The sequence below is a fragment of the Streptomyces sp. NBC_00386 genome (assembly GCF_036063235.1).
Lineage (GTDB): Bacteria > Actinomycetota > Actinomycetes > Streptomycetales > Streptomycetaceae > Streptomyces.
In genome coordinates this window covers 1,083,262-1,140,932 of record NZ_CP107950.1, presented here as the reverse complement: position 1 = coordinate 1,140,932, position 57,671 = coordinate 1,083,262, and the positions used below count along the sequence as shown (strand labels likewise).

The following is a 57,671-nucleotide window of genomic DNA, read 5'->3' as shown; positions in this document are numbered from 1 at the left end:
GCCGCCGCTGGACCAGCCGCCGTCGTCCAGCGCCAGGTTGCCGCGCAGATGCATGCGCCGGTAGGGCGCCGCCTGCGACACCGCCCAGCGGTCCGTGCCGGACGGGGGAGTCACCGACAGGTTCTCCGCCGAACGCCAGAAGTTCTGGGTCGCGTTGCCCTGGAACCAGTCCGCCTCGGCGTGCACCGAGCCCCGGATGTCGACGTCGTCGGGGGAGAGGCCCAGACCCGCGACCTGGGTGTAGAAGCCGACGTTCGCGTTGGCGCTGTAGGTGCCGGGTTTGAAGAGGAAGGCCTTCCGGGCGGTGCCGAACTGGTTGGTCTCCTGCTGGGAGAAGGCCGCGTCGAGGCTGCTCTGGATGGTCGCGGCCGGTGTCGACGGGTCGAAGACGGTGACGTTCGGGCCCAGGTCCGGTGTCCCCGGAGGCTGTTGCGTGTCCACCGCGTTGACATGGAAGGACTGGGCCGCCGTGCCGTTGCAGGTGTACTGCTGGAGCTGCACGCTGTCGGCGGTGGAGGCGCTCGGTACGTCGAGGCACTTGCCGCTGCCCCGGTTCACGAAGTGGTAGGCGCCGCCGGCCTCCGCCACGGCCTGCCACTGCTGGTTGGTGCCGCCGCCGTACGCCCACAGCTGCACCAGCGCGCTGTCCGCGGTCGAGACGTCGGTGACGTCCCAGGCCTTGGTGCTGTCGGCCCGGTTGTCGACCTGGGAGTACCCGCCCGACGTGGCGGCGAACTGCCACTGCTGGGCCTGGCTGCTGTTGCAGGCGTACTGCTGGACCGCCGTGCCGTTCGCCGTTGCGGCGGCGCGGGCGTCGACGCACTTGCCGCTGCCCGCGTTGACGACGGTGGCCCAGCCCGCCGGCACCGCGGCCGCCTGCGCGAGTGCGTCGGTCCGGGCGGCGGCGCTCTGCGCGGTGGCCGTCAGGCCCGACACCGTCGTCGCCACGAGCGCGGTCACCGTGAGCAGCCCGGCCGTTCGACGGCGCCCGGATTCTCTTCGGGACCCGGACAGGGGGAATCTGGACATGCTGGACACTCCTGAACTGGTGGGGGGTTCATGTCCGTGAACATCGAATGCATTCATGGAGTTGTGGTGATCGGTGAACCTAAAGGTCTGCACCAAAGACGTCAAGATGTGAAACAAAGAACCCTCTCAAATGGCCAGTCCTCAACCGGAGTTGAAGAGACCGTGACCGGAGGGTCCCTGGACTCGGCTCTGTGACAGTCCTGTTCACCAGCGAGATGTGGAGGCGTTGCCGCTTCGTGAGGCGATTCACTTCTTGAAGGCTCGTCACATGGCGATGCGGGCAGAGCCGTTGACTGATGTCACCCGGCTGTCCGCACGGCCGTCCGGTGCGGTCGGCCGCCGTTCCGGCGCTCTCGGGCGGCGGCTCCGGGCCGGCGTTCTCCGTGTGGGGTTCCTTACAAGGTGATGACATGGCGGCGAACCACACCCATCTCACCCGCATCTCAGGGCACTCTGGTTCCGGGTCGGTGACTCCTGTCCTGGAGAGACACGGAAATCCGCCGACCACCGCGCCGACCGGCACCGCCGGTTCGTGTCCTGCGGCAAGGGAAGCGGCTGCCGCGGAACAGCGCCCCGGAGTACCTCCGGGGCGCCGTGCGTGTTCCGCGATGGGCGCAGGGCTCCGGCGGGAACCGCCCTCCGGCGGTGCACCGGAGCCGGACGGTTGCTCCGCCCGAGGGACCCGGCTACTTCCAACGGCCGAGCGCGGCGAGTCCGCCGTCGCCGACCCCCGGCGGGAGTGATTGCCTCGGTGGGGGACCGCCGACCTCGGAGCCGGCCCGGCTGTGGACGGGCCCGTCCGCGGCCCACGGATACCGGCGCCGTCCCGGGCGGCCACACCCAGGACGGGACGACACCCTCCGGTCCCCGACGACCGGCAGGGAGACAGCCGTGACGGAGAATCAGATCCTCCAGGGCCTCGGCCTGATCGCCGTCCTGGCCGTCGGTTCCCAGATCGTGGCGAGCCGGCTGAGGATCCCCGCCCTGATCGTCCTGCTGCCGGTCGGCTTCACCGCGGGCGCGCTGACCGACATCGTCAACCCCGACAAACTGCTCGGGGACGCCTTCTCCCCGATGGTCTCGCTCGCCGTCGCGGTGATCCTCTACGAAGCCGGGCTCGGCCTGGACATCAGCAGGCTGCACGGACACATGCACCGGGTCGTGGCACGACTGATCTGGATCGGCGTCCTGATCACCTGGGGGGTCGCCGCCGTTCTCGCGGTGCCGCTGCTGGGCATGTCGAAGAGTTCGGCGGTCATGCTCGGCGTGATCCTCGTCGTCTCGGGGCCCACCGTCGTCGGCCCGCTGCTCCACTTCGTGCGGCCGACCGAGCGGATCCAGCGCATCCTGATCTGGGAGGGGTCGCTGATCGACCCGGTCGGCGGCATCCTCGGCGCGCTCGTGTTCCACGCGGTCGTCGCCGACGACAGCAACGGTCTGGCCGGCAAGATCGGTCAGTTCGCGGCGAGTTCGGCCGTCGGACTGATCGGAGGCGCGGTGGGCGCCGCCGTCCTGTGGTTCCTGCTCGGCCGGCTGCACCTGGGCGAGGTGCTGGGGACGACGGCGCAGCTCGCCGCCGCGGTGGGTATGGCGGCCCTCTGCGACGCGATCCGGGACGACACCGGGCTCATCGCCGCGGTCGTGATGGGGATGGCCCTCGCCAATCTGCCGGGTGTCTCCCTCCCGGCGCGCCGCCCCTTTCTGGAGACCTTGGTCTCGCTGATCATCGGGCTGCTGTTCATCTCGATCTCGGCCACGGTCACCCCGGCGTCCCTGCGGCACATCGTCCTGCCCACGCTCGCTCTCGTCGCCGCTCTGGTCCTGGTGGTCAGACCGCTGGTCGCGCTGCTGTCGACCGTGCGCACGGACCTGACCCGCGGCGAGCGAGCGTTCCTCGGCTGGATGGCACCGCGCGGAATCGTCGCCGCGTCCACCGCCTCGACCTTCTCCGCCACGCTCGTGGCCGATCATGTCGGGGGCGCCCAGAAGATCCTGCCCGCCACCTTCCTGGTGATCGTCGCCACGGTGACGCTGTACGGGCTGAGCGCGCACCCCGTGGCCCGGCGCCTGGGCGTGCTGCGCCCGGCCCGGGCCCGCCCACTGCTCGTGGGCGGCGACCCCTGGGCGATCGACCTGGGCCGCGCGCTGCGCTCCGCCGGCCTGGACGTGCTGATGTGGGCCGGACGGGAGGAGCAGCGCGACCTGATCCGGGACGCCGGACTGCACCTGGCGCCGGGTGAGCTGCTGGCGGCGGCCACCGGCGAGGGAGCCGAGCTCGAAGGCATCACCGGCGTCCTGCTGCTCACCGAGGAGGACGACTTCAACGCGCTGGCCTCGGAGACCCTGCGCGGCGCGGTGGACGGGTTCGTGCACCGGCTGGGGCCGCCCGGCCTGAGCCATGGCGTGGTGGCCCCCTACACGACCGGGGACACCCTGTTCGGGGCCGGACTGAGCAGACCGGAACTGGCCCGTCGCTACGAGGACGGCGCCCGGATCGTCTCCCGCCCGGCCGGGAACGGCATCCCGGACGGACACGCGCTGCTGTTCCTCGTGCGTCCCGACGGCCGCCTGGATCCGGTCACCGGCACCCGTACCCCGCTGCCGGAGGCCCGGGACACCGCGATCCTGCTCGGTCCGGCCCGGACACGGGACCCGGTGCGGGCGGACTGACGGCGCCCGGCCCGGGACGGCGTCCCGGCGCGAGGACTCGCCCCGTCCCTCCGACACCAACGGTCCAGTGCGGATTGCGGTCCGCCCGCCGGATGGATCTCATGGTTCCCATGCAGCGACAAGCTTCTGAGCCAGACGACCTCGTACCGCCGATGGAGCGTTCGCACTGGGTGGCCTTCGCCGGAATCCTGCTGATGGTCAGCGCCCTGTTCAACCTCCTCACCGGGTTCGTGGCGATCTTCAACCACGGCTACTACTCGAAGGTGTACTCCCAGGGCAACCGGTTGCTGATCCTCAACTACACGGCCTGGGGCTGGATCTTCGTCGCCATCGGCATCGTCATGGCCGTGCTGAGTCTCGGTGTGCTCGTGGGTTCCAGAGGGGCGCGGCTGGGGGCCATCGGCCTCGCCGCGTTCAGCCTGATCGCGCAGATGATCTTCCTGCCGGTCTACCCGTGGTGGTCGGTGTTCACGATGCTCGTGTCCCTGCTGGTCATCTACGGCCTGCTGGCCGAGCCGAAGCATGTGCACGGGGCGCGGGTGTAGCCGGTCCGGCGTCTTCGTTCAGCCGCGTTGCCGGTCGAGTGCCTCGTCGAGCGTGGTGGCGGCCATGATCAGCGACAGATGGGTGAACGCCTGGGGAAAGTTGCCCAGTTGCTCGCCGCTGGGGCCCACCTCCTCCGCGAAGAGCCCGACGTGGTTGGCGTACGTATGCATCTTCTCGAACGTGTAGCGCGCCTCGGCCAGCCTGCCGGAGCGGGCCAGCGCGTCGACGTACAGGAAGGTGCACAGACTGAAGGTGCCCTCCGAGCCGCGCAGGCCGTCCGGGGAGGCGGCGGGGTCGTAGCGGTGGACGAGGCTGTCGGAGACCAGCGTCCGGCCCATCGCGTCGAGCGTCGACAGCCAGGTCGGGTCCTTCGGGCCCAGGAAGCCGACCCGGGGGATGAGCAGGAGCGAGGCGTCCAGGACGCCGCCGTCGTAGTGCTGGACGTACGCCTTCTCCCGCTCGTTCCAGCCGCGGTCCATCACCTGCTCGAGGATCGTGTCCCGAGCCCGGGTCCACAGCGCGGTGTCCGCCGGCCGGCTCCAGTCGCGGGCCAGCCGCAGACCGCGGTTGAACGCGGCCCAGCACATCACGCGGCTGTACGTGAAGTCCTTGCGTCCGCCGCGGGTCTCCCAGATGCCCTCGTCGGGGCGGTCCCAGTTGTCGGCGAGCCAGTCCAGGGCGCGGGAGACGGCCTTCCATCCCGCGTAGTCGGCCTGGACGACGAGCTCACGCCCCTCCGAGATGCCGTAGAGGGCCTCGCCGTAGATGTCGAGCTGGAGCTGGTCGGAGGCGGCGTTGCCGACCCGTACGGGGGAGGAGCCGCGGTAGCCCTCGAAGTGTTCCAGGATCTCCTCGCCCAGCAGGGGCGTGCCGTCCACCCGGTACATGATCTGGAGCGCTTCGCCTTCCTGGTCCAGGCGTTCCACCAGCCGTTCGCGCAACCAGTGGGTGAACGCCGTCGCCTCCTCGGTGAACCCGAGGTCGATCAGGGCGCGCAGCGACAGGGATCCGTCCCGTACCCAGGTGTAGCGGTAGTCCCAGTTGCGTTCGCCGCCGATCTGTTCCGGCAGGCCCATGGTGGCCGCCGCGACCGGGGCGCCGGTGGGCGCGTAGGTGAGGAGCTTGAGGGTGATCGCGGAGCGGTGCACCATGTCGGGCCAGCGGCCCCGGTACCTGGAGTTCCGGACCCAGCCCTGCCAGAAGTCGAGGGTCCGCGCCAGGTTCTCCTCGGTCTCCGGCACGGTGGGCGGCGGCGGTGCCGTGGCGTCCGGACCGTCCACGGTGAACACGGCCGCCGCAGTCTCACCGGCCTTCAGGGTGACCGTGCTGCGGACGTCCCGGCCGTCCCGCTCCAGGGGGAAGGTGCTCCGGAGGAACGCGCTGATTCCCGGGCCGCGGAAGGCGGCGCCGTCGGGACCGACGGTGAGTTCGTGACCGGCCCGCCCGTAGTCGAAGCGCGGACGGCACTCCAGGGCGAACTCCATCGTTCCCCGTACCGTCCGCACGGTACGGACGAGGCGGTGCCGTGCGGAAGCGGTCCCGGAGCGGTCGGGCGGCATCCAGTCGAGGACCTCGCCCACCCCGTCGGGTGACATGAACCGGGTCACGAGCACCGCCGTGTCCGGGTAGTAGAGCTGCTTCCAGGTGCCCTTCGGGCCGGAGGGCGCCAACCGGAAGAAGCCGCCGCGGTCGTGGTCGAGCAGCGCGGCGAAGATGCTGGGGGAGTCGAAGCGAGGGGCGGCGAACCAGTCCACGACGCCCTTGGCGGAGACCAGAGCGGAGCACTGGAGATCCCCCACCAGGCCGTGGTCGGCGATGGGCGGATAGCGGTCCATGGTGATCCAATCTCGAGGATCCAGGCATCTTCACTATCCGACATGCCGGTCATGTGTGCTTGTCCGCCCTGGACGAGGTCCGCGACACGGGCGGTGACACGACCCGTCGGACCTGCCGGCATGGCGTTCACCGGACGCGTCGCGCGGACGGGTGCCGGCCGGCTCGGCGCGCGATCCGCCGGCCTTGGACGGCCCCGCCGTCGCGCGAGGACGCGCGGAGCGGGGACGTCCGGTCCGGTCCGGGGGAGGTGACAGACTGGCGCCATGGACGAGCGCGCATTCGACAGGTCCGGCCAGCATGCTTCCGTCATCGGTCTGGGCACCTGGCAACTGGGGGCTGACTGGGGCGAGGTGAGCGAGAAGGACGCTCTGGCCGTGCTGGAGACGGCGGCGGAGACGGGGGTCACCTTCTTCGACACCGCCGATGTGTACGGCGACGGGCGGAGCGAGGAGACCATCGCCGGCTTCCTGCGCGGCCGGCCGGACATGCACGTCATGGTCGCCACCAAGATGGGCCGCCGTGTCGACCAGATCCCGGAGAACTACGTCCTCGACAACTTCCGTGCCTGGAACGACCGTTCTCGCCGCAACCTCGGCGTCGACCGCCTCGACCTGGTGCAGCTCCACTGCCCGCCGACACCCGTGTACTCCTCGGACGCGGTGTACGACGCCCTCGACACCATGGTCGAGGAGGAGCGGATCGCGGCGTACGGCGTGAGCGTCGAGACGTGCGACGAGGCGCTGGCCGCCATCGCCCGCCCGAACGTGGCGAGCGTCCAGATCATCCTCAACGCCTTCCGTATGAAGCCCCTGCGCCAGGTTCTGCCGGCGGCCCGGGAGGCGGGTGTCGGCATCATCGCGCGGGTCCCGCTGGCCTCCGGGCTGCTCTCCGGCAAGTACACGAAGGACACGGTCTTCGCCGCCGACGACCACCGGACGTACAACCGCCACGGCGAGGCCTTCGACCAGGGCGAGACCTTCTCCGGGGTCGACTTCGCGACGGGCGTGGAGGCGGCGGCCGAGTTCTCCGCCCTCGCCCCCGAGGGGTACACGCCGGCCCAGCTGGCCCTGCGCTGGATCGTCGCCCAGCCCGGCGTGACCACCGTCATTCCGGGAGCCCGGTCGCCCGAACAGGCCCGCGCCAACGCGGAGGCCGCGAAGCTGCCGGAGCTGTCCCGGGCGACGCTGGACGCCATCGACGAGCTCTACGAGCGGCGGATCAAGGAGCAGGTGGAGAGCCGCTGGTGACACCGGCGCGGGACCCGCGGTCGCACCGCACCAGGTTCCCTGGAGCACCGCGCCACCGGGTCCCGCACCGTCCTGCGCCACCGGGTCCCGCGATCCGTTCCCGCGTCTCAGGCCCCGGAAGTCCGCGCCGGCGCGAGCGCGTCGAGCTGGCGGTCGTGCACCCGGCTGAGCACCAGCACCGAGACGGTCGCGCCGATCAGGGCGCAGAACATGTCCCACTGGGTGTCCCACACATCGCCCTGGGTCGCCAGAAAGGCGTCCGCGCCGTGCCCGCCGATCACCGCGGCCGCCCACTCGAACATCTCGAAGAGGGCGCTGAAGGCGAGACACGCGCACACGGTCAGGGGCGCCAGCCACCTGCTGCCGCGCAGCGGTGACGTCCTGCTGAGCAGCTCCCGCACCAGGACGGCCGGCACGAAGCCCTGCATGAGGTGTCCGAACCGGTCGTACGGATTGCGGTCGAGCCCGAACGTGTCGCGCACCCAGTCGCCCAACGGCACCTGCGCGTAGGTGTAATGGCCGCCCACCGCGAGCACCAGCGCGTGCGCCGCGAGAAGGCAGTACAGCAGGCTCGTCAGCGGGAACCGCCGCCGGCCGAGCACCACCAGCGGCAGCCCCACGAGCACCCACACGGTCTCCAGCAGCCAGGTCATCCGGTCGTGCGCGTGCCACGCGGAGAGCGCCATACCCGTCACGATCACCGCCAGGAGCACGGCCGGGAGGGCCTTGCGCCGGGCGTGCTCGGGGAAGGCGGGGTGTGGGCCGGGCGGCGCGAGGGCTGATCCGGGCATGACGGGCTCCTTCGTCCAGGTGGCCCCATGGTGGTGGAGCGCCGGGGAGGGTGGCATGAGTACGGGTACTCACCCGGGCCTGTGACCCGGGTACTCACCCGTGACGACCCGGGCCTGTGACCCGGGCACTCACCCGTGACGTGACGAACATGTTCGTCACGTACTTGTTCGCAACGAACATGTTCGTTATCGTGAAGGAGTGACAGGACAACCCGCCCCCCGCCCCAGCCGCCGCGAGCGCCCGGCCAAGCCGGCCCTGACCAGGGACGGCATCGTCGGCACCGCCGTGGCGCTGATGCGCGCCGAAGGACTTCAGCGCGTCACCATGCGCCGCCTGGCGCAGGAACTCGACACCGGACCGGCCTCGCTCTACGTCTATGTGCGCAACACCGCCGAACTGCACGCGGCCGTGCTCGACGACCTGCTCGGTGGAGTCGACCTGGGTCCGGCGCGGGCGGACGGCGACTGGCGCGGCCGGCTCGTGCGGATCCTCACCTCGTACACGGCCGTGCTGTTCGAGCACCCGGGACTCGCCCGCTCGGCCCTGGTGGCCCGCCCGTCCGGCGAGCGCTACCTGGACCTGGTCGAGGCGCTGCTGTCCCTGCTCGACGAGGGCGGTGTCCCCGGCGACCGGGCGGCGTGGGCGATCGACCTGCTGCTCCAGTTCGCCACCGCCACCGCGGCGGAACACGCCGCGGGGGACAAGGGAGCGACCGAGCCCGAGGGCGAGTGGGCGGCGCTGGACTCGGCGGTCCGCGGTGCCTCCCGCGAGCGGCACCCGCACATCGCCGATCAGGCCGCCGACCTGCTCTCCGGTCCGGGCGAGGCCCGTCTGGACTGGGGCTTCCACGTCCTGATCAACGGCGTCCTGTGCACAGCCCTCCCTGACCCGCCCGGTGCGCCGACCACGACCGCATCACCCGACACGCCGTGAGCGTCCCCCGCCGACGGCCGCCACCACCCGGCGGCGCCGTCACCGGGAGCCGACGGTCACCCCTGTACCGAGGAGACTCCGCCATGACGAACACCCACCACCCCATCACCGTGATCGGCGCCGGCCTGGGCGGCCTCACGCTCGCCCGCGTCCTGCATCTGAACGGCGTCGAGGCCGTGGTCCACGACCTGGACGCCTCACCGGCGGCCCGGCCCCAGGGCGGCATGCTCGACATGCACGAGGACGGGGGCCAGGCCGCGCTCCGCGCCGCGGGTCTCCACGACGGGTTCCGCGCGCTCATCCACGCCGGCGGCGAGGCCATGCGCATCCTCGACCGGCACGCCACCGTCCGGATGGAGGACACCGGCGAGAACGAGTCGCGCCCGGAGGTCTCCCGGGGCGCCCTGCGCGATCTCCTGCTGGGCTCGCTGCCCGAGGGCAGCGTCCGCTGGGACTCCAAGGTCACCGCGGCCCGGCCGGTCGGGGACGGCCGGCACGAGGTGACCCTCGCCGACGGAAGCACGTTCACCACCGACGTGCTGATCGGCGCCGACGGCGCCTGGTCGCGGGTGCGGCCACTGGTCACGGACACCACCCCGGTCTACTCCGGCCTCTCCTTCGTCGAGATGCACCTGCTCGACGCCGACACCCGTCATCCGCGGGGTGCGGAGGTCGTGGGAGGAGGCGTTCTGTTCGCGCTGGGCGAGGAGAAGGGCCTGCTGGGCCACCGTGACCCGGACGGCTCCCTGCACGTGTACGCGGCCCTGCGCGCGCCCGCCGACTGGGCGGTGTCCGGCGCCGTCGACTTCACCGACGCCGAAACGGCCAGGCGGAGCCTCCTGGAGCACTTCGACGGCTGGGACGAGAGCCTGCGCTCCCTCATCGCCGAGGCCGACGGCGAACTCGTCGCCCGGCCGATCCACGCACTGCCGCCCGGTCTGCGCTGGGAGCGCGTCCCCGGCGTCACCCTGCTCGGTGACGCCGCCCATCTGATGTCCCCCTTCGCCGGTGAGGGCGCCAACCTCGCGATGCTCGACGGCGCCGAACTGGCCGCCGCGCTCATCGCCCATCCCGGCGACACCGAGAAGGCCCTCACCGTCTACGAGGAGGCACTCTTCCCGCGCTCCGAGAACGCGGCGACCGAGTCGGCCGCGAACCTCGCCGTCTGCTTCGGCCCGGACGCGCCGCAGAGCCTGGTCGACCTGATGAACCAGTACCGCGGCGAGGCCGACTGAAGTTCGTTGAAGGCACCCGTCATGCGGTTTCGGCGTTGAGGACCGGCCCTGCGGGCTTGCGGGTGTGGGCCCATGCCGGGAGCACGGTCAGCGTCGCGATGGCCAGCAGGATGGCGAGCGCGGCGGTGAGCAGCCACGGTCCCGGGGGCGTGACCTGTGTGCCGAAGAGCCAGTACAGGCCGAGCCCGACCGGCATACCCACCGCCACTCCGGGCACGGCAGGCAGGAGTTGTGCGACACAGAGTGCCGCCACGACCTGGCCGGGGGTGGCACCGAGGGTACGGGCGATGGACAGGGCGCGCCGGGCCTGCACCGCGGTGCTCCAGCCGAGGAGCACGGTGTTGAGCGTGGACAGTGCCATCAGCGCGACGGTGACGGCGAGCAGCACCTGGCCGGTCTGGTCGGTCCGCACTTCGCCGGGGCCGAACCGATCGGAGGCGTGGACCGTGTCGAGATCGGCGTGGAAGGTGAGCATCGCGGTGACCATGACGGTGGTGGCGGCCGTTCCGGCGGAGGCCAGGACGGCGCGGCCGGGCCGGCGAGCGAGCAGCCGGATGCCGAGGAGCAGCGACGTGGGCAGATACGCCGTCATCGCGTTCAGACGCGGATGGTGCGTGAGCATGTGCGCCGGGTCGGCCAGGGTGTGGACGGTGCTGGTGCGGACGGTGCGCGCGGCGGGGCCGAGCGCACCGGTCAGGGCGACCAGGACGGCGAGGAAGACCGCTGCGAAGACGGTGCCGGAGTCCGGAGGGCTGACGGTGTCGAGCAGCCCAGCGCTGGGATCGACCAGGTGGGGGGCGGCCAGAGTCCCGGCAGTCAGTCCCAGCGCGGTGGCCAGGGCGGTCAGCATCAGGTACTGCGCCAGCAGTACGGCGGTGACGGTGCCGGGGCCGGCGCCGACGGCTTTGAGCAGTCCGGCACGGTGGTTGTCGCGTGTGGCGCGTGCGGTGGCGAGCGCGGCGAGGGTGACGATCGCGGCGACGGCGAGCAGCCAGCCGCCGATGACCAGGGCAGGCTGAGTTTGCTTGATCATGTTCGCGTCCATCTCGACGACGTCCTGCCAGGTGCGGGTGTTGACCCAGGGGTCGTCCTGGTGGTCGGGGGAGAATGCGCCGTCGAGCCATCGGAGGGGTGCGGTGGGGTCGGTCAGTTTCAGATGGATCAGGTAGACGCTGGGGGCATCGCCGACTGCCGCGCGGGCGTCGGCGGTGGTGAGCCAGATCCTGCCGCCCTTGTGCGTCCGCACCCCCCATACCCCCGGAGCGCCGTCGGAGCCTAGCCCGGCCCGACAGCAGAAGTGATCATGAGTTGGCAAAAGAGGCAAGCGGACCCTGCTGGTGCCGCATCAGGCAATGGGTGGTCGCCTGCGCGAGATCGCCAACAGGGCGAACATCGCCTGATGCGGGGATCCAGATGCGGGAAACCGTGAGGTTCGCGCGGGACGAACACCCCCACGGCCCGGCTGGGCAAGTCATCGACGGGCGCGGGCACGAGCCTGGTACTCCAGTGGACTTCCTGATCTAACTAGGCGTCGAGGTAGTGGTAATCCCCATCCGGTAGGCCGATCACCAGGCCGCCGTTGTGGACCCTCCACTCGCTCATGCCGTCGACGTCGTGGCTGATCAGAAACAGTCCCCGGGGCCTCTCGTCGTACTCGTCATCCTGGTAGGAGGCCGGGATCCGGGCGATCTGACGCAACCTCTCCTCGAACCAGTCGAGGGACACCGCGCGGATGTCGCCCCCGTAGAAGGCCCACCTGATGTTGTTGTACTGCCGAGCGGGGAAGGCCCAGCCCCCGCTGTAGGTGTGCTCCGGATCGTCTGCTTCCACGATCTCCTTGATCTGGGCCAGCTGTCCGTCATCGCACTCCAGCCAGCCCCTGACCGAGACCATGGTTCCCACGGCGGTTGCTCCTCATTCGTGTGGCGCGCTGCCCTGGCGCACGGTTCCTGCGCGCTTGCACGCTAGGGGCGACCTGCTCGGTCGCGCAAAGGGATTGACGGATGGATCAGCCGCCTCGAGCGAGAGCGGGCCATCCCCTGGACCGACACGCCGGCGAACGGAACTCCGCCCCGGGGCGGGCACCCGGCCTCGGCCGTTCCCCGTAACCCGGCAGATCCTTTCCCCGGTCCGACCGGCGTCCTCGGACACCAGGCCGGTGTAGGACTCAAGGCTGCTCGGAACCGGGGCTCAGAACCACGCACCGACATACGGAGGTGTTGATATGACAGCTCGTCAGGGGTGCCGCCGCTCCGGGTGGTCTTCCGGGTGACCGCGCGGCCGTGCAGGAACGCCCGTTCCCGCACGGCCACTTGGTCCGCTCACTCCCGGCCGGCCGCCCCGCGCAGTGCCGCGATGGCCGTACCGATCGCCTGCTGGAGCTCCTCCAGGCGCTGCATCATGTCGTCCTCGTAGATGTCGTCGGCGTCGTCGAAGGTCAGCTCCTCGAACACCTTCGTCGCCTTCTGAAGGCTGCTGTAGAACTTCGTCCGGCGTTCCTGGACACGCAGTTCGGGGTCTGCCTCCACCGTCTCGACGACGAGGTTCTTCATCGTGTCGTACGCCTCGTTGGCCCACTCGCCGGCGTCCTCGCCCTCGTCGAGCTCGTCGAGGAGGGACAGATGCCGTTCGGCCTCGGAGCGCAGCTCCGCCGGAGCGTCCAGCGTCTGTCCGGCCGGCGTTCTGATCTGACCCTTCTCCGCGATCTGGCGCACGTAGCCGATGCGGTCGGCCGCCCTGTTCTCGGTGGCCACCGCCTTCTTCAGCTCGTCCGTGCGGGCGATGTCGCGGGCCAACTCGGTCTGGAGCGCCGGGTCTTCCTTCACCCGGTCAAGGAGCGCGGCCCGCGCCGCCTTCGCCGTGGAGGGGTCGGCGAGGATCGCGGCCCGCAGCGCGGTCGGGTTCTCGGCCACCTCCAGGGCCTTGGTGGGACGGATGCCCTCGGCCTCGGCGGCCTCGGTGATGGCGGTGCCGCGCTCCGAGAAGGCACTGGAGCGGGCGGCGTAGTAGGCCGACCAGGCGTCCCCGTCCGGCAGTTCGACGTCCGCGCCGGGCAGCAGGGCCTCGAAATGGGGGACCAGGCCGTCGTCGGCGGCCCTGTCCCAGGCCTTGTAGTAGCGCATGACCCGCTCGGGCGAGCAGCCGGCCAGCTCCGCGAACTCCTTCGCGGACACCTTCTGCGTGTCCTCGGCGGACTGCCCGCCCGGACGGACACTGCGCGCCACCTTCAGCGCGAAGGCCCAGCCGCCGTTCCGCGCGTAGGCGCCGAAGTCATGCGCGTCGCGCTCGATGAGGCCGGGAACCCGGGTCTGCGTGGCGTCGTCTTTTGACGAGGTGATGGCTGCGGTCACCGGGAACTCTCCTGGGGTGGTGGGGCGTTGATGTCACGGAGGATGAAGCTATGGCCTAAGGTCTGCGTGGAATCAAGGAGACACGCGGAGACCGCGACCACAGCGGACACCCCAGTAAATCCGAAATGTGCAAGCCAGAAACGACGCGATGTGATGACCTTCACCCCGATGTGGCAGAAAGTGATGAATTCCTTACGGCTGTGTCACGTACGGGTGTGTATTGGCCATCGCGCGACCGCGGGAGGATCTTTCGTGCGACCGTTCACTCTCAACTACGCCCGGCCCTCAGGGCAGTCGGCCGCTGTACCCCCGTACCACTTCGACGTGTCCCTGCAACTGAACGTGCTGCCCGACGGCCGTCCGGCCGTCAGTGACCGCGCGCTGCTGATGGCGACCGGCACCACGACCTCGACGGCCGGTTCTCAGACGCACTTCGACGACTGACGGATGCCGCGCGCATGACGGTTCTCATACTCACGGCCGAACAGGACGTCACCGCCGACATGGTGGTGGCCAGACTGCATGAGCGCGGTGTGCCGATGGTGCGCCTCGATCCCGCCGACGTGCCCGGCAAGGCGGTGCTGTCAGCCGACTACGCCCACGGTGACTTCGACGGCTATCTGTCGGTCAACGGCCATGTGCTCAGCATGGGAGGCCTGCGCTCCGTGTGGGTGCGCAGGCCGGGTGAGCCCGCGGCCCATGCCGCGGAACCCTCCGCCTGGCTCACCGCGGAGACCAGGCAGGCCCTGTTCGGCATGCTCTACTCCGCCTCGACCCGCTGGATGAACCACCCGCGCCGTGCCGAACAGGCCCGGCACAAGCCCTGGCAGCTCAGGGTGGCGCACAGCAGCGGGTTCGCCGTGCCGCCCACCGTCATCACGACCGCCCCCCGGGTGGCACAGCAGTTCGTGGAGGAGCACGGGGACGTGGTGGTGAAGTCGGCCTCGGGGCCGCCGCCGGGTGAGCCTCCGGCGGCCCTGCCCACCACGCTGGTCGGACCCGGCACGGACTTCTCCGGCGTGGCGGCCGGTCCCGCCCTGCTCCAGCGCTACATTCCCCGACGCGCCGACATCCGGCTCACCGGCATCGGCACCCGGCTGTTCGCCGCCCGCAAGGCCGCCGAGCCCGGTCAGGTCGACGGCCGGTTCGGCGAGACGGACAACGGCTGGGAACCCACACCGGTGCCCCACCGCATCGCCCGTTCGGTCCACGACTACCTCGCCTTCACCGGACTCGCCTACGCGGCCTTCGACTTCGCCGAGGACACGGACGGCATCTGGTGGTTCCTGGAGTGCAACCAGGGAGGCCAGTTCGGCTTCATCGAGCTGGAGACCGGACAGCCCATCGCCGACGAGGTCGCCGTGTGGCTGGCGCAGCGAAGGCCCGGCCTCCGTATTCCGGAAGGACACTGACATGAACGCTCGGTGACGGATCGTCACTCCTTCTGGTCCGTCACTGCGTCCCGGTCCGGAAGGAGTCGAGGAAGGTCTTCAGCGCCTGCCGGTTGGCGGCGGTGTCCCAGTCGTCCGCCGGGGTCGTCCAGCGCAGCGAGAATCCCCGGTGCCCGCCGATGAGGAAACCGCGGCCGAGGGTGCGCACCCGTACGCCCTGGGACACGGAGTACCACTCCATGTCGGCGCCCTTCATGCCGCGGTAGGTCACCGGCCGGATGGCGCCCACCCGTTCGTAGCCGGTGGACACGGCGCGCAGGGACGGCTCCAGGTCGCTCCAGACGGCGACCGGGTCCGGCCCGAGCTGGGTGCTGTAGGTGACGGCCAGGGTGCGCGGATCGCCGCTCGCCCCGAACGTCACCCGGTAGGCGAGATCGTCGGAGGACTGTGTCTCCACGGGTTTCCAGCCCGACGGCAGGGCGATGGCGAAGCCCTGGGGCGCCCGGTAGAGGGAGAAGCCGGACGGCAGTGTCGCACCGGCGGTGGCCGAGGGGGAGGGGGACGGTTTCGCGGACGCCGTGGGCGTCCCCCGGCCGGAAGGCGCGCCGGCGCCGGTGGGGGTCGCGGACGGTGCGCGCGTGGCAGCCCGTGACGCCGCCGGGCCGGACGCGGAGGCGCCGTTCCCGCCCGGCAGTCCGTCCATCGAGAACACCAGGGCACCGGCGACCGTGACGGCGAGGGCCGCGCCCAGCAGAACCGGCCGGCCCACGGGCAGGCCGCCGCGGCTGCGCCCTGACTGCCCCTTGCCCTCGCCCTCCGCACGCCCGTCGCGGTGGTCCCCGGCGGGATCGAGGAGATCGGGCAGCGGCTCCGGCGGCGTGATCTCCTCGAAGTTCTGCCGGAGGATGCGCGTCAGCGACTCCCGCACGACAGCCTCGGGCACCCGCTCCACGGGGTCCCAGCGCAGCAGGCCCAGGATGGCGGGAGCGAGCGGGCCCGCGCTGCGCGGGGCCCTGACCGGCAGCCGGTCCACCGCCCGGAGCGTGGCCTCCGCCTCGCCCCGGTCCCGTACGGCCGGCCGGCCCTCGACCAGTGCGTACATCATCGCGCCCAGCGCCCAGAGATCGGCCGCGGGTGCGCCGCCCTCGCCGCGGGCCTGTTCGGGGGAGGCGTACGAGGGAGCGGTGACGCGGGGCGCGTCGGCGGACGCCGTCAGGCCGAACCCGGTCACGGTGACCGTGCCGTGCTCGTCGGACCACACCTGGCTCGGGCCGAGTTCGCGGTGCACGACTCCCTCGCGGTGCGCGGCGGTCAGGACATCGAGGACGCCGAGCCCGATTCCGGCAGCCCGCACATGATCGACGGGACCGTGCAGGAGGAGTTCGGACAGCGGGGCACCCGGAGGCCGCTCCGTGACGGTCCACAGGAAGCCCGGCTCCTCGACCACGTCGAGGACCGCGGCCACCCCTCCGTGGCAGGCCGGCCCGAGGATCTCGGCCGTACGCAGGATCCGGTCGGCGGCGGGCTCCGGTGTCTCCTCGCCTCCGTGTCCGCCGGCACGCGACCGGGTCAGGACTACGGGCCGCCCGAAGGCGGTGTCCTCGCCGTGCCACAGGACCCGGCCCTCCTCGCGCAGGAGGGCGTCGAGCAGCCGGTATCTCCCGGCGATCAACTCGCCCGCGGAGTCATGCGCCTTGGCCATCGTCATCCCTCGTCGTGTACCGGACATTCGCCTTTCCCAGAAGTACGCGGGATGTGACGAAGAGTGTTCAACGGGAGACGGTTGGAGATGAGTGTTTTTACCCGGACGCCCGGCCGTCGCGCGCCCGTACGAACAGTTCAGGCCCCCGTTTCCCGTCGGTTCACCGACCGGACGTTTGGCCGGTACAGCGCTCCGGAGTGCACGGCGAACACCAACTTGCCTTTGAGTGGAGGGAGTTGCAGCGTGGCTTGGAACAGGGGGTGCCGGTGCCGCCGGGACATGGACACCGGCGGGCCGCCCGGGAAAGATGCCAGATGCACACAATGCTCCCGCCCGCCGTGTCCAGTCGTCGCCCGCCACCCGAGCCACCCGGAGGCCGTCCGTATGAGTGTCCGACCGCTGCCCCAGAGCCCGCCCGCCGAGCAGGGAGTCGACGCCTCGGGCATCACCGCGTTCCTCGACGCCGTCGAGGCCGACCCGGACATCGAACCGCACAGCCTGATGATCCTGCGCCACGGGCACCTCGTCGCCTCCGGCTGGTGGGCGCCGTACACGCCGGAGCGTCTCCAGCTCCTCTACTCGCTGAGCAAGAGTTTCACCTCCACGGCCGCCGGATTCGCCGTGGCCGAGGGTCTGTTGGACCTCGACCGGCCCGTGATCTCGTACTTCCCCGAGTTCGCGGCCGACATCACCGATCCGCGCAGCCGCGCGATGCTCGTCCGGCACGTCGCGGCCATGGCCAGCGGCCATCTCACCGAGACCTGGGCCGACGCGCTCCGGCTCGACCGGACCGAGACGGTACGCGGCTTCCTGCTGATCCCGCCGGACCGTGACCCCGGCACCGTCTTCGCGTACAACCAGTCCGCCACCTACACGCTCGCCACGATCCTCCAGCGCGTGACCGGTCTGTCGCTGACCGACTACCTGCGGCCCCGCCTGTTCGACCCGCTGGGCATCGGTGAGACCGACTGGACCCGCGACCGGGCCGGCCGGGAGATCGGCTTCAGCGGGCTGCACGCCGCGACCGACGCCGTCGCCCGGCTCGGCCAGCTCTATCTGGACGAGGGCGTCTGGGAGGGGCGGCGGCTCCTGCCGGCCTCCTGGATCGCGGAGGCGACCCGCGCGCACGTCGCGACCGCGGACGGTACCCCCGAGGGTGCCCGGTCGGACTGGCAGCAGGGCTACGGACTCCAGTTCTGGCGGGGACGGCACGGATACCGCGGCGACGGGGCGTTCGGACAGTTCTGCGTCGTGCTGCCCGGACACGACGCCGTGATCGCGACGACCGCGGCGACCGACCGGATGCAGGAACTGCTGGACCTGATGTGGCGGCATCTGCTGCCCGCGTTCGGGCCGGCACCGCTGCCGGCCGCGGGCGAGCGCGACGAGGCGCTGCGCCGACGGCTCGCCCGGCTCGCCCTGCCGCCCGTCGAGGCCGCGGCCGGGCCCACGGAGCCCCGGGGCGTCTGGTCGCGGGCGGGGTTCGTTCCCGCCGGAGGCGTCTGCACGGCCCAGCGGACACTGACGGGCGTGACCGTCGCCGAGGACGACCAGGGCACCCGCGTCACCCTGGCCGAGGGAGACCGGCGACTCGAGCTGCGGCTCGGAGGAACCGGCTGGAGCGTCGATCCCGGCCCGACGCCGATGGCGGTGAGCGGCGGCTGGACCGCCCCGGGCACCCTGCGCGTCGACGTGCTCTTCCTGGAGACCCCGCACCGGCTGACCGTGGAGTGCGTCCTTGCCGGCCGTACCTTCACCGCCCGCTGGCACACGACCCCGCTCCACATCCGCTCCCTGGAGTCCCTCCGGGCGCCGTCGCGGCAGGCGTCAACCGGTCCCCGGAAAACGCCACGGCTCGCCACCCCTTCCGCCACGTAGAGATATCCACCACCATGCATATGCCGAGGTCCTGACGGGCGGACGCGGGCCTTTCCGCCCGCGCCTCCCGCGTGCCCTGCCGAGCCGAGGGAACCGGAACCGACTCCGGGGTGATGCATGACGAACCTGATGTGGACACGGAGCGTGGAGTGGCTGGCGGCGGCCGCCACGAATCCGAGGGCGTGCAAACGCCAGTGGGACCAGGGGAGCGGTGGTGTGCTTCTGGAGGCCGGGCGCTACTGGGACGTGCTGAGCGTGCCCGAACAGCTCGGCCTGCTCGCCCTCGACATCCTGTGGTCCGACCCGGTCCAGGTACCGGGGCCCACGCTGGTCGACTGCGCGGCGCAGCGCGTGGGCTTCTTCCTGCCGCCCGACCCCGAGAGCCGGTGGGAGGGGTCGGGGCTCCGCCACCTCGGCAGGGGATCGTGGGTCGCCGTACCGCCGCCGTACCGTTCGGCGGGACCGCTGGAGTGGATCGTGCCGCCGGACGGGACGGGCGCGCTGCACCCCGTGGTCTCCCTGGAACTGGCGTTGCGCCAGGCCAACGGAACACTCGTCGTCCTGGCACCGCCGGCCGGCGAGTAGACCCGCCCACCCGCGGAACCGGGAGACCTATCCGGTCCCGTAGAAGTGCGCCTGGCCTCCGCGCCACTTCACCCACGCGGGATCGTCCAGCAGATCCTCCGCGTCCGGTAGTCCCGCCCGGCCGAGGAACTCCAGAAGATCCTCGTCCGAGAACGCCACGCCGAGGTTCTCGCCCCGCGCGGTCACCTCACGGCCACTGGTGTCCAGGGCCGGATGCACAACCAAAGGAGCGCGTCCGGACATGTATCCAGGATCGTCCTTCCGGCCGCGCCGCGCATCCCGGCGGACGGACACGGGCGAACACCGGTCGCCGTACGGTGGGGAAGTGGTTGTATTCGGTACTGAATGCGGTACGGGTTCTCGGTGAGGAGCTTGCGATGGGCGCGACGGACCTGGCGGCGATCGAAGCGGAGCGTCAGCGGATCAGGGACGCCCATCTGAAGCCGGAGAGGGCGCGGAGCACGGCCCGCGGCGTGCACCATGTCGCGCTGCTCTCCGCGGACGTGGAGCGGACCGTACGGTTCTACCAGGGCGTCCTGGGTTTCCCCCTCACCGAGATGATCGAGAACCGGGACTACAAGGGCTCGACCCACTTCTTCTTCGATCTCGGCAACGGCAACCTGCTCGCCTTCTTCGACTTCCCCGGCCTCGACCTCGGCCCCTACGCGGAGGTGCTCGGCGGACTGCACCACCTCGCCATCTCGGTCGACCCCGCCACCTGGCGCGACCTGCGCGACCGGCTCGACGCCGCCGGGGTGGAGTACATCGAGGAGAGCGGTGCCTCGATCTACTTCCGCGACCCCGACGGCGCCCGGGTCGAACTCCTCGCCGATCCGCTCGGCGAGATGTACGGCAACAAGGTCCTCTGAGCCCCGGGCCAGGGGAGAGGCCAGAGCCAGGGGCTGCGGCCCCGGGCTCAGAGGCTCAGCGGCGGCTCAGCGGCGGCTCAGCGGCGGCTCAGCGCAGAGTCTCGGCCCAGTTGTCCGGAACACGCCCGGCGGGGCCGGGTGCGGGCTGGTCGAGCGGGTGGCTCACCGGGGGAGCGAGGTCGGGACCGGACTCGTAGAGCTCCGAGGTGTCGTAGTCCCAGAACCAGTTCTCGCCCGGTTCGAAGCTCTGGATGACCGGATGCCCGGTGCCGCGCGCGTGCGCGGTGGCGTGCTTGGCCGGGGAGTCGTCGCAGCAGCCGATGTGACCGCACCGGGCGCAGCGCCGCAGATGGAACCACCATCCGCCGACGGCGTCGCACTCGGTGCAGCCGGTTCCGCTCGGCGGTACGGAGGGGTCGATTCCGTTCTGCGTGGTCATGACGGCTCCTCGGAGGTTTCCGCGGCGGTCAGGGGCAGGCGCACCTGGAAGCGGGTGTCCCCGGGCACGGACTGCACCAGCAGACTGCCGTGATGCTTGTTGACGACGATCCGCCAGGAGATGTCCAGGCCGAGCCCGGTCCCCTCGCCCACCGGCTTGGTGGTGAAGAACGGGTCGAAGATCCGGTCGCGGATCTCCTCGGGCACTCCGGGACCCGTGTCGCGGAACTCGACGAGCACATGGTCGCCGTCGGGGGCGGTCCGCACCGTCAGCGTCCCCTCCCCGGCCATCGCGGAGGCGGCGTTGTCGATGAGGTTCGTCCACACCTGGTTCAGCTCGCCCGGATAGGCGGGGATCCGGGGCAGCGCACGGTCGTACTCCTTGACGACCTTGATGCCGGCGCCCATCTTGCCGGCGAGCATCATGAGGGTGCTGTCGAGGAGCTCGTGCACGTCGGCGACCTGGTAGGGCGCGCGGTCCATCTGCGAGTACTGCTTGGCCGCGTCCACGAGATGCGAGATACGGGTGGTGGAGTCCTCGATCTCGTTCATCAGCAGCTCGGTCTCGACCGTGTAGTTCAGCCACCGGACCGCGCCTTCGAGGGTCGGCCCGTCCACGGCCGCCGCGACCTGGTCCAGCCAGTCCGTGTCGAGACCCGCCTGCACGAACGTCGGGGCGAGCTGCCAGCCGCCCGCGATGTCGTGGTCGTCGAACCAGTCGGCCAGCGCGTCCTCCCGGTCGGAGGCCTCCAGCGGGCTCAGCGGGGTGGCCTTGGCGACCTGCTCGGCGGTCCGCTCCTGGATCTCGACCAGCGTCTCCAGGGCGTCGCGCGCGTACGGTCCCGCGGCGATCATCCCCAGCTTCTGCCGCATGTGCGCCACCCGGTCACGCAGCGAGGAGGTGGCCCGCACGGCCGCCGCGGCGGGGTTGTTGAGCTCGTGCGTGAGCCCGGCCGACAGCGAGCCGAGCGCCAGCAGCCGCTCGCGCTGCCCGACGGTGCGCTGGGCGTTCTGGCTGCCGAAGAACATGCCCTCCAGCAGATGGACGGCCATCGGGAACCAGTCCCGCAGGATGGCTGCGAACGTCGCCGCGGGCAGGACGAAGAACCGTGACGGCTCGGTGACCCGCACGGACCCCTTGTACTGCGCGTCGCCCGGATCGCTGAGATACGCCTGCATCGCGCCCGCGTACACCCCGCGCTGCGAGGTCCGGTTGATCTCCACGTCGTCCGCGCCGACCCGGCGCGACATCACGAGCGTGCCTTCGAGGAGCACGTAGAAGCAGGTGGCCGGATCACCCTCGGTGTAGACCGGCCCCGGGTCGAACTGCTCGGTCCGGCCCTCCCGGCACAACCGGTCGAGCTGGTCGCCGTCGAGCTTCTCGAACAGGAACAGGGTGCTCAGTTCGGCCGCGTCGCACGGCACCGGCCGCCCGCTCACGACTGCTCCAGATAACGGTGGACGAGCATGACGGCCATGGCTCCCTCTCCGACCGCGGACGCGACCCGCTTCGCCGACTCGGCGCGGGCGTCCCCGGCCACGAACACGCCGGGCACATTGGTTTCCAGGTGGTACGGAGGCCGGTCGAGCTCCCAGCCGCGGGGCGGCTGCCCGTCGGGTGTCATGTCCGGGCCCGCCACGATGAATCCGCGGGCGTCCCGCAGGACCGTGCCCTCCAGCCAGTCGGTGAGCGGGGCCGCGCCGATGAACACGAACATCCACTGCGCGTCGACGAGTTCGGTGTGGCCGCTCGCCACATCACGCAGGGTGAGCTGCTCCAGATGGCCGTCGCCGTGCGCGGACTCCACGACCGTGCCGGTGCGCACCGAGATGTTCGGCGCGTCGGAGATCTGCTCGATCAGGTAGTGCGACATCGAGGCGGACAGCGAGGAACCGCGCACCAGGATGGTGACGGACTTGGCGCCCCGGGCCAGGTACATCGCCGCCTGGCCGGCCGAGTTCGCGCCGCCCACGATGTACACGTCGTGGCCCTGGCAGGCGGCGGCCTCGGTCAGCGCCGAGCCGTAGAAGACGCCGCAGCCCGTCAGCTCGGCCAGACCGGGCGCCTGGAGCTGGCGGTACGACACTCCGGTCGCGAGGATCACCGCGTGCGCGGAGATCGCGGAGCCGTCGGAGAAGCGGATGGTGCGCGAGGCCCCGGTGACCTCCAGTCCGGTCACCTCCCGCGCGGTGAGGATCTCGGCGCCGAACTTGGCCGCCTGCCGCCGTGCCCGGTCGGTGAGCTGTCCGCCGGAGACACCGTCGGGGAAGCCGAGATAGTTCTCGATCCGTGAGCTCTGGCCCGCCTGTCCGCCGGTCGCGGAGCGTTCCACGAGCACGGTGCGCAGCCCCTCGGACGCCCCGTACACGGCGGCCCCGAGTCCGGCGGGGCCCCCGCCGATCACGACGAGGTCGTAGAACTCCGAGGTGGGCGTCGTGGCGAGCCCCACGTGCGCCGCGATCTCCGGATCCTGGGGCTCCACGAGCGGGGTGCCGTCCGGGGTGACCACCAGCGGCAGCCGCTCACCGTCCTGCCCGGCCGCGCTCAGCAGCCGCTGCCCCTCGGGGGTGTCGGACGAGTACCACCGGTACGGCACCTGGTTGCGGGCCAGGAACTCCCGGACGCCCGACGAGCGGGCCGACCACCGGTGCCCGACCACCTTGCAGGCACCCACGGGCCGGTAGTCGCTGGCCCGCCACGCGTCCAGGAGGTCGTCGACGACCGGATAGAGCTTCTCCTCCGGCGGATCCCAGGGCTTGAGCAGGTAGTGGTCGAGGTCGATCACGTTGATCGCGTCGATGGCCGCGTTGGTGTCCGCGTACGCGGTCAGCAGCACCCGGCGCGCGCCGGGGTACACGTCGAGGGCCTGCTCCAGGAACTCGATGCCGTTCATCTGCGGCATGCGGTAGTCGGCGAGGATCACCGCCACCTGGTCACCGCGCAGCTTCAGCTCGCGCAGGGCCTCCAGCGCGGCGTCCCCGGACTCCGCGCGCACGATCCGGTGCCCCTCGCCGTAGCGGCGCCGGAGGTCGCGGGCGACGGCTCGCGAGACTCCGGGGTCGTCGTCGACGGTCAGAATGACGGTCCGCGCCGGACTGGCGGCCTGGGTCATACCTCTCCCACCCCGAGCAGGTCAGTTGCGTTCCGGCCGGGCGGACACCGGGGGCGCCGCGGGGCCGGTACAGAGCCAATCGTATGTACGATCGGTCACCTTTGCTCGGGAACCGGATACCCGTCGGGCGCCTCCGGGGTGTCCGCGGGGGCGGGCAGGGGGTCGCGGGCCTTCGGGAGGATGTTCGTGACGTAGTCCTTCACGGCCGCGTCCAGGCCGATGTCGTGCTGGGCGCGCTCGGACAGGAACCAGCGGTGTTCGAGGAGCTCGTGGTACAGCTCGGCCGGCTCCATGGAGCCGCGGAGGTCCTGGGGCACCGCCCGGACCGCGGGCCGGAACACGTCCCGCACCCAGCGGTGGGCGAGCACCTCGGGGCGGGCGGGGTGCGGATGCCCTCCGGGCCGGGTGCCGGGGGCGGCGGAGCCCGGCGCGTAGTCGTCCTGGGTGGCCATCCAGCTCTCCAGGTCGTTCAGGAGTCTGCGGGCCTGGTTTTCCTCGGTGTCGAGTCCGGTCAGCCGCAGGAGCTGGCGCTGGTGGTGGCCCGCGTCGACGACCTTGGGGACGAAGGTGACGGTGTCGCCGTTGGAGGAGCTCGCGATCTGCATCTCGGCGACGTCGAAACCGAGGTCGTTCAGGCGCCGTATGCGGCGGTCGATGTAGTGGTACTTGCCCGCCGGGTAGACGGAGGTGCGGGTCAGCTCCTCCCACAGTCCCCGGTAGCGGGCGCAGATCTCCCGGCCGAACTCGATCGGGTCCACCGAGGGGTGCAGGGCGCCGGCCGCCTCCAGGTCGAGCAGTTCGCCGCTGATGTTCACCCGGGCCAGGTCGAGGTCGTAGTCCCGCTGGCCGGTGCTGAGCCGCGGATGGAGATCGCCGGTCTCGGCGTCCACCAGATACGCGGCGTAGGCTCCCGCGTCGCGCCGGAACAGCGTGTTGGACAGCGAGCAGTCGCCCCAGGCGAAGCCGGCCAGGTGCAGCCGCACCAGCAGGACGGCCAGCGCGTCCATCAGCCGGTGCATGGTGGCCGGCCGCATGGTCGTCTCGAACATCGACCGGTACGGCAGCGATCCGCCCAGGTGCCGGGTGATCAGCACCGACTCCAGGGGTTCTCCGGCCGCGTCCGTGCGACCGGTGACCACGGCGAGCGGGTCGACCGCGGGTATCCCGAGCCGGTCCAGGCCGAGCAGCAGTTCGTACTCGCGCACCGCGGGCCGTTCGGCGAGTTCCTTGACGGCCACCACCTCGTCACCGGCGCGCGCGTAGCGCACCACGTGCCGGGAGATGCCGCGCGGCAGCGGCACCAGATGGTGCTCGGGCCACTCCTCCAGGGGCAGTTGCCACGGCAGTTCGAGCAGGAGTGCGGGATGCTCCGGGTTGGTCGCGCTGATCTGCAGAGCCATGGCCGGGACGCCCTCGTCTCAAGGTCGAACGCTGGTCGGGGCCCCAGCATCTACGAATGATCGCCCAGGCGGAAGACGCGCCGGGCGTTGCCCGACAGGAACAGCTCGGTGGTCTCCTCGTCCAGGCCCAGTTCGCCGAGGTGTTCCAGGGCCCGACTCGGCTCGATCATGGGGTAGTTGGAGCCGAAGAGAACCTTGTGCCGTCCCCGGCCGCGCAGATAAGCGACCAGCTCCGGGGGATAGCGGCGGGTGGTGTAGGCGCTGGTGTCGATGTACACGTTCGCGTGCTTGTCGGCGACCGCGATCATCTCCGTGGTCCACGGGTAGCCGATGTGCCCGCAGACGATGGTCAGTTCGGGGAAGTCGAGCGCGACCTGGTCGATGTACGGGATGGGCCGGCCGGTCTCGGACGGGCGCAGCGGTCCGGTGTGACCGACCTGGGTGCAGAAGGGGACGCCGAGCTCGGCGCAGGCGGTGTACAGCGGGTAGTAGAGCCGGTCGGTGGGCGGCAGTTGCCACAGCCACGGGATGATCCGCAGGGCCACGAAGTCCAGCTCCTCGACGGCCCGCCGGAGTTCGCGCACCGCGGCGACGGGGCGGGTGAGGTCGGCGCCCGCCACCCCGCGCAGCCGCCCGTCCGACCGTGCCACGAATCCGGCGACCTCGTCGTTGGTGATCAGGGCGCCCTGAGGTCCGTACCAGGCCGAGGCCAGACCGGTGTCCACGCCGGCCGCCGCCAGCGCGGTCAGCGTGACCTCGACCGGCAGCTCCTCCTCCAGCACCTTCATGCCGGTCCAGCGGCGCAGGGACTCGAACATCTCGTGGTTGGAATGGCGGAGAGTGGGGTGCTGCATCCACGCGTCGACGACCGGCATGGTCCTGTGCCCTCCCTGAGTCGGTGGCTGAGCGCTTGCTTACCGCGACCCTAGGGTGCCCGGCGCTCCGTGGCTACCTGCCCAGGGTGGCGACGCTCCGGGTCCACTCGTCCACCGCGTCCACGAGCGTGGTCAGGGCCGCGGCGAGGCGCGCGAATCCCGGACCCACCGGGCCTCCCGGCTCCTTCATGTACGTGTCCCGCCGGATCTCCACCATCAGCGCCGTGACCCCGGGCTCGCGTTCGTAGTACCGCAGGGGGACGTACGCGCCGGAGAACGGACTGTCGATCCCCACACCGCCGAGCCCGGCGAACGCCTTCTCCGCGAGCGCGACCAGTTCCGGCGGTGTGTGGAAGGAGTCCGTCCCGAGGCACACCGGCGGCCGGGGCCCGTCACCGTGCAGTTCGTAGGGCAGCCGGGCCGTCGGATACGAGTGGACGTCGATGATCACGGCCCGCCCGGTGGCGGCCAGCCGGTCGGTCACCGCGGCCGTCATCGCCTGCGCGTAGGAGTGGAAGTAGCGGTCGATCAGCGGCCGCGGATCGACGTCCGCGGGCCTCAGCGGCGCCCGGTGCGTCGTCCGCGTGTAGACCGCGCCCATGCCGACCGTGAGCATCTCCTCCCGTTCGTCCGGGAAGCGCTCGGGATCCACGACCAGCCGGGACAGCCGGTTGACGAACCGCCACGGCGTCAGCCCGGCCGCCTCGGCCGCGACCGAGGCCAGTTCGGCGGTGTGCGCGTCGGTGATGTGGTCCAACTCGCCGTCCAGCGCCGTGTCGTCCAGGAGGATGCCGGCGCGGACCGGCGCGGGGATCTCCCGGGAGGAGTGCGGCACGTGCAGGATCACGGGCGAGTGGACCGCTCCGGGCAGGAGAGCGAAGGAGTCCGGGGTGTCCGGGGAACCGTGGATGTCGTTCATAAGAGATCACTGTCGCAGCCGGGTCTGACAATGGGCGGGACCCGACGACCTCACCGTGTGGGCTCAGCCACCGCCCCCGCGGCGCGCGTAGTGCTCGATGAGCGCCGTCCGGGTCGTTTCGAGACGGTGGGCCAGGATCGCGCCGATCGTCCGCGTCAGCGACAGCTCCAGCGTCGGATCCTGGTCGCACAGCGTGCGTACCTCGGAGGCGTCGAACTCGTAGGCGCGCACCGGGCTGAAGGCCTCGGCACCGAAGTCCCAGGTGTGCGGGCGGAACAGCCACGACCAGCCGAGCAGGTCGCCGGGCCCGAGCTGGGCGACGGTGATCCGCCGGTCGGCGATGACCCGCTGGTACAGCGAGACCGTTCCGGAGCGGACCACCCAGAAGCGGTCGGCGGTGCCCCCTTCCTCGAAGATCGGCCCGTCCGCGGGAAAGGACACCTCGCGGGCCACGCTCATCAGCCGATCGCGGTGTTCGGGGGAGAGCGCGTGCAGGAGCCGGAGAGCAGTGGGCATCGCGGACCTCCATCGGGTCGCCGCACGACCGAGGGGGTCGGCGGCGCCTGTCGTACCGGTGGTATCCCGTCATCCTCTATTGGAGCCCGAACGGCGTAATCCGTCGCGTCGTGGGACGGCCGGGTTCGCCGTGGGACGGTCGCGTCCGCCGCGGGGCGGTCGTGCGCGCGTCGTCCGTGGCGTCATCCGGCGGCCCGGGAGGTCACCGAGAAGCGGGCCCCGTCGGGGTCGATGATGAGCGCCTCCACCGAGCCGATGCCCTGCTGGTGCGCGGCGCCTCCGTGGGCACGCGCCGCGCGGACGCAGGCCTCCACGTCGTCGACCGCGAAGTGGATCTGCCAGTGCGGCCGCAGGCTCGGGTCGGGGGCGGCACCCAGCGCGCCGGAGTGGATCCGGGCCACCACGTCGCCGAAGCTGCGCAGGACGACCTCGTTCTCCTCGTAGTCGACCTCGCAGCAGCCCGGGACGGAGGAGGCCCAGCCCAGCACCTCGCCGTAGAAGATGGCGGCGTCGAAGGCGTCGCGGGTGTGCAGGCGGATGAAGGAGGGGGCCGCGTTGCGCCAGCGTTCCCAGCCGGACACCAGGTCGCCCTCCCAGATCCCGAAGACCGCGCCGTCCCGGTCGGCCAGCAGCGCGGCCCGGCCCGGGGGCAGCGAGATCGGGCCCACCGCGGTCGTGCCGCCGCGCTCCTGGCTGCGCGAGACGGTCTCGTCGGCGGAGACCACGGCGAAGAACGCGGTCCAGGCGACCGCCGTGTTCGCCACCAAGTCGACCTGGGCGACCCCCGCGACCGGAACCCCGGCGACACTGGCGACGCGGTACTGCTCGCCCAGCCTGGTGCCCGGGGCCCACCTCCAGCCCAGAACCGCGCTGTAGAAGCTCTGGGCGACCTGCATGTTGCGGGTGGTGAGACTGACCCAGCACGGCGCGCCGAAGACCGCCTTGCTGGTGACGACACCGGTGTCGAGAATTCCGTCGCTCTTCATCGCCGCCCGTCCTGACGCGATCGGCCGACAACGGTCTCGCGGGGTGCGGGGCCCTCGTGGGGTTCCCGGACGTCGGTTCAGACGTGAGAGGCCCTCCGTGCCGGAAGGCCTCCGACGGCGTCAGTGGCACCTGCGGATCCGCTGTCCCATCACCCACAGCATCTCCCGCTTCGGCGCCGCGCGCACCACGCGAGGGTCAGCCGCGCGGCCGTTCCAGGGTGAGCAGCAGGCCTTCCACGGCGCCGGGGCCTATGCGGCCCTTGACGTCCGCGGCCGTGATCGCCTTGAGCGCCCACCCGTCCTCGGCATGCTTGTTCAGGACCTTTTCCAGCTTGTCGCTGTCCAGCGCGTCGCCGATCAGCGACTCACGGAACGTGACGACCTTGTATTCGAAGGCGTACGGGGTGCTCATGGTTGCGGAGCTCTCCTGCGTGTTGGACGGTATGGCCGGGCCCACCCAATCACTCTTCGCGGCCGCGGCACAGGGGCGAACCGGACGGTAGGCATACCTTTGTTGAAACTTCATGAAGTGCCGTGCCGAGAAGGCGTCCTGACGGCAGGCCGGAAGAGGAGCCGGGCCGGGGCGTCGTAGCGTGGACGCGGGTCGACGGGAACGGTGACGGCGGACGCAGGGGGCTCGATGTGCTGGAGTGCGACGGCCGATCTGGCGGCCGGTACCGGGGTGGCCGCGGTCGGCGTCGCCTGTGTGGTCCGGGCACGGCGCAGGACGGATCTCCCGCTGGCCGCACTGCCGTTGCTGCTCGGCGCCCACCAGATCGTCGAGGCCCGGGTCTGGGACACCGGTGGCGGTACGGGGCCCGCCACCGTGGCCTGGGCCGTGATCGCCCTCCCGTTGCTGGCGGTGTGGGTGCCGGCGGGCGTCCTGTGCGCCGCGCCGCGCCGCGCCCGGCGCCGGCTGCTGCTCCCGCTCGCCGCCGGTGTCGCGACCGCGGCCGCGCTCGCGCACTCCATGGCCGTCCGTCCTGTCAGGGCCGAGATCCGCGGCCACACCATGGGCTATGTCGTCGACCTGCCCCGGCCCGAACTCGTCATCGCGGGCTACCTTGTCGCCACCGTCGGCGCGCTGCTGGTCTCCGGCGACCGCGGGCTGGTGCTGCTCGGCGTCCTGACCGGGGCGGGCGCGGTGATCTGCTGGTCGCTGTGGGAGCTGGAGTTCGTCTCCACGTGGTGCGCGTGCGCCGCGGTCGTCTCGGTGGCCCTGCTGGGCTGGGTGAACGCGCGGGAGGCCGTCGGCCCGCCGGAGCGGGTGGACCACGCGTGATCCCGTAGCCCCGCCGGAGCGGGTGGACCACGCGTGACGGCGCGGAGCCCGCCCGGGGTCGAGCCCGGTGCGGGCCGGCGTCGCGTGGACCGCGGATGATCCGGCGGAGGACCGGTGATCCGCCGCATCCTGGGTACGCGGCGAACCGTGGATGACCTGACGAGTTCCTCATATGTGTCGGCCAGGGTCGATACATGATCAACTCCGCACACCGTGTCCGGGCGACGGTCGTCGCCGCCTCCCTCCTGCTCGCCGGCTGCGGCGGGGGCCCGGCCGAGAGGCTCGGCCCCGGGGCCGGCGGCTCACCGTCGCGTCACGGCGAGGCGACACCGGCGCCCGGGCCGGCCGCCTCGCGCGCAGCGGCGCCGGGGCGACTGCCGGGACTCGGCCCCAGGACTCTGGCCGCGATCCCGTCGCGGACCCGTCAGGCCGTCGTGGTGACCGGCCGGGGCAGGAACTCCTCTCGGTCCGCCGTGGTGCTGTACGAGCGCACGGAGGCGGGCTGGCGGGCCGGCCCGAGCCGGCCGGCGCACAACGCCCTCAAGGGCTGGACCGGCCACCATCGCGCCGGTGACCTGCGTTCCCCCATAGGCGTCTTCACCCTGACGGACGCCGGCGGGCTGCTGGACGATCCCGGCACCCGGCTCCCGTACGACCGCTCGCGCGCCTTCACCTCACCCGGCACCGGCTTCGAGGGCGAGCCGCTGGCCGGCTCCTTCGACTACGTCGTCGCCGTCAACTACAACCGCAAGTCCGGCACCACACCCCTGGACTGGACCCGGCCGCTGGGCGCGGGCCGCGGCGGGGGCATCTGGCTGCACGTGGACCACGGAGGCCCCACACACGGATGCGTCGGTCTGCGCGAGGACGACCTGGTGGAGCTGATGCGTGCCCTGGACCCCGCCCGGCACCCCGTGGTCGTCATGGGGGACGCCGCCTCCCTGGCACGCTGACGCCTGGCGGGAGTTCCAGGGCTGTCCCACGATCCCCGGCCCGCGCCGGACCCCGGCCCCCGCAGTGTCCTTCGCGGTTGTCAGGAAGGTGTCAGGGTGTGGGAAGCCCCTCTCACCGGCCTTCGCGCGGCCGGCAGGCCCAAGTGCCCCGGCAGGCAACGTTCGCCCCGTCGCGACGCCCGGCACGCACTCTCGCCGCACCGGGTACAAGCCCAAGTACGTCCAGTACGAGGGCTTGCACCCGGCACGCCGAGAGCACGCACCGGACGCCGCTCCTTCACGGGCAAACGTTGCCTGCCGAGGCACTAGCATCGGCCGCGTGTGCGCATATGTGCTGGTCGCGGAGGACGACGAGAAGCAGGCGGAGCTGATACGCCGTTCGCTGCTGAGCGAGGGGCATACCGCGGCCGTGGTCCACGACGGCGCGGCCGCCCTAGCCGAGGTCCGGCGGCACCGGCCCGACCTCGTCGTCCTGGACCTGATGCTCCCGGTGGTCGACGGCTTCGGCGTGTGCCGGGCGCTGCGGGAGAACGACGACATCCCCGTCCTGATGCTGACCGCCCGCTCCACCGAGGACGACGTCCTGCTCGGCCTGGAGCTCGGCGCGGACGACTACATGACCAAGCCGTACAGCCCGCGCGAGCTCATGGCCCGTATCCGTACGGTGCTCAGACGCGGCGGACGGCCCGCGGGCGGACGGGAGGCCGATCCGGTCGTCAGGGCAGGGGGGATCGCGGTGGACCCGCGGCGGCACACGGTCCTGTGCGACGGCTCGCCGGTGGACTGCACCCCGGGCGAGTACGAGATCCTGCTCGCGATGGCCGCCGAACCCGAACGGGTCTTCTCCCGGCGGCAGTTGCTGCATCACACCCGGGGCATCGACCGGGCCTCGACCGAGCGGGCCATCGACGTGCACATCATGAACCTGCGCAAGAAGATCGAGGCGGACCCGCGCAGACCGGCACGTCTGGTCACCGTCTTCGGCGTCGGGTACAAGCTCAGGGGCGAGAGGGCGTGAGCCGTGCCGTGCCCCTGCGCAAGAGCCTGCTGGTCAGACTGCTGATCACGTCCGTGCTCATCGCCGTGTGCTCCGTGGCCGCGACCGCCTGGCTCGCGGTGCAGACCACCACCCGGGCCATCCAGGAGGAGCAGGGCCAGGTGCTCGCCGAGGACATGGACATCCTCCGGCAGCTCAGCGGATACGCGGCCACCCATCACGACTGGTCCCATGTCGCCGGAACGCTGCGCACGATCTCGCAGCGGACGGGCCGGCGCATCGCGCTGACCGCGGGAGACCGCGTCCCCTTCGCCGACTCCGCGGCCCACGGGACCTCCCTCCCGCCCCGGGCCGCCGCCACCGTCGACCCGCTGCGCACCGACACCCACACGGAACCCGGCGCACAGCTCACCGGTGTCGACCCACGTGTCGTCGGGCCGTACCGGCTGACCACGACCGAGCGTCTGTCGGTGGACAAGCTGGCCGTGGTGCGTCAACTCTGCTTCTCCCGCAACGGCATACGGACCCGCACGGAGCGGATGCCCAGCGGCCGGACCGTGCTGAAGGGCGTGGACGGGACGGTCGACCCCGGCTATGTGCCGGCCGAATGCGCCGACGGCAGGCTCAACACCCCCACCCCGACCGAGCGGAAGGCCCTGGACGCCCTGTCGGCACTCACCCGGAGCTGTCTGGACCGGCACAAGGTGCACCTCGACCACTTCGTGGCACTCCCGCTGGAGGCCGCGAGCGGAGCCACCCCGGTCCCCTACCTGACGGGCAAGCGACTCGGCGACCAGGACGGGCCACTGGCCCGGACGGCGAACGCCTGCGTCGCCGAGGCCCGGCTCCGCCAACTCGACCCCTACGTCGCCCCGGCCGCCGAACTCTTCCTCGGCACGGGGGACAGGCCCGTTCCCCGCTTCGACATGTCGGCCGCCAACAAGGCCAAGGTGTTCGGTGTCGCCGGACTCGTCCTCGCCCTCACCGTGGCCGTGACCGCGCTGGTCGCCACCCGGCTCGTACGTCCCCTGCGCGCGCTGACCCAGGCCGCGCGGCAACCCCTGGAGCGCCACGTACGCGTGCCCGTCACCACCCGGGACGAGACCGGCATCCTCGCCCTCGCCTTCAACGAACTGACCGAGCGCCGCGAGCGGATGGAGGCCCAGCGCAAGGCGATGGTCAGCGACATCGCGCACGAACTGCGCACACCTCTCACCAACATCCGCGGCTGGCTGGAGGTGGCCCGCGACGGCCTCGTGGACCCCGACCCGGAACTGCTGTCCTCCCTGCACGAGGAGGCCGTGGTGCTCCAGCGTGTCATCGACGACCTCCAGGACCTCGCGGCCGCCGACGCGGGCACGCTGCGGCTGCACCGCGAGGAGGTGCGCGCCGACGAACTCCTCGAACAGGTCGCCGCGGCACACCGCGTCGGCGCGGAGGCCGGCGGCGTGCGGCTGGTGACCGAGGTGGCCGGCACGCCCTGGCTGGACGCGGACCCCGTACGGATGCGTCAGGCGCTCGGCAATCTGGTGTCCAACGCGACCCGGCACACCCCGCCCGGCGGCACGGTCACCCTCTCCGCGCACCGCGAGGAGGACGAGGTCGTGTTCGCGGTGACCGACACCGGCGGCGGCATCGCTCCCGGGGATCTGGACAGCGTCTTCGACCGGTTCTGGCGGGCGGAGAAGTCCCGCAGCAGGCGCACCGGCGGCAGCGGCCTGGGCCTCGCCATCGTGCGTCAACTGGTCGCCGCCCACGCCGGAACCGTCTCCGTCACCAGCGAGGTGGGCGCCGGTTCGGTCTTCACCCTGCGGCTGCCCTGCCCCCGGCCACCGGACTCGGCCACCGGCTCCGACTGAGGAACCGGACGCGCTTCAGCCGGCATCCGGACTGCTTCAGCCGGTCACCCGGCTCCGGGTGCCCGGTTTCCGCGCGCCTGGATTCCGCTCACCTGTAATCCGGGCGCGGGGAATCCGGTCACCGGAACACGTTGTCGGAGTCGTCCAGGATCGACGGGTCGCCGATCATCGCCTCCCGCGGAACCCGTGACGAGGTCTGGTACATCGCCTCGATCTCGGCCGCGTACCGCTGGGCGATCGCGTCCCGGCGCAGTTTCAGCGAAGGCGTCAGCAGCCCGTTGGACAGGTCGAAGGGTTCCGGGAGGACACGGAAGACCCGGATGGACTCGGAGCGGGAGACGGTGCTGTTGGCCGCCGCGACCGCGCGCCTGACCTCCTCGCGCAGCTCGTTCTCCTCCCGCGCGTCCCGGGCGGGTGTCTCCCCCTTGGCCCGGGCGGCGCGCCAGTGCGTCACGAACTCCGGGTCCAGGGTGATCAGAGCGCCCACACAGGGCCTGTTGTCGCCCACGACGGCCGCCTGATGGATGAGCGGATGGACCCGCAGGCGTTCCTCCAGAGCCGCGGGGGCCACGCTCTTGCCCCCGCTGGTGATGATGATGTCCTTCTTGCGCCCGGTGATGGTCAGATAGCCCTCGGAGTCCACCCGGCCGAGGTCCCCGGTCGCCAGCCAGCCGTTGCGGAACGAGGCCGCCGTCGCCGCGGAGTCGTTGATGTAGCCCTGGAACACGGAGGGCCCCCACACGAGGATCTCCCCGTCGTCGGACACCTGGATCTCCGTGCCCGGCAGGGGGCGTCCGACGGTGCCGAACTTCTCCCGGCCGACCGGCTGGGCGGTGATCCCTCCGCTGGTCTCGGTGAGTCCGTATCCGTCGTGGATGAAGATGCCGATTCCCGCGAAGAACAGGGCGAGTTCACGGTTCAGCGGGGAGCCGCCCGAGACCGCGCCGCACACCCGTCCGCCCAGCGCGGCGCGCAGCCTCTTGTACACCGTCTTCTCGTAGAGCGAGTGCTGGAGCCGCAGATCGAAACCCGGGCCCGGACCCGTGCCCAGCCGCTGCTTCTCCTCGGCGAGGGCGAAGTCCCGCGCCGTGCGCACGGCGCGCTCGAACAGCACACCACGACCGGCTCGCTGGGACGCCCGCACGAAGTTCTTGTAGATCCGCTCGAACACGGACGGGACGGCGTACAGATAGGTCGGCCGGAACGAGAGCATGGCCTCGGAGAGGCTCTCCTCCCGCAGATCCGGTTCGTGGCCCATCAGGAGGCCGCCGCGCAGACAGATCCCCTGGATCATCAGCCCGTAGGCGTGGGAGAAGGGCAGGAAGGCGAGCACGGCCGGCTGTGTGTCCGGCGGAGCCGCCGTCTGCCTCCAGCCTTCGAGCAGCGTGTCGCAGGGGCTCGCCAGGCTGCGGTGGGTCAGGGCGCAGCCTTTGGGCTGTCCCGTCGTGCCGGAGGTGTACGCGATGACCGCGGTGGAGTCGGCCAGCACGATCCGGCGCAACGAGTCGACCGCGGTCGCGGGTATCGCCCGGCCGCGCTCCACCAGCTGGGCCACCGCCCCGGCGTCCAACTGCCAGACGTGGCGCAGGAACGGGAGCGCGGCGCATGCCGAGCCGACCGTCATGATGCCCTGCTCGTCCTCGACCACCACGCCCACGCAATGCGCGTCCTGAAGGATCCACGCGACCTGTTCGTGTGACGACGTCGGGTAGACCGGCACGATCTCGGCGCCCACCGACCACAGGGCGTAGCTGAGCACCGTCCACTCGTACCGGGTACGCGCCATGATGGCCACACGGTCGCCCGGCCGGATGCCGGACCGGACGAACCCCCTTGCCACGTCGACCACTTCGTTCCACAGCTCGGCCGCCGTCACCTGGATCCAGCCACCCGAGCGGCCGTCGGCGCGGCGCGCGACCTGCGGCAGATCAGGGGTGTTGAGCGCGGTTTCGCGGAGGCTGTCGGCGAGTCCCCTCTGGGTGGGCGCGGTCGGCGGTGCGGAAAGGTGGGACTGATGCATTCGCCGCTCCGGGATTCTCCTCGACGCGACCTCACCCCCGGAGGCGCCGATGCCAAGGATTACCGAATGTAGCCCACTGGGGAGCGTTCCGTGTCCTGTTCCGGCATGCGTTCGCCCGCCGCCGACTTCCCGTTCCCCGGCGTGCCCGTTCGTCCGGCCGAAACCCGTCGGCCGCCGCCGGACACGGGCCCGGCGAAGGTGGCACCGTGAGCCGGCGCTTCATCCGTCACTCGGGCGACGGATCCCCCGTTCGCCCTATCGGGAAGCGGTCCCGGGCTGACAGACTCCGCTGGTGCGCGACTTCGACATGCTTGTCATCGGATCCGGCCCGGGTGGACAGAAAGCCGCCATCGCAGCGGCGAAGCTCGGCCGTCGGGTAGCCGTCATCGACCGCCCCGACATGGTCGGCGGGGTCTCCATCCATACCGGAACCATCCCCTCCAAGACGCTGCGCGAGGCGGTCCTGTATCTCAGCGGCCTCAGCCAGCGGGATCTGTACGGCCAGAGCTACCGCCTGAAGGAGGACATCACCGTCGCCGACCTGACCGCTCGCACCGAGCACGTGGTCAGCCGCGAGGTGGACGTCATCCGCAGCCAGCTCTCGCGCAACCATGTGTCCCTGTTCGCCGGCGTCGGCCGCTTCGTGGACGACCACACGGTCGCCCTGACCGAAGCGAACGGCAACGAGAAGCGGTTGAGCGCCGACCACATCGTCATCGCCACCGGCACGCGTCCCGCGCGGCCGGGCACCGTCGAGTTCGACGGTCGGACGATCATGGACTCGGACAATGTCCTGAACCTGGAGCAGGTGCCGCGCTCCATGGTCATCGTCGGCGCCGGTGTGATCGGCATGGAGTACGCCTCCATGTTCGCCGCCCTCGGCTCCAAGATCACGGTGGTCGAGAAGCGGTCCGCGATGCTCGACTTCTGTGACGTCGAGGTGATCGAGTCGCTGAAGTACCACCTGCGGGACCTCGCCGTGACGTTCCGGTTCGGTGAGACCGTCGCCGCCGTGGAGCGCCATGCCCGGGGCACGCTCACGGTCCTGGAGAGCGGCAAGAAGATACCCGCCGACGCGGTCATGTACTCGGCGGGGCGACAGGGTCTCACCGACGAACTCGACCTCGGCAAAGCGGGGTTGTCCGCCGATCCGCGCGGCCGGATCACCGTCGACGAGCACTACCGCACCGAGGTGCCGCACATCTACGCCGTGGGTGACGTCATCGGTTTCCCGGCGCTCGCGGCCACCTCGATGGAACAGGGCCGTACGGCGGCGTACCACGCCTGCGGTGAACCGGTGAACCGGATGCACGACCTGCAGCCCATCGGCATCTACACCATTCCGGAGATCAGTTTCATCGGCCGCACCGAGGACCAGCTCACCGAGGACTGCGTGCCGTTCGAGGTGGGCATCTCCCGCTACCGGGAACTGGCCCGGGGACAGATCATCGGCGACTCGCACGGCATGCTGAAGCTGCTGGTCTCGCCCGACGACCGCAAGCTCCTCGGCGTCCACTGCTTCGGCACCGGCGCGACGGAGCTCATCCACATCGGCCAGTCCGTGATGGGCTGCGGCGGAACGGTCGACTATCTGGTCGACGCCGTCTTCAACTACCCGACGCTCGCCGAGTCCTACAAGGTCGCCGCACTGGACGCGACCAACAAGATCCGCCAGATCGACCGGCTCAGGGACTGACCGCCGTACGGGACTTCGCGAAGGTACTGCGCGACACGGTCCGGGCATGGCACCGTGGACCCAGGGTCTGGCCCGTCACTCCCCCCGTGGTGACGGGTCAGACCTCTTTGCCTTCCGCCGGCCGTCAGCCCCCTTTGCCTTCCGCCGGCCGCCCGCGGTCGGCCGTCGGCCTAAGACCGCCCGCGGCGGCGCGGGGCGCGAGCCCGGCAGGAAAGCCGCCGGTCCCGGAACTATCGTGAGGAACGGCCGGTCCGCGCCGGAGCACGAGGACCCGACGGGGACCGACTCGACGGAGGGCTGTGCCGTCCCGACGAGGAGGAACCCGATGTACGCCACGATGCACGCGGTACGCGGACATCGGCGCGGTGGGCCGGAGGAGCTGGTCTACGAGGTCGCGCCGAAGCCGGTCCCCGGTCACGGTGACGTGCTGGTCGAGGTGCGGGCGGCGTCGGTCACCCCGGGCGAGCTCGGCTGGGACGCGACCTGGACCGACGGCTTCGACGGCGGCAGTCCGCGCCTGCCGGTCGTGCCGTCCAAGGAGGTGTCCGGGGTGGTGGCCGAGCTCGGCCACGGCGTCACGGACTTCAGGCCCGGCGAGGCGGTCTACGGCCTGATTCCCTTCACCCGGGACGGGGCGGCGGCCGAGTACGTGACCGTTCCCGCGGCGGGGCTCGCCGCGAAGCCGGGGTCGCTCGACCACGAGCGGACGGCCGCGCTGCCGCTCGCGGGCCTGACCGCATGGCAGGGCCTGGTCACCCACGCCGGCGTCACGCCGGGACAGCGCGTGCTGGTGCACGGCGGCGCGGGCGGCGTGGGCTCGTTCGCCGTCCAGGTCGCGGCCGCGCTGGGGGCCGAGGTGACGGCCACCGCCTCGGCCGGGGACGCGGACTTCGTGCGGGGCCTGGGCGCCGAGACCGTGATCGACTACGCCGGGCAGCGCTTCGAGACCGAGGTGAAGGACGCGGACGTCGTCTTCGACACCGTCGGAGGGGACACACAGGCCCGCTCCTGGGAGGTGCTGCGTCCGGGCGGAGTCCTGGTCAGTGTCGTCGAGCCGCCGGAGCCGCCGAAGGCGGCGGACGTTCGCGCGGTGTTCTTCGTGGTCGAGCCGGACCGCTCGGGTCTGGAGGAGCTGACGGCCCTCGTCGAGGCGGGACGGCTGATCCCGCAGGTCGACCGGATCCTTCCCTTGGAGAGCGCCCCGGGGGCCTACGCGGCCCTCGAACGCGAGCACCGGCGCGGCAAGATCGTACTGAGGGTGTCCTAGGCAGGGTGTCCTGGGGTCCGGCCCGCTTCCGGAGCCCCGGGGCCGGGGGTGCCGCCCCTGCCGGGCGCCGCTGCGTCGTGGGGGCCGTCACACGTGACAGCGAGGGTGAACAAGCGCTTAGATAGTGAGTCCGACCTCGCTCGCGCGTGCTGGAGGCCCTGTTGCTGTTCACATCCGTCGACGACGTCTGCGCACGCCTCGCCGACACGGGCTACCTCGCGTCGCCGGCCGTCGCGACCACGGTCTTCCTGGCCGACCGGCTCGGCAAACCCCTCCTGGTGGAGGGGCCCGCCGGCGTCGGCAAGACCGAACTCGCCAAGGCCGTCGCCCAGGTCGCCGGGGCCCGGCTCGTCCGCCTCCAGTGCTACGAAGGCGTCGACGAGTCACGGGCGCTGTACGAGTGGAACCATGCCAAGCAACTGCTGCGCATCACCGCCGGCCGGGACGAGTCGTGGGACGAGACACGCACGGACATCTTCTCCGAGGAGTTCCTGCTGCCGCGCCCGCTGCTGACCGCCATCCGCGGCGACGACCCGAAGGTCCTGCTGATCGACGAGACCGACAAGGCCGACATCGAGGTCGAGGGCCTGCTGCTCGAAGTGCTCAGCGACTTCCAGGTCACCGTCCCCGAGCTGGGCACGATCAAGGCGACCAGCCGCCCGTTCGTGGTGCTCACCTCGAACGCCAGCCGCGAGTTGTCCGAGGCCCTGCGCCGCCGCTGCCTCTTCCTCCACATCGGCTTCCCCGACGAGGAGTTGGAGCGCCGGATCGTACGGCTGAAGGTGCCCGGACTCGACGAGGCGCTCACCGAGTCCGTCGTGCGGGTCGTCGGGGCGCTGCGGGAGATGGACCTGCGGAAGGTCCCCTCCGTCGCCGAGACCATCGACTGGGCCCGCACCCTGCTCGCGCTGGGCGCCGACACCCTCGACGAGAACGTCGTACGCGACAGCCTCGGAGTCATCCTCAAGCACCAGGACGACGTACTGAAGGCGGCGGCCAAGCTCGACCTGGGCGCCGTGTGAACGCCGCCGCGCAGGCGGACGGAATCGCGGACCGGCTGACCGGACTCGTCGGCGCACTGCGCTCGCACGGCGTGCGGATCGGCACCGGCGAGACCGTGGACGCCGCGCGGGCGGTGGCGGCGCTGGGCTTCGCGGACCGTGACCGGCTGCGCGAGGGGCTGGCCGCCACCCTCCTCCACAACCCCGGACAGCGCCGGGTGTTCGACCCCGTCTTCGACGTGTACTTCCCGCGGGGCGTAGGGGCGCCGGACAGCGCGGCGCCCGCGGACCGGGACGAACTGCGGGAGCGTCTCGCGGCCGCTCTGGCCGCCGACGACCAAGCCCTCATGGGGCAGTTGGCGATCGAGGCCGTCGACGGATTCGGCGGCTACGGCGGTACGACGGCGAGCGACGGCTGGTCGTCGTACCAGACGCTCGACCGGTTGCGGCCGCAGACGCTGCTGGCCCGCGTGCGGGACACCGTCCGTGCGCGGGGCGGCGCGGAGGGATTCACCGACCGGCTGCTTGAGGACGAGATCCGCCGGCGCATCGAGGTGTTCCGCAGGCAGGTCGCGACGGAGGCACGGCGACGGATCGCCGAGCGGCGCGACCGGGACGAGATCGCCCGGCGAGCGGTGGCACCGACCGCCGACCGCGTCGACTTCCTGTTCGCCGGACGCGACCGGCTCGCCGAACTGCGCAAGGCCGTGCGGCCGCTCGCGCGCAAACTGGCCACCCGCCTCGCCGCGCGCCGCCGCCGTGCGCACCGGGGCACCATCGACCTGCGGCGCACCCTGCGCGGATCGCTGTCCACGGGTGGGGTGCCGATGCGCCCCGTGCTGCGCAGACGCCGTCCCGTGCGGCCCGAACTGGTGCTGCTGTGCGACGTGTCGGGATCGGTGTCGGGGTTCTCGGACTTCACGATGCTGCTCGTGCAGGCGCTGCACGACCAGTTCAGCAAGGTGCGGGTGTTCGCCTTCGTCAACCGGGTCGACGAGGTGACCGGTCTGATCGGGCCCGGCTCGGCCGACCCCGAGGGGCTGAGCGCCCGGATCCGTGCGGAGGCGGCGATCACGGGCTGGCACGGCAGCAGCGACTACGGCGTCGCCCTCGGCGAGTTCGCCGAGCGGTACACCGGAGCGGTCGGCTCCCGGACGACGGTCTTCGTCCTCGGCGACGCGCGGACGAACATGAGCGATCCCAACCTGCCCGCCGTCCGGCAGCTCACCCGGCAGGCCCGCCGCCTGTACTGGCTGAACCCCGAGGCACGCTCGCAGTGGGGCACGGGCGACTCGGCCGCCCTCGCCTACGCCGACCTCGTGGAGATGCACGAGTGCCGCAACGCCCAGCAGCTCAGCGCGTTGATCGGCCGGCTGCTGCCCGTCTGAACGACCGCGGGCGCGACAGGCCCTAGGTGTATTGATCACGAGCGTTGTTGACACTGGCGGGTCTTGAACATGGCGAAGACCTCCGATGTGGTGGAGCTGTCTAGGACTGCACCGCACGGAGGTCTTCGTGTCCCACCGTAATGCCCGGCTGACCGTTCATGGCAGGCGGCTGCTGGTCGAACGTGTCTGCGCGGGCCGCCCGGTCGCTCATGTGGCGGCCGAGATGGGCGTCTCCCGAGCCACGGCCCACAAGTGGGTCCGCCGCTGGCGGGACGAGGGCGAACCGGGCCTCGCCGACCGCTCCAGCCGGCCCCGGACGACACCGCATCGCACACCTGCGGCCCTGGAGGCCCGGGTCTGCCAACTGCGGCAGGCCCGCAAACTCGGTCCCGCACGGCTCGGCCCGATCCTGGGCCTGCCCGCCTCGACCATCCACCGGATCCTGACCCGCCACGGCCTGAACCGCCTGGCCCACCTGGACCGGCCCACCGGCCAGGTCATCCGCCGCTACGAACGCGACCGGCCCGGCGAACTGATCCACATCGACGTCAAGAAGCTCGGTCGGATCCCCGACGGCGGCGGCCACAAAGTCCTCGGACGCCAGGCCGGCCGCGCCACCCGCAGCAGCATGGGCTTCGACTACGTCCACTCCGCCGTCGACGACCACAGTCGCCTCGCCTACAGCGAGATCCACCCGGACGAGAAGGTCGCCACCTGCGCGGGCTTCCTCACCCGCGCGGCTGCGTTCTTCCACACGCACGGCATCACCCGCATCGAACGCGTGCTCACCGACAACGCCTGGGCCTACCGCAAGGGCCTGGCCTGGAAACAGGCCCTCGCCGAGATCGGCGCGACCGGAAAGCTGACGCGCGCCTACCGGCCGCAGACCAACGGCAAGGTCGAACGCTTCAACCGCACCCTGCTCGACGAATGGGCCTACCTGCGGCCCTACACCAGCAACGACGAACGCACGGCCGCCCTGGACGACTTCCTCCACGGCTACAACTACCATCGCTGCCACACCGCCCTCGGAGGCCAGCCACCCATCAGCCGTGTGAACAACGCTGCGGGTCAATACACCTAGGCCGTCATCGGGCCAGGAGCCTGCGCAGCCAGGCGGTCCGGGCCGCGCGGGCGTCCCGGGCGAGCACGGTGTGCGGGGCGAAGGCGTCGAAGCCGTGGAAGCCGCCGGGCCACACATGCAGCTCGGCCACCCCGCCGGCCCGCCAGATCCGGGAGGCGTAGTCGACGACCTCGTCCCGGAAGGTCTCCGCGGAGCCGACGTCGAGGAAGGCGGGGGGCAGCCCGGACAGGTCCGAGGCCCGCGCCGGGGCGGCGTAGGCGGGCACGTCCGGGCCGCCGCGCGCCTCGCCCAGCACGGCGGTCCACGCGGTCTCGTTGGCCGTACGGTCCCAGGCACCGACGCCCGCCATCTGGTGCGCGGACGGAGTGTCGTTGCGGTCGTCGAGCATCGGATACATCAGGACCTGCCCGAGCGCCCGCGGCCCCTCGCGGTCCCGGGCGAGCAGGGCGAGCGCCGCGGTGAGGCCCCCGCCCGCGCTGGCGCCCGCGACGACGATCCGCTCCGGATCGCCGCCGAGCTCCCCGGCGTGCCGCGCCGTCCACAGCAGACCGGCGTAGACGTCCTCCACCCCGGCCGGATACGGGTGTTCGGGCGCCAGCCGGTACTCCACGGACACCACGACCGCGTCCAGCTCCCTCGCCCACTCCAGGACGACCTCCACCCCGGCCCGGTTGTTGCCGAGAACCATTCCGCCGCCGTGGGAGTGGTAGATCACCGGGCGCGGCCCGTTCCCGGGCGGCGCCAGGGGCCTGACGACGAACAGCGAGATGTCGGGAGCGCCCTCGGGCCCCGGCACCGTCAGGTCCGTGGTCGTGAAGGCGCCGCCGTCGGTGAGGTCGTACGCGGGCACGGCGGACTCCGGCACCCCGCGCAGGGCGGCGATGTCCGCCGGGCTCGGCCCGGACGGATCGGACGGTCCCACCGCCGCGAGGGCGATGCCCAGTTCGGGGTCGAACGGGGGCGGTACCAACACCATGACGTCTCCTCGCACCGAGCACGGTGGCTCCCTGATCCCATGATCGGGCGCCGTGCTCCCGGACCGGGAGCCGCCGTACGGCGGAACCTGCCCCCGGTCCGGCCGGCCATGCCCGTCGCGGTGACGCCCGGAGGTGTCACCGCGACGGACACGGGAACAGGCCGCGCGGAAGAGGATCAGCCCACGATGCGGTGGGTCGTCCAGAACGACGTCAGGTCCGTGGTCGTGGCGGCCTGGGCGGCCGCCTTGAACTCGGCCGTGGTCGAGACGCCGTACCAGTGCGAAGTGGCGTAGCTCTTCAGCAGGTTGGCCATGGCGGTGTCGCCGAGCACGCGCCGCAGGTCGTGCAGGGCGCACTTGCCGTAGCCGTAGACGACGGTGGAGTAGCGGGACGAGTGAGCGTCCCAGTAGGCCATCGAGTTGGTGATGTTCTCCGCGCTCGAGGCCCAGGAGACGCTGCTCCAGCAGCTGGTTCCGGTCTTGCCCTGGGCCAGGTCGGTGGCGTAGTCCGTGAACGACTCGTCGAGCCACGGGCTGTTGTACTCGTCGTCACCGACGATCCCGTAGAACCACTGGTGACCGATCTCGTGGGTGAGCGCCGTTGTGCTGACCAGGTCGAGGACGAAGCCGGGGTACTCCATGCCGCCGAACCAGTAGTTGTTGTCGATCACGGCGTCCAGCTCGCCGTACGGGTACGCGCCGAAGCGCGCGGCGTGGGCGTCCACCGCGGACTTGGCGGTGGTGAGCATCGACTGGGAGTCGGAGGAGCTGATGCCCGAGACGGAGTAGATGTTGATCGCGGTGCCGGCGGGGGAGGTGCCGGAGATCTTGGTGAACGGCCCGGCGGCCCAGGCGAAGTCACGGACCTTGGAGGCCGTGGCCGTGGTGACCGTACGGCCGCTCGATCCGGCGGTGTCGACCGAGGTGCCGGTGGCCGGGACGAGGAGGCTCGTCGGGTGGTCGAGGGTCACCTTGAAGTCGGCGGCCAGCGAGTAGAAGGACTCGCCGTTGTTGGTGTAGGGGTCCAGGTGCCAGCCGGCGCCGTCCTTGACCGCCAGGACGGGCAGGGCGTTGCCGATGTTGACGAAGGCGCCGTCGTAGCCGAAGCGGTCGGCGCCGCTGGGCACGGTGATGGCCAGGTCGAAGCCGATCGTCGCGCTCTGGCCCTGGGCCACCGGTGACGTCAGGCTGACCTGGAGGGCCGTGCAGCCGACCGAGAGGGCTCCGGCGGTGCCGCCGCTGACGTTGCTGACGGTGATGGGCATCGCGGAGCAGGTGCCGTGGTAGTTGTCCCACAGCCTCAGGTACACCTCGCTGAGCGCGGTGGAGGAGGCGTTGGTGAAGGTCACGCTCTCGTGACCGGTCCAGCCGGCGCCGCTCGTGTTGCTGGTCAGGCTGACCGTGTACCCCGGGGCGGCGGGCGTGCGGGTGGAGTCGGCCGGCGGGGTCGTGGCACCCGAGGTGTTGAGGGCGATGTCGTCGAGGACGAAGCTCGTCTGGAGGCTGGAGTCCTCGGTGCCGGTGAACGCGACGGTCACGGTCTGGCCGGCGAACGCCGAGACGTCGAACGTCTTCTGGGCGTACCCGGACGCCTTGTTGAGGTTCGAGTACGTCGCCAGGGTCGTGCTGCCGATCTTCGCCGTCAGCTTGTCGTAGGCCGTCGACGAGGTCGTCTCCGCCGTGTCGATGTGCAGCCAGAACGTGAGGCTGGCACTGCTGCACCCGGAGGGGATCGTGACGCTCTGCGAGAGCGTGTCCGTGTGGGTGCTGCCCACGCCGTCCAGCCAGGCGAAGCTGGTGCCGCCGTGGGCACTCTGGCCGGTCCGGCTGGTGATCACGGTGGTCGAGGACTGGGTCCAGGGCGAAGTGCCGCTCTCGAAGCCGCCGTTGGTCACCACCTGGGCGGGTGTGCAGGCGGCCGCGGCGGCCGGCGCGGTGCTCGGCGAGGCCCCCGCGGGGGTGCCGGGGAGCGAGACTGCGGCCAGGGCGGCGACGACGAGAACGCGTGCCGCCAGGGCCTTGAGGGGGGTCGGTCTCACACGAAACTCCTTTGAGGCGGCCGGGATTCCGGCCTGCTCGGTGGCCGCCCGGGACGACTGGGGTGCGCCGCTGGGTGGCCGCGGGCCGCGCACGGGTGCGCGCGGTCGCTTGGTGAGATTTCCGTGCCGTCACCCTGGGGTCAGGGCGACGGCATCGGAAAGCCTCGCAGATTTGACCTAGACATGCCATCAAACCGGGGAAGGAGAGGTGAGCCGGAAGGTGGTCGGGGCAGGGGCCGCTCAGGAACCCGGCTCGCTCAGGGCGGGCGTCAACCGCGACCAGGGGTTGGGGAGTTCGCCCGTCACGGGTCCGGCCACCGCCGCGCCGCGGTCACGCGCGGTGCGAACGGCCAGCGGGACGAGCGCCTCGGGAACGCCGTAGACCAGATGACAGAACAGCTCGGGCGCGTGCCGCACGGTCCACGCCGGTCTGCTGAACGCCGCGACATAGGTGGACCAGTGGCCCTCGAACGTGACGAGCAGATCGGCGCAGCGGGCGTACCCCGGCGCCGGGTGGACTCCCATGTTCAGCACGACCGGAGCCGCGCCGAGCCCGCGCAGACTCCGCACCAGCCGCTCGCAGCCGGGAAGCGCCTTCGGAGTCGGTGCCACCCGGTCGAGGAAACACCCTTGCGTTCCGTACCAGTCCCGGTGCCGCAGGACCTCGTCCGCGATGAGGTCCGGATCGCGCGCGCCGTAGTCGGTGTCGACATAGCCGAGCAGCCGTGCACCGGCCGAGCACAGCGCGTCGGCCGCCGCGGCGAACGCGGGATCCGGGCCCTCGCCCGGCCCGTCGGCCGGGTTGATGACGACCCCGTACGTCCGGTCGGCCGTTTCGGTCAGCCGCTGCCAGGCGCCCGGGTCGTCGCCCGGGTGGACGTACAGCGGAATCAGCAGGCTCATGGGGTCCGTTCGCCTTCTCTCCGCGGGGCGGGACCGGTCCCCGTCGTGGCGGTCCAGAGGGCGGCCAGTGAGTCGTCGAGTGTCAGCTCCGGCCGCCAGCCGAGTGCCTCCCCGGCGGCGGTGACGTCGGAGCACTGCCACGACACGTCGCCCGAGCGGGTGGAACCGCCGCCGTTCTCCTCGATGCGCCCCCGGAACCCGGCGGCACGTGCCAGACCGCACACCAGGTCACGCACCGGGACGGCCTTGCCTCCCCCGATGTTGAGGACCCGCGGCAGCGGCCCGGGGGTGGTCGCCGCGGCGGCCGCCGCCCGCGCCACATCGCGTACGTCCACGAAGTCGCGGTACGCCGAGAGGTCGCCCAGTCGGATGACCGCGTCCGGGTCCGTCCCGGCCTCGCGGAGCAGTCCCGCGATCCGGCCCGGAAGCCCCGTGGACGGTGCTCCCGGACCCACGGGGTTGCCCACCCGCAGCACCACCGCGTCGAGGCCGGACGTGGTGACGGTGACCGTGCCCGCGAGCTTGGTGGCTCCGTACGTGGTGAGCGGACAGGTGGGCGCGGACTCGGTCACGGCGGTGTCCCGGACGCCGGGACCGTATTCGGCGGCCGAGCCCAGATGGACCAGCCGGGCGGACGGCGCCGCCTCACGCAGCGCGGCGCAAAGGGCCGCCGGGCCACGGGAGTTGACCTCGGAGAGGGTCACGGCGTCACCGCCGGTCGCGCCGGCGCAGTTGATGACGGCGTCGGGTGCGGCCGAGGCCAGGGCCGGGACCAGCCGCTCGCGGCGGGCGGTGGCCAGGTCGATGCCGAACTCGGCGGCGGGCGAACGCCCGCCGCCGAGCACCCGTACACCCGACAGGGTGCGCAGGTGCTCGACGACATGGCCGCCCAGATAGCCGGTGAAGCCCAGGACGAGAATGCGCATGCGGTGGTCAGGCTCCCTTGAGCAACAGCGACTTGCGCGTGGTGAATTCGGCGTTTGCCCGGTCGTAGTCGTCCGGGCGGCCGATGTCGAGCCAGTACCCGTCGAACGCGTAGGCGTGCGGCTCGTTGCCGTCCCGCAGCAGGTCGAGGACCAACTCGTCGAAGCCCAGGGGCAGCCCCGGTGTGTAGCCGTCGAGCGTGGAGCGCGACAGACCGTACACGCCCATGGAGACGCGGTAGTCCATGCTCGGCTTCTCCGTGAAGGCGACCACCTTGCGGTCGTCGGTGGTCAGCACACCGAAGTCGATGCGCACCTTGCGCGCGTACGTCGCGATGGTCAGCGGCGCGCCCGAGTCGCGGTGCCGCAGCAGGACGTCGCCGAAGTCGAGATCGGTGAGCACGTCGCCGTTCATCACGAGGAACGACTCGGGCAGCCGGTCACGCATGGTCAGCAGCGGTCCCATGGTGCCGAGCGGGCTCTCCTCGGTGGAGTAGTCGATGTCCAGGCCCCATTGGGACCCCTCGCCGACGTAGGCGCGGATTATCTCGCCCAGGTGGCCCACGGCGATGGTGCAGCTCGTGAAGCCGGACGTGGCGAGCTGGCGGAGCACGATCTCCAGGATGGCGTGCTGGTCGCCGATGGGAACGAGCGGTTTGGGCAGGGCGGTGGTGTAGGGCCGTAGCCGGACGCCCTTGCCTCCCGCCAGGATTACTGCGTGCATGAGGTTCTTCCTTCGTGGGACGTGCCGGTCGGGGTCAGATGTTGTAGATGCCGGTCTTGTAGCGGGCCAGGTTCGCCGGTTCGCGGAAGAACTCGACGGTCCGCGCGAGCCCTTGTTCCAGGTCGTGGGCGGGGCTCCAGCCGGTCGCCCCGGCCAGCCGGGTCGCGTCGGCGACCAGCCGCATCACCTCGGAGTTGGCCGGCCGGACGCGCCCCGCGTCCTCGCGCACGTCGAGGGCGGTGTCCATCACCTTGCCGATCAGCGCCACCAGATCGCCGACCGAGATCTCCCCGCCCGTACCGGCGTTGAAGGTCCTGCCCACGACCCGGTCCGCGGGCGCCGTGCCTACGGAGAGGAACGCCTGCGCGGTGTCCTCGACGAAGGTGAAGTCGCGCGTGGGCCGCAGATCGCCGAGGGTGATGGTGCGTTCGCCCGCGGCCACCTGGCCGATGACGGTGGGGATGACCGCGCGCATCGACTGACGCGGGCCGAAGGTGTTGAACGGCCGCAACGTCACCACCGGCGTGCCGAAACTCGCGTGGTAGCTGTCGGCCAGCCGGTCCCCTCCCGCCTTCGAAGCGGCGTACGGGGACTGGGTGTTGATGGGGTGGTCCTCGGTGATGGGCACGGTCCGGGCGGTGCCGTAGGTCTCGCTGGTGGAGGTGTGCACGAGCCGGGGGGTGCCGAGGGCGCGCACCGCCTCCAGCACGTTGAGCGTGCCGGTGACATTGGTGTCCACGTAGCTGTGCGGTGCCTGGTAGGAGTACGGGATCGCGATGAGCGCGGCCAAGTGGTAGACGGTGTCGGCGCCTTCGGCCAGAGCGCGGACCGAACCCGGATCCCGGACGTCGCCCAGGACGATGTCCACCTGGTCCAGGACGTCGGGGCGCAGGGTCTCCAGCCAGCCGTACGAGGAGAAGGAGTTGTACTGCGCCATCGCCCTCACCCGGTGCCCGGAGGCGACCAGTGCCTCGGTGAGGTGGGAGCCGATGAAACCCTCGGCCCCGGTGACGGCGGCGAGTGGTTGGGTGGTCAACTCGTGGGTCCTTCCGGTTGGTTGTTCAGGTGATGGGAGGTGATGGGTGATGCGGACGAGGGCACGGTGGCCCTCCGGAGCCGTCCGGAAGGGCTGTGCGGGGTGGTGGTTCAGGCGTGCGGGGCCGGCCGCCCCAGCAGCCGCACGGCACACACCGCCAGACACAGGCAGGCCGTGCCGCAGGACAGGGTCAGCACGAGGGCACCCGGCAGGGAACGGAGCGTGATGGCCGAGGCGGCGCCGCAGGCCGCCGCCAGGCAGACCACGGCCGGCTGCCAGGCCGCCCCGAAGGCCTGGAGCAGCAACGCGGTCCACAACGTGGCCGCGAGCAGCAGCAGCGGGACCGGCTCCGCGCCGGTGAGCAGGGCCGCGGGCAGCAGCGGGAGCACGTAGAGCAGCAGACAGAGGCCGAGGACGCCGGTCGAACGCAGCAGGAAGGCGGGCGGGGTCGCGGTCGCCCGCAGCGCCGACACCGACATCCCGCGATACCGGTACAGCAGCCACTCCGCCGGACCCATGCTCACGGTCAGCACGACCACGGCGTACGGGTGCTGCCGGCCCTCCAGCAGCACCAGCACCCCGGCGGACAGTCCGAACACCCCGTACGGCAGCGACCGCAGCAGCGACGGACGGGACGCGCCCGGGGCCGGTGAGGAGCCGAACGCGGACCGCAGCGCCCAGCCGGCCGCGACGGCCGCGCCGAGCACGGACAGCAGCACCAGGGCGACGCGCCCCGCGGTCCCGGGATCCCACCAGGGCAGCGCCGCCGCACCGGCGATCAGGGGGGCGAGCGCGGCCAGCAGCAGCCGCTCCCCGCCCAGGACGAGCAGCACCCCGGCCGCCGCGAGATACACCGACTGTGCCGCGGCGACCCCGATCGCGGTGCCGGACCCGGCGAACAGCGCCCCGGCCCCCGTCGCGGCGAGCGCGCCGAGCGGTGCCCCCTTGAGCAGGGTCCGGCCCGCTTCGCGACGGCCTGTGGCCATCCGCACATGGGCACGGTGCCCGAGTGCCTGGCCCAGCGCCCAGGAGACGAGGCCGGCCACCACCAGGACGTCGAGATCCCGGCCCGCGTGCCACAGCCGCCCGGTCAGCAGATAGGCCAGGCCCGGCAGCGCGAACAGCGCCCCGCGCAACCCGCAGCGAACGGCGTCCGGACGCCAGGGATCGGCCGGTCGCGGCGGTTCGGGAAAGGTGCGCGGCACCCGCTCGTACAGCGCGGAGGCGAGCGAGAAGAGGTCCGTGTGCCCGTACCGTTCCTGGATGATCTCGGCGGTCAGCCCCTCCGACTCCAGCAGGGCCGCCACCTCGTACGGGTGGACCGCCGGTCCGATGCCCTCCGCCAGCTCGGCGGCGAGCCGGTCGACGGCCTCCCCGTCCGCGCCGCGGCCGGGTGCGGACCGGGCGGGCGTACGGGCGTCGGCGAGCCGCAGGGACAGCGCGTCACCCTCCGTGCCGCCGGGTTCCAGCGCCATGGGTCCGCTCATCCGGCGAGGCTCCTCGACGTGGACGTGGACGTGGACGTGGACGTGGACGTGGACGTGGACGTGGACGTGGACGCGGTCGCCCGGCCACCGGGGACCGCGAGCGGGGCGTCGGCCGTCGCGGGGACGCCCGGGACGAGCCCGCCGAGTGCCGACAGTTCCCGGTAGATGGTCCGGAACGTGTCGACCGTCTGCCGCAGGGTGAACTGATCGATGACGCGCAGTCTGGCCGCCTCGCCCATCGAGGCGCGCAGCCCGGCATCGCCGAGCAGGTCAAGCGCGGCGGCGGCCATGGCGGCCGGATCGCGCGGCGGGACGACGAGACCGCTGTCCCCGACGGCCTCGCTCACCCCGCCCACGTCCGTGGACACGGTCGCCCGCCCGCAGGACATGGCCTCGATCAGGGTGAACGGGAAACCCTCGCTGATACTGGAGAGCATCACGACGCTGCCCGCGGCGTAGGCGTCCTTGATGTCGTCCACACGGCCCTCGAAGGTGACCGCCTCCGCCTGCCCCAGCTCGGCGGCCAGCGCCTCGCAGCGTTCGCGGTAGGCCTCGCCCCCGCGCGGGGTGCCGCCGAACAACCGCAGCCGCGCGTCCGGGAGCCGGTCCCGCACGAGAGCGAACGCCCGGATCAGGGTCTCCAGGTCCTTGATCGGGTCGACGCGCCCGGCCCAGCTCAGCGTCGGCCGCTCCGGTTCGGGACCGGCCGGCGGGAACGCGGCCGGGTCCACGCCGTTGTAGACCGTACGGATCGACTCGGGCGCGGCACCGCCCCGTTCCTCCCACAGCCGGTTGTAGCGGTTGCCCGGGGTGATCAGGGCCGCGCGCCGGTACGTCTCCTCGGCGAGCAGCCGGAAGAAGCCCAGCACGACCGCCTTGACCGGCCAGCGGTACGGGGCGGTGCGGTAGCCGAGGTAGCGCTCGCGCAGATAGACGCCGTGCTCGGTCAACAGCAGCGGGACGCCGTGCCGTTCGAGCGCGGCCAGACCCGGCAGCACGGCGACGCCGCCGCTGACCGCGTGCGCCACCCCGTGCTCGGGCAGCGGTGCGGTGAGCGGGCGCAGCGCGTGCTCCAGCAGGGCGGTCGCGGTGATGGCGTCGTGCAGGGTCGGCCGGGCCTCACGGACGGCCAGACCCGGGCGGTTCCACACTCCGGTCAGGACGCTGATCGCCCGGTCGCCGCGCAGGAAGGGACTCAGCGTCCCGTCCGCCGCGGCCCGCGCCATCGCGTACAGGGCGGTGGCGAACCCGTCCTCGGCGCCCGGATCGACCAGAGCGGTCAGGAACTGTTCGTAGACGGAGGCGAGTTGCCTGCGGCGCCGCCCGCGCGCAGGGCGGCCTCCGGGCGCGGGTCCCCACATGGGGACCGTGACGATGTCCGTGATCTGCGCGGGGATGTCCCACACGATCGGTTCACGTCCGGTGCCGGTCACGGCGATGACGTCGAAGTCGAAGTCGGGCATCCCGTCGACGAGTTGGTCGCACCAGACACTTACGCCGCCGTGACTGTGCGGGTAGGTGCCTTCGGTGAGCAGGGTGACGCGCGTCGTGCTGAGGCTGCGCGCGCCGCGGGGAACGTGCATGGATGTGCTCCACGGCCGAGGTTGGGGTGGTCGGGCCCGTCCCGTCCGCCGAGGCGCGGACGGGATCTTCGGTCGGTGCGCGGCTCAGTTGTCCGGGCTGTAGGGGACCTGCTCGGGTACGCCCGTCGGCAGGTCGTGGTTGTCGGGTACGTGCGCGGTGTTCGCGTGCGCCGTGTCGGCCGGTGGGCCGGACGCGATGAGCGCGCCTGCGATGGGCGCGGTCGCGCGAATGGTCCGCTTCATGCGGTGAAGTCCCCTCCCCGGGCAGGGGTGAGTACCGCTCCCATGGAGCCGACCACCCCCTGGCGCGACGCCACAGCCCCCCTCAGACGTGGTCGTCGACGCGTTCGTCGGTCACATAGTGGTGTCTCTGTGGAGCTTTCGTGTGCCTGCCGCGAGACATGACGGAAAAGCGCGTCCACCGAACGGGTGATCATTGAATGCCGCGATGACGATGCGATCGTCACTTTAGGCGTTCGGTCAACTACTCAGTGAAACGTTCCTGTGCTTGCGCGGCCCGGAGTCGATCGCATCCGGAGCGCCTCGGTCCGCCCTGTCGGGGTGCCGGTGGTCCAGGCCGAGACGAGTTTCGGCTGAGTCGTCGGTTTCAGGCCACCGTGAACCGCGTCTGTGAAGAACGCGCGCGCCGACGCGGTGCCCGTGACTCCATCCCCCGGAGCGCGAGGCGGGGGACGGCGCGAAGGTGTCCGCGGCCGCGAAGGGAATTCGGGGAATTTCCGGTGAGCGGGTGTCAGCGGCCCGGAAGGGGACACCCGTCGACCTCCGGCGGAAAGCGCGCCGGGAAATGGTGACCGGGATCCGGTCACCGAAGGACGCGCCTGCGGATTCCTTCCGGGACCGCGGCGCATCCGTGGACGAGTTGGAGGACTTCTTCGTGAACGAGAACCTTTGGGGTTACGGCCCGACCAGCGGGCACACGCCCGACGCCGATCTCTCCGGCTACCGGGTGGAGGCCACCGACGGCCACATCGGGAAGGTCGACAAGCACTCCGACGAGGTCGGTTCTCAGTACATCGTCGTCGACACCGGCGTCTGGATCTTCGGCAAGGAGGTCCTGCTGCCCGCCGGAACGATCACGGCGATCAGTCACGAGGACAAGACGATCCATGTCTCCCGGACCAAGGACGAGATCAAGGCGGCTCCGGAATTCGACAAGGAGAAGCATCTCGGCGATCCGCACTACCGCGACCAGCTCGGCGGCCACTACGGCTCCGGACACTGACGCGACGCCGACCGCCGGTGCCCCCTGCCCGGGGGCACCGGCGGTTTTCGCTGTCTCCGGGCGACCGGGAAAAGCGGGAGACCCCGGCTGGACGGGGGAGACCAGCCGGGGCCGCTTGTGTGCGGAGGCCGCTCCGCTCCACATGGGGGGAACATCGGTCGATATCCATCTATTCCGCTCTGGGTGACCGGAGTGGACGGGACACCGGCGTGGCCCCGCATCCACTGGGCGGGCCCGGCGGGAAGATCGGTTCAGGAGGGCGCGTGCGACGGCGCGGGGCCGCCGTCCTGTGCCCGGACCACCTCCGCGTGCCCACCGGCGCGCGGACGGACCGGCTGCTCGGAGGATGGTGCCCATGACCGCGAAGCGCGGTGTGCCCGATGTCCTGATCGTCGGAGGCGGGCTCGCCGGTCTGGCGTGCGCCCGCGATCTCGCCGGGTACGGCTTCGGGGTCCGGCTCCTGGAGGCCTCGGACGGGGTGGGCGGCCGGATGCGTTCCGACCCGCACGAAGGCTTCGTCGTCGACCGCGGCTTCCAGGTCTTCAACACGTCCTATCCACAGGTCCGGCGCCGGCTCGCCCTGCGCGAGCTGAGGCTGCGGCCCTTCACGCCCGGCATCCTCGTCCACACCGAGGACGGGCCGCTGCGCTTCGAGGACCCGACCCGTGGCCGGCGGCGACCGGGCGACCTGCGCCCGGGGCGCCTCGCGGGAACCCGTGACCTGATCGCGCTGGCCGCCCTGTCCGGCCGGGACATGCTCGCCCCCGCCGGATGGCTCAGGCGCGGAGAGGACCGTACGACCCGCACCGCGCTGGCGGCGGCCGGATTCTCCGAGGAGTTCGTGGAGCGGTTCTTCCGGCCCTTCCTGTCCGGGGTCTTCCTGGAGGACCAGCTGGAGACCTCCGGCCGGGTGTTCCATCTCGTCTGGCGCAGCATGCTGCGCGGCACCCTGTGTCTGCCCGGTGCCGGCATCGGGGCGGTGCCGCGCCTGCTGGCCGAGGCGCTGCCCCCGGACGCCGTACGTCTCGGCACCCCGGTCACACGGCTCACGGACGACGGGGTCGAGGTGGACGCCGGGGGCGAACTCGCCGCGCGGGCCGTGGTCGTGGCCACGGGGCCGGGACCGGCCGCCCGGCTGCTGCCCGGGCTGAGCCTCCCCGGCTACCGCGTCGTGACGACGTACTACCACGCCGCGACCCGTTCACCGCTGGCCGAACCCGTCCTGCTGACGGACACCAGAAGGCGTTTCCTCAACACCTGCGTCCTGAGCGAAGCGGTCCGCGGCTACGCCCCGCCCGGGATGTCGCTGATCGCCACCTCGGTACTCGGGCACGACCAGGAGGGCCGGGAGACCTGGCTGCGCGACGCGCTCGCCGAGGTGTACGGCACCGACACCACGCGGTGGGACCTGCTGACCGTCCGCACCGTTCCCGACGCCCTGCCGGCGATGCCGCCCCCGCAGCCGCTCAGCCGGACCACCCGTGTGGCTCCCGGCCGCTATGTGTGCGGGGACCACCGGGCCACGGGCTCGGTCCAGGGCGCGCTGGCGTCGGGAGCCCGTGCGGCCCGCGAGGTCGCGGCCGACCTGGCACGGTAGACGCCGCACGCGGCACGCCACTTTCCGTACGCTCCCCGCACCCCCGCACCCCCGCACCCCGCACCCCCGCACCCCGCGTCCCGTTCCGGACGGCTGACCGTCCGGCCCTGGGGAGCCCGGACCTAGGGCAGCGTCTGTTCCGTCCAGATCGTCTTGCCCGGCGCCGAGTAGCGGATGCCCCAGTTGTGGCTCATCTGCGCGCAGATGAACAGGCCGCGGCCGCCCTCGTCGGCCGCGCGTGCGTGGCGCAGGCGCGGAGCCGCCCCGCCGGCGTCGCTGACCTCGCAGGTGATCGTGGCGTCCTTGATGAGCCGCAACCGGATCGGCGGCGCTCCGTACCGCAGGGCGTTGGTCACCAGCTCGCTGACGATCAGCTCGGTGGCGAAGGCGGTCTCCTCGCTCACCCGCCACCTGCGGAGCAGGTCCTGGGCGTGGTGCCGCGCCGTCGCGGGCGCCGTGGGCGCGAAGTCAAGGGACCAGGTGGCGACGCGGTCCGGCGGAAAGGCCCGGGTGCGGGCCAGCAGCAGAAGGACGTCGTGATGGCCCGTCGTGTCGCGCAGCCGGTACAGGACATCGTCCCGTACCTCGCTGAGGGGGCGGTCCAGACGGGTCAGTGCGACGTGCAGCGCGTCCTTCGCCCGGTCGCCGTCCGGGCCCTCGGGAACCGGGAACGACGTCGTGCGCAGCGCGAGTACGCTGCCGTCCCGCACGGGGACGGAGGCGCTGGCGAAGGGAGGCCCGTCCCGGCTGCCCAGAAGGGGGCCCGTCGGGATCTGCGGGACGTGCACGACACCGCCGGGGTGGGCCACGACGGGCGCGGGATGGCCGGCGGAGGCCATGACGCAGGTTTCCTGGAGCGGGTCGTGGATCGCGTAGACACAGCCGGCTCTGAGCGGCTGCTGGTGCAGCGGATCGCTCGCCGGCAGGGACTCCCGCTCGTGGGCGAGCCGTACGACCGCGTCGTTGAGGCGGGCGAGCAGTTCGTCGGGGTCAAGGTCGAGCGCCGCGAGCGTGTGGATCACCGTCCGGATCTGGCCCATGGCGGTGGCGGCGTCGATGCCGCTTCCGCTGACCTCCCCGATCACCAGGGCCGTACGGGCGCCGGGCAGACCGAAGGCGTCGTACCAGGTGCCCGCTCCCGCGTCGGCCGGGATGTGCAGCGGCGCGAATTCCACGGCTGTCTGTGACGGGGGCTCCGGCGGCAGCAGATGGCGTTGCAGCGCCGCCGCGATCGTGTGCTCGCGGGTGTAGCGGCGCGCGTTGTCGAGGCTCAGCGCGGTGTGCGCGGCCAGTTCCTCGGTGACGGCGAGATCGTTCTCGTCGAAGTCGTTGTGCGGTCGTACGCGATAGAGGCTCAGCAGCCCGAGTACGGCGCCCCGTAGCGTCAACGGGGCGGTGAGCAGCACGCGGGCGCCGGAGGCGCGGATGGCACGGGCCCGCTCCGGGTCGGCGTCCAGCCAGGGGGTGCCGCTGTCCAGCGTGACGGTTCGTGGCCGGAGATCGCTGAGCACCTGTGAGTACGGGGTCGGCGACGGCACGGCCCGCACGTCGCCGACGGGGTGGGCCTGCGCCCTGCGGGAGGGGCCCTCGATACGGAAGGCCGCGCGGCGCAGGGGGATGTCGCGCCCGAGGGGGCTGAGCGGAGGATCCTCGCCCCGCACCACCGCGTCGACCACTTCGACCACCGCGATGTCGGCGAAGCCGGGCACCAGCGCGTCCACCAGTTCCTGGCAGGTCGTGACGACGTCCAGGCTCCGGCCGACCCGTTCTCGTACCGAACCGAGTGCCTCCAGCCGCCTTCTGCTCCGCAGCGCCTCCGTGACCTCGGTCATGGAGGCGACCACGCCGCGCGCGTTCCTCAGCGGGAACGCCGAGACGTTCACGAAGCGCTCCCGCGAGGAGCCGTCCAGCGGTTCGAGCTGCACGAGGTAGTCGCTGACGGACGTGCCGTCCGTGAGCACACCCCGCAGGACGCCCTCGAACTCCTGTGGACGGGAGGGACGGCACACCTCGCCGACCGGCCGGTCGAGAGCTTGGTCCGCCGTGAGGCCGGTCAGCGCGCGGGCCGCCTCGTTGACGCTGAGGACGCGCAGCGCGGGGTCCAGGACGAAGAACGCCTCGTGCGTGTTCGCGTGCAGGATGTCGAAGACCGCGGTCGGTGTGCCGCGGCGGGGGGCGTCGTCGCCGCCCGCCTCGAAGACGCCCCAGGCGATCGCGCCGTCGGAGAGCGGCATCACCCGGACACGAAGGTCGACCGGGTTTCCGTCGACGTCATGGATGACCAGGGGTCCGGATCCGGGACTCGTGCCGTCGACGGAGTCGGTGCCGACGGTGTTTCCGGTGTCGGGCGTGACCATGGCGAGGGCCGTTCGCCCCACGGCCTCGGAGTCCGACCGCAGCCAGATCTCGCGCGCTCTGCGGCTCCACCGGACGACGACGCCCGCGCCGTCGACGACCATCAGCGGAGTGGCGGCAGTCACCGGAGATCACCTCTGCTGTGCGTCCGGCTGAGCACCCCCGGGCCCGGGGACGACGTCGACGGCTGATTCACCGGGGAAGGCCGTGTCGCGGACTTTGTCTTCTTTGTTCCCTATGGTCCACAAAACCATCATTCTACGGCGCGGCTGAGCCGCGCGCCGATGCGGACGGGCGCGTTCCCCGGAGGTTCCGTGCAGTCGCCCGTCGCCCGTCGCCCGTCGCCCGCCGCTAGCCGTCAGCCGCCGGACGGCCGCTCGCCGGCCGGGGGCTCGGGGGCATGCCCGGCGCCCGGGGGCAGCAGGGAGCGCAGGGCCATGTCCGTCAACCGGGCCTCCTGGGCGGCCCGGTCCGGCATCACGGCGGTGCGGAGCGGGCGTCCGGCGAGGAGCGAGATCAGCCACCAGGCGGCGGTGTCCGCGCTGATGTCGTCGCGGATGTCGCCTTCGCTCTGGCCGCGGCGCAGCAGGCCCGCGAGGGCTTCGGCGAAATTCCGGTGGATGTTCCGCGCGGCCTCGCCGAGGGCCGGATCGTGGGCCAGGGCCGCCGCGTCGGCGAAGAGGAAGCCATGGGCGCCACGCCGGTGGAAGCGGTCCATGTGGGCCGGGTCCAGGAAGGCGGCCAGTACGTCGGGGACGGGGCGCCCGGTGTCCGCGGCCTCGGTCAGGAGCGCGGTGACGGCCGTGGTCACGTGGTCGAGGGCCGCCTGGTAGAGGGCGGACTTGGACCCGAAGTTCTGGAAGACCACCGGTTCCGTGACCCCGACGCGCCGGGCGATGTCGGAGACCTTGCCCCGTTCGTAGCCGGTCTCGGAGAAGACCTCGGTGG

50 protein-coding genes (2 of these 50 only partly in view) are annotated in these 57,671 nt (G+C 71.7%); 21 read left to right on the top strand and 29 right to left on the bottom strand.

Features of this window, described 5'->3' with window-relative positions; all coding sequences use genetic code 11:
- A protein-coding gene (locus OG780_RS04850; protein WP_328445023.1) for an RICIN domain-containing protein crosses the window boundary here: on the bottom strand, positions 1-1,029 show its 5' end (the start). 1,218 nt of this gene lie to the left of the window's left edge; only the first 1,029 of its 2,247 coding nucleotides appear in the window; it begins with the start codon at positions 1,027-1,029; the stop codon falls past the left edge of the window.
- 891 nt (positions 1,030-1,920) lie between these two features.
- On the opposite strand from OG780_RS04850, the gene OG780_RS04845 reads away from it, so the two are divergent.
- Positions 1,921-3,699 (top strand): cation:proton antiporter, encoded by a 1,779-nt coding sequence (locus OG780_RS04845; RefSeq protein WP_328445021.1) that lies wholly within the window; start codon positions 1,921-1,923, stop codon positions 3,697-3,699.
- A 152-nt stretch (positions 3,700-3,851) separates the two neighbouring features.
- Positions 3,852-4,244, top strand: a complete 393-nt coding sequence (locus OG780_RS04840) for a DUF7144 family membrane protein (RefSeq protein WP_326783890.1) — start codon at positions 3,852-3,854, stop codon at positions 4,242-4,244.
- Positions 4,245-4,262: 18 nt separating this feature from the next.
- Here the strand turns inward: OG780_RS04840 and OG780_RS04835 are convergent, their stop codons facing one another.
- Positions 4,263-6,086 carry a glycoside hydrolase family 15 protein gene (locus OG780_RS04835; RefSeq protein ID WP_328457896.1) on the bottom strand — a complete coding sequence of 608 codons (1,824 nt, stop codon included), beginning with the start codon at positions 6,084-6,086 and terminating at the stop codon, positions 4,263-4,265.
- Positions 6,087-6,344: 258 nt separating this feature from the next.
- On the opposite strand from OG780_RS04835, the gene OG780_RS04830 reads away from it, so the two are divergent.
- Positions 6,345-7,328, top strand: a complete 984-nt coding sequence (locus OG780_RS04830) for an aldo/keto reductase (RefSeq protein WP_326783889.1) — start codon at positions 6,345-6,347, stop codon at positions 7,326-7,328.
- 107 nt (positions 7,329-7,435) lie between these two features.
- On the opposite strand, the gene OG780_RS04825 is transcribed toward OG780_RS04830, so the two are convergent.
- Positions 7,436-8,119, bottom strand: coding sequence for a DUF2238 domain-containing protein (locus OG780_RS04825; RefSeq protein ID WP_443062107.1), 684 nt, complete (start codon positions 8,117-8,119; stop codon positions 7,436-7,438).
- A 199-nt stretch (positions 8,120-8,318) separates the two neighbouring features.
- Here OG780_RS04825 and OG780_RS04820 point away from each other — a divergent pair, with 199 nt between their 5' ends.
- Both OG780_RS04820 and OG780_RS04815 read left to right on the top strand, forming a co-directional pair.
- A complete protein-coding gene (locus OG780_RS04820; RefSeq protein ID WP_328445017.1) occupies positions 8,319-9,053 on the top strand; it encodes a TetR/AcrR family transcriptional regulator in 735 nt (244 codons plus the stop codon).
- Positions 9,054-9,136: 83 nt separating this feature from the next.
- Positions 9,137-10,288, top strand: coding sequence for an FAD-dependent oxidoreductase (locus OG780_RS04815; protein WP_328445015.1), 1,152 nt, complete (start codon positions 9,137-9,139; stop codon positions 10,286-10,288).
- A 19-nt stretch (positions 10,289-10,307) separates the two neighbouring features.
- On the opposite strand, the gene OG780_RS04810 is transcribed toward OG780_RS04815, so the two are convergent.
- From OG780_RS04810 to OG780_RS04800, 3 genes are all read right to left on the bottom strand, one after another.
- Positions 10,308-11,534 carry an ABC transporter permease gene (locus tag OG780_RS04810; RefSeq protein ID WP_328445013.1) on the bottom strand — a complete coding sequence of 409 codons (1,227 nt, stop codon included), beginning with the start codon at positions 11,532-11,534 and terminating at the stop codon, positions 10,308-10,310.
- A 278-nt stretch (positions 11,535-11,812) separates the two neighbouring features.
- Complete coding sequence (locus tag OG780_RS04805; RefSeq protein WP_328457892.1) at positions 11,813-12,181, bottom strand: hypothetical protein; 369 nt, start codon at positions 12,179-12,181, stop codon at positions 11,813-11,815.
- Between the two features lie 428 nt (positions 12,182-12,609).
- The gene (locus tag OG780_RS04800; protein ID WP_443062106.1) at positions 12,610-13,638 is read right to left on the bottom strand and encodes a hypothetical protein; all 1,029 of its coding nucleotides are present in this window, start codon (positions 13,636-13,638) and stop codon (positions 12,610-12,612) included.
- 252 nt (positions 13,639-13,890) lie between these two features.
- Between OG780_RS04800 and tgmA the strand changes: the two genes are divergently transcribed.
- Together tgmA and tgmB are read left to right on the top strand one after the other, a co-directional pair.
- Positions 13,891-14,082, top strand: coding sequence for a putative ATP-grasp-modified RiPP (gene tgmA, locus OG780_RS04795; protein ID WP_103547447.1), 192 nt, complete (start codon positions 13,891-13,893; stop codon positions 14,080-14,082).
- A 14-nt stretch (positions 14,083-14,096) separates the two neighbouring features.
- Positions 14,097-15,050, top strand: coding sequence for an ATP-grasp ribosomal peptide maturase (gene tgmB / locus OG780_RS04790; protein WP_328445009.1), 954 nt, complete (start codon positions 14,097-14,099; stop codon positions 15,048-15,050).
- A 40-nt stretch (positions 15,051-15,090) separates the two neighbouring features.
- Here tgmB and OG780_RS04785 read toward each other — a convergent pair whose 3' ends face one another.
- Positions 15,091-16,731, bottom strand: coding sequence for a protein kinase domain-containing protein (locus tag OG780_RS04785; protein WP_328445007.1), 1,641 nt, complete (start codon positions 16,729-16,731; stop codon positions 15,091-15,093).
- A 384-nt stretch (positions 16,732-17,115) separates the two neighbouring features.
- On the opposite strand from OG780_RS04785, the gene OG780_RS04780 reads away from it, so the two are divergent.
- Together OG780_RS04780 and OG780_RS04775 are read left to right on the top strand one after the other, a co-directional pair.
- Positions 17,116-18,609, top strand: coding sequence for a serine hydrolase domain-containing protein (locus tag OG780_RS04780; protein WP_328445005.1), 1,494 nt, complete (start codon positions 17,116-17,118; stop codon positions 18,607-18,609).
- Positions 18,610-18,726: 117 nt separating this feature from the next.
- On the top strand, positions 18,727-19,194 hold the full coding sequence (locus OG780_RS04775) for a hypothetical protein (protein WP_328445003.1): 468 nt from the start codon (positions 18,727-18,729) through the stop codon (positions 19,192-19,194).
- 27 nt (positions 19,195-19,221) lie between these two features.
- Here the strand turns inward: OG780_RS04775 and OG780_RS04770 are convergent, their stop codons facing one another.
- Positions 19,222-19,437: a hypothetical protein gene (locus OG780_RS04770; protein ID WP_037617573.1), complete on the bottom strand. Its 216-nt coding sequence runs from the start codon at positions 19,435-19,437 to the stop codon at positions 19,222-19,224.
- Between the two features lie 134 nt (positions 19,438-19,571).
- Here OG780_RS04770 and OG780_RS04765 point away from each other — a divergent pair, with 134 nt between their 5' ends.
- A complete protein-coding gene (locus OG780_RS04765; protein WP_328444999.1) occupies positions 19,572-20,063 on the top strand; it encodes a VOC family protein in 492 nt (163 codons plus the stop codon).
- An 88-nt stretch (positions 20,064-20,151) separates the two neighbouring features.
- On the opposite strand, the gene OG780_RS04760 is transcribed toward OG780_RS04765, so the two are convergent.
- The 9 genes from OG780_RS04760 to OG780_RS04720 form a co-directional block, all read right to left on the bottom strand.
- Positions 20,152-20,502 carry a UBP-type zinc finger domain-containing protein gene (locus OG780_RS04760; RefSeq protein ID WP_328444997.1) on the bottom strand — a complete coding sequence of 117 codons (351 nt, stop codon included), beginning with the start codon at positions 20,500-20,502 and terminating at the stop codon, positions 20,152-20,154.
- Positions 20,499-21,941 (bottom strand): ATP-binding protein, encoded by a 1,443-nt coding sequence (locus OG780_RS04755; RefSeq protein ID WP_328444995.1) that lies wholly within the window; start codon positions 21,939-21,941, stop codon positions 20,499-20,501. The genes OG780_RS04760 and OG780_RS04755 overlap by 4 nt, the downstream gene beginning before the upstream one ends.
- Positions 21,938-23,614: an FAD-dependent oxidoreductase gene (locus OG780_RS04750; RefSeq protein ID WP_326783877.1), complete on the bottom strand. Its 1,677-nt coding sequence runs from the start codon at positions 23,612-23,614 to the stop codon at positions 21,938-21,940. The genes OG780_RS04755 and OG780_RS04750 overlap by 4 nt, the downstream gene beginning before the upstream one ends.
- A 95-nt stretch (positions 23,615-23,709) precedes the next feature.
- Positions 23,710-25,014: a DUF4032 domain-containing protein gene (locus tag OG780_RS04745; protein WP_328444992.1), complete on the bottom strand. Its 1,305-nt coding sequence runs from the start codon at positions 25,012-25,014 to the stop codon at positions 23,710-23,712.
- 50 nt (positions 25,015-25,064) lie between these two features.
- Positions 25,065-25,889, bottom strand: a complete 825-nt coding sequence (locus tag OG780_RS04740; protein ID WP_328444990.1) for an amidohydrolase family protein — start codon at positions 25,887-25,889, stop codon at positions 25,065-25,067.
- A gap of 73 nt (positions 25,890-25,962) precedes the next feature.
- The gene (locus OG780_RS04735) at positions 25,963-26,808 is read right to left on the bottom strand and encodes an N-formylglutamate amidohydrolase (RefSeq protein WP_328444988.1); all 846 of its coding nucleotides are present in this window, start codon (positions 26,806-26,808) and stop codon (positions 25,963-25,965) included.
- Positions 26,809-26,871: 63 nt separating this feature from the next.
- Positions 26,872-27,324 (bottom strand): cyclic nucleotide-binding domain-containing protein, encoded by a 453-nt coding sequence (locus tag OG780_RS04730; RefSeq protein ID WP_326783873.1) that lies wholly within the window; start codon positions 27,322-27,324, stop codon positions 26,872-26,874.
- 182 nt (positions 27,325-27,506) lie between these two features.
- Positions 27,507-28,310, bottom strand: coding sequence for a VOC family protein (locus OG780_RS04725; RefSeq protein ID WP_326783872.1), 804 nt, complete (start codon positions 28,308-28,310; stop codon positions 27,507-27,509).
- 196 nt (positions 28,311-28,506) lie between these two features.
- A complete protein-coding gene (locus tag OG780_RS04720) occupies positions 28,507-28,722 on the bottom strand; it encodes a DUF4177 domain-containing protein (protein WP_328444985.1) in 216 nt (71 codons plus the stop codon).
- Positions 28,723-28,950: 228 nt separating this feature from the next.
- On the opposite strand from OG780_RS04720, the gene OG780_RS04715 reads away from it, so the two are divergent.
- From OG780_RS04715 to OG780_RS04700, 4 genes are all read left to right on the top strand, one after another.
- Positions 28,951-29,592 carry a DUF6629 family protein gene (locus OG780_RS04715; RefSeq protein ID WP_328444983.1) on the top strand — a complete coding sequence of 214 codons (642 nt, stop codon included), beginning with the start codon at positions 28,951-28,953 and terminating at the stop codon, positions 29,590-29,592.
- A 194-nt stretch (positions 29,593-29,786) separates the two neighbouring features.
- Positions 29,787-30,545, top strand: coding sequence for a L,D-transpeptidase family protein (locus tag OG780_RS04710; RefSeq protein WP_328444981.1), 759 nt, complete (start codon positions 29,787-29,789; stop codon positions 30,543-30,545).
- A 319-nt stretch (positions 30,546-30,864) separates the two neighbouring features.
- Entirely contained in the window at positions 30,865-31,563 is a 699-nt protein-coding gene (locus tag OG780_RS04705; protein ID WP_328444978.1) for a response regulator transcription factor, read from the top strand.
- Positions 31,560-33,401 carry a sensor histidine kinase gene (locus OG780_RS04700; protein WP_328444976.1) on the top strand — a complete coding sequence of 614 codons (1,842 nt, stop codon included), beginning with the start codon at positions 31,560-31,562 and terminating at the stop codon, positions 33,399-33,401. The genes OG780_RS04705 and OG780_RS04700 overlap by 4 nt, the downstream gene beginning before the upstream one ends.
- Positions 33,402-33,519: 118 nt before the next feature.
- Here OG780_RS04700 and OG780_RS04695 read toward each other — a convergent pair whose 3' ends face one another.
- Positions 33,520-35,421 (bottom strand): AMP-dependent synthetase/ligase, encoded by a 1,902-nt coding sequence (locus OG780_RS04695; RefSeq protein WP_328444974.1) that lies wholly within the window; start codon positions 35,419-35,421, stop codon positions 33,520-33,522.
- 292 nt (positions 35,422-35,713) lie between these two features.
- Here OG780_RS04695 and sthA point away from each other — a divergent pair, with 292 nt between their 5' ends.
- From sthA to OG780_RS04670, 5 genes are all read left to right on the top strand, one after another.
- Positions 35,714-37,117 carry a Si-specific NAD(P)(+) transhydrogenase gene (gene sthA / locus OG780_RS04690; RefSeq protein WP_328444972.1) on the top strand — a complete coding sequence of 468 codons (1,404 nt, stop codon included), beginning with the start codon at positions 35,714-35,716 and terminating at the stop codon, positions 37,115-37,117.
- Positions 37,118-37,442: 325 nt separating this feature from the next.
- A complete protein-coding gene (locus tag OG780_RS04685; RefSeq protein WP_328444970.1) occupies positions 37,443-38,384 on the top strand; it encodes an NADP-dependent oxidoreductase in 942 nt (313 codons plus the stop codon).
- 164 nt (positions 38,385-38,548) lie between these two features.
- Positions 38,549-39,406: an AAA family ATPase gene (locus OG780_RS04680; RefSeq protein ID WP_326790669.1), complete on the top strand. Its 858-nt coding sequence runs from the start codon at positions 38,549-38,551 to the stop codon at positions 39,404-39,406.
- A complete protein-coding gene (locus OG780_RS04675; protein ID WP_328444968.1) occupies positions 39,403-40,773 on the top strand; it encodes a VWA domain-containing protein in 1,371 nt (456 codons plus the stop codon). Before OG780_RS04680 ends, OG780_RS04675 begins: the two co-directional genes overlap by 4 nt.
- A gap of 127 nt (positions 40,774-40,900) precedes the next feature.
- A complete protein-coding gene (locus OG780_RS04670) occupies positions 40,901-41,857 on the top strand; it encodes an IS481 family transposase (RefSeq protein WP_328444966.1) in 957 nt (318 codons plus the stop codon).
- Positions 41,858-41,861: 4 nt separating this feature from the next.
- On the opposite strand, the gene OG780_RS04665 is transcribed toward OG780_RS04670, so the two are convergent.
- The 9 genes from OG780_RS04665 to OG780_RS04625 form a co-directional block, all read right to left on the bottom strand.
- Positions 41,862-42,833, bottom strand: coding sequence for an alpha/beta hydrolase (locus OG780_RS04665; protein WP_328444962.1), 972 nt, complete (start codon positions 42,831-42,833; stop codon positions 41,862-41,864).
- A 176-nt stretch (positions 42,834-43,009) separates the two neighbouring features.
- Positions 43,010-44,872 (bottom strand): M1 family aminopeptidase, encoded by a 1,863-nt coding sequence (locus OG780_RS04660; RefSeq protein ID WP_328444960.1) that lies wholly within the window; start codon positions 44,870-44,872, stop codon positions 43,010-43,012.
- Positions 44,873-45,112: 240 nt separating this feature from the next.
- Complete coding sequence (locus tag OG780_RS04655) at positions 45,113-45,775, bottom strand: spherulation-specific family 4 protein (protein ID WP_328444958.1); 663 nt, start codon at positions 45,773-45,775, stop codon at positions 45,113-45,115.
- Complete coding sequence (locus OG780_RS04650; RefSeq protein ID WP_328444955.1) at positions 45,772-46,701, bottom strand: NAD-dependent epimerase/dehydratase family protein; 930 nt, start codon at positions 46,699-46,701, stop codon at positions 45,772-45,774. The genes OG780_RS04655 and OG780_RS04650 overlap by 4 nt, the downstream gene beginning before the upstream one ends.
- A gap of 7 nt (positions 46,702-46,708) precedes the next feature.
- Positions 46,709-47,422, bottom strand: a complete 714-nt coding sequence (locus tag OG780_RS04645) for a sugar phosphate nucleotidyltransferase (protein ID WP_328444953.1) — start codon at positions 47,420-47,422, stop codon at positions 46,709-46,711.
- A gap of 34 nt (positions 47,423-47,456) precedes the next feature.
- On the bottom strand, positions 47,457-48,458 hold the full coding sequence (locus OG780_RS04640) for an SDR family NAD(P)-dependent oxidoreductase (protein WP_328444951.1): 1,002 nt from the start codon (positions 48,456-48,458) through the stop codon (positions 47,457-47,459).
- A 110-nt stretch (positions 48,459-48,568) separates the two neighbouring features.
- The gene (locus OG780_RS04635; RefSeq protein WP_328444949.1) at positions 48,569-49,945 is read right to left on the bottom strand and encodes a hypothetical protein; all 1,377 of its coding nucleotides are present in this window, start codon (positions 49,943-49,945) and stop codon (positions 48,569-48,571) included.
- The gene (gene pelF, locus OG780_RS04630; RefSeq protein WP_328444947.1) at positions 49,942-51,528 is read right to left on the bottom strand and encodes a GT4 family glycosyltransferase PelF; all 1,587 of its coding nucleotides are present in this window, start codon (positions 51,526-51,528) and stop codon (positions 49,942-49,944) included. Before pelF ends, OG780_RS04635 begins: the two co-directional genes overlap by 4 nt.
- 84 nt (positions 51,529-51,612) lie before the next feature.
- Positions 51,613-51,771 carry a hypothetical protein gene (locus OG780_RS04625; protein WP_328444945.1) on the bottom strand — a complete coding sequence of 53 codons (159 nt, stop codon included), beginning with the start codon at positions 51,769-51,771 and terminating at the stop codon, positions 51,613-51,615.
- A 652-nt stretch (positions 51,772-52,423) separates the two neighbouring features.
- Here OG780_RS04625 and OG780_RS04620 point away from each other — a divergent pair.
- Both OG780_RS04620 and OG780_RS04615 read left to right on the top strand, forming a co-directional pair.
- Positions 52,424-52,771, top strand: a complete 348-nt coding sequence (locus tag OG780_RS04620; RefSeq protein ID WP_328444943.1) for a PRC-barrel domain containing protein — start codon at positions 52,424-52,426, stop codon at positions 52,769-52,771.
- Positions 52,772-53,126: 355 nt separating this feature from the next.
- Positions 53,127-54,368 carry an NAD(P)/FAD-dependent oxidoreductase gene (locus OG780_RS04615; RefSeq protein ID WP_328444941.1) on the top strand — a complete coding sequence of 414 codons (1,242 nt, stop codon included), beginning with the start codon at positions 53,127-53,129 and terminating at the stop codon, positions 54,366-54,368.
- Between the two features lie 122 nt (positions 54,369-54,490).
- Here the strand turns inward: OG780_RS04615 and OG780_RS04610 are convergent, their stop codons facing one another.
- Together OG780_RS04610 and OG780_RS04605 are read right to left on the bottom strand one after the other, a co-directional pair.
- Positions 54,491-56,848 (bottom strand): SpoIIE family protein phosphatase, encoded by a 2,358-nt coding sequence (locus tag OG780_RS04610; protein ID WP_328444939.1) that lies wholly within the window; start codon positions 56,846-56,848, stop codon positions 54,491-54,493.
- Positions 56,849-57,081: 233 nt separating this feature from the next.
- A protein-coding gene (locus OG780_RS04605; protein WP_328444937.1) for a TetR/AcrR family transcriptional regulator crosses the window boundary here: on the bottom strand, positions 57,082-57,671 show its 3' portion. The gene runs 100 nt beyond the window's last position; the window shows 590 of its 690 coding nt (coding positions 101-690); its start codon lies off the right edge, out of view — the gene reads right to left on this strand; it ends in the stop codon at positions 57,082-57,084.

Bases quoted from the DNA above. Each gene is read 5' to 3' on its own strand.
- OG780_RS04840 (WP_326783890.1), top strand. From the start codon at position 3,852: ATGGAGCGTTCGCACTGGGTGGCCTTCGCCGGAATCCTGCTGATGGTC.
- OG780_RS04830 (WP_326783889.1), top strand. From the start codon at position 6,345: ATGGACGAGCGCGCATTCGACAGGTCCGGCCAGCATGCTTCCGTCATC.
- OG780_RS04825 (WP_443062107.1), bottom strand. From the start codon at position 8,119: ATGCCCGGATCAGCCCTCGCGCCGCCCGGCCCACACCCCGCCTTCCCC.
- OG780_RS04815 (WP_328445015.1), top strand. From the start codon at position 9,137: ATGACGAACACCCACCACCCCATCACCGTGATCGGCGCCGGCCTGGGC.
- OG780_RS04805 (WP_328457892.1), bottom strand. From the start codon at position 12,181: ATGGTCTCGGTCAGGGGCTGGCTGGAGTGCGATGACGGACAGCTGGCC.
- tgmB (WP_328445009.1), top strand. From the start codon at position 14,097: ATGACGGTTCTCATACTCACGGCCGAACAGGACGTCACCGCCGACATG.
- OG780_RS04785 (WP_328445007.1), bottom strand. From the start codon at position 16,731: ATGGCCAAGGCGCATGACTCCGCGGGCGAGTTGATCGCCGGGAGATAC.
- OG780_RS04780 (WP_328445005.1), top strand. From the start codon at position 17,116: ATGAGTGTCCGACCGCTGCCCCAGAGCCCGCCCGCCGAGCAGGGAGTC.
- OG780_RS04775 (WP_328445003.1), top strand. From the start codon at position 18,727: ATGACGAACCTGATGTGGACACGGAGCGTGGAGTGGCTGGCGGCGGCC.
- OG780_RS04770 (WP_037617573.1), bottom strand. From the start codon at position 19,437: ATGTCCGGACGCGCTCCTTTGGTTGTGCATCCGGCCCTGGACACCAGT.
- OG780_RS04765 (WP_328444999.1), top strand. From the start codon at position 19,572: ATGGGCGCGACGGACCTGGCGGCGATCGAAGCGGAGCGTCAGCGGATC.
- OG780_RS04760 (WP_328444997.1), bottom strand. From the start codon at position 20,502: ATGACCACGCAGAACGGAATCGACCCCTCCGTACCGCCGAGCGGAACC.
- OG780_RS04750 (WP_326783877.1), bottom strand. From the start codon at position 23,614: ATGACCCAGGCCGCCAGTCCGGCGCGGACCGTCATTCTGACCGTCGAC.
- OG780_RS04745 (WP_328444992.1), bottom strand. From the start codon at position 25,014: ATGGCTCTGCAGATCAGCGCGACCAACCCGGAGCATCCCGCACTCCTG.
- OG780_RS04740 (WP_328444990.1), bottom strand. From the start codon at position 25,889: ATGCCGGTCGTCGACGCGTGGATGCAGCACCCCACTCTCCGCCATTCC.
- OG780_RS04735 (WP_328444988.1), bottom strand. From the start codon at position 26,808: ATGAACGACATCCACGGTTCCCCGGACACCCCGGACTCCTTCGCTCTC.
- OG780_RS04730 (WP_326783873.1), bottom strand. From the start codon at position 27,324: ATGCCCACTGCTCTCCGGCTCCTGCACGCGCTCTCCCCCGAACACCGC.
- OG780_RS04725 (WP_326783872.1), bottom strand. From the start codon at position 28,310: ATGAAGAGCGACGGAATTCTCGACACCGGTGTCGTCACCAGCAAGGCG.
- OG780_RS04720 (WP_328444985.1), bottom strand. From the start codon at position 28,722: ATGAGCACCCCGTACGCCTTCGAATACAAGGTCGTCACGTTCCGTGAG.
- OG780_RS04715 (WP_328444983.1), top strand. From the start codon at position 28,951: ATGTGCTGGAGTGCGACGGCCGATCTGGCGGCCGGTACCGGGGTGGCC.
- OG780_RS04710 (WP_328444981.1), top strand. From the start codon at position 29,787: ATGATCAACTCCGCACACCGTGTCCGGGCGACGGTCGTCGCCGCCTCC.
- OG780_RS04695 (WP_328444974.1), bottom strand. From the start codon at position 35,421: ATGCATCAGTCCCACCTTTCCGCACCGCCGACCGCGCCCACCCAGAGG.
- OG780_RS04685 (WP_328444970.1), top strand. From the start codon at position 37,443: ATGTACGCCACGATGCACGCGGTACGCGGACATCGGCGCGGTGGGCCG.
- OG780_RS04665 (WP_328444962.1), bottom strand. From the start codon at position 42,833: ATGGTGTTGGTACCGCCCCCGTTCGACCCCGAACTGGGCATCGCCCTC.
- OG780_RS04655 (WP_328444958.1), bottom strand. From the start codon at position 45,775: ATGAGCCTGCTGATTCCGCTGTACGTCCACCCGGGCGACGACCCGGGC.
- OG780_RS04650 (WP_328444955.1), bottom strand. From the start codon at position 46,701: ATGCGCATTCTCGTCCTGGGCTTCACCGGCTATCTGGGCGGCCATGTC.
- OG780_RS04645 (WP_328444953.1), bottom strand. From the start codon at position 47,422: ATGCACGCAGTAATCCTGGCGGGAGGCAAGGGCGTCCGGCTACGGCCC.
- OG780_RS04635 (WP_328444949.1), bottom strand. From the start codon at position 49,945: ATGAGCGGACCCATGGCGCTGGAACCCGGCGGCACGGAGGGTGACGCG.
- pelF (WP_328444947.1), bottom strand. From the start codon at position 51,528: ATGCACGTTCCCCGCGGCGCGCGCAGCCTCAGCACGACGCGCGTCACC.
- OG780_RS04625 (WP_328444945.1), bottom strand. From the start codon at position 51,771: ATGAAGCGGACCATTCGCGCGACCGCGCCCATCGCAGGCGCGCTCATC.
- OG780_RS04615 (WP_328444941.1), top strand. From the start codon at position 53,127: ATGACCGCGAAGCGCGGTGTGCCCGATGTCCTGATCGTCGGAGGCGGG.